Raw genomic sequence first — 55,196 nt, forward strand, 5'->3', positions numbered from 1 at the left:
CCGAGAAGTCGAAGTTCGCGGGGTCCCAGATCGTGGTGTTGTAGGCGCCGCCGTAGGGGCCGTCGCAGTTCTGGAAGTTGCGCTCCGGAATGCTCTCGCGGGCCGGGACCGTCAGCGAGGTGTCGGGCTGCACGCCGTCCATCAGCGCCTGCGCCAGCACGAAGAGCTTGAACGTCGACCCGGCTTGGAACCCTGCCGCGTCGCCGACCTCCTGCGGGACGACGTAGTTGAGGTAGGTCTGCCCGAGCTCCTTGTTGCTCCCCATCGGGCGGGACTGGGCGATCGCCTTGACGTTGCCGGTGCCGGGCTCGACCATCGCCACGCCGCCGATCGCCTGGTCGGTCGGGTCGGTGTAGGCCTGGACGGCCCGGTCGGCGGCGTCCTGGAAGCGCAGGTCGATCGTCGTGCGGATGGTCAGACCGCCCGAGCGGAGCAGCTGCCGGCGTTCGTCCTTGGTCTCGCCGAGGGACGGGTCCTGCATCAGCGTGTTGATCACGTAGTCGCAGAAGAACGGGGCCCGCGAGTTGACGCACCCGTTGTCGCTCGGCTGGACGTCGAGCCCGAGCTTCTGCTTCTTGGTGGCCGTCGCCTTCTTCTCGCTGATGACGCCGAGCTGGGCCAGCCGGTCGAGCACGACGTTCCGGCGCTCGCGCGCGGCGTCGGGCGAGTTGGTCGGGTCGAGCCCCGTGGGGTTCTTGACCAGGCCGGCCAGCAGGGCCGACTCGCGCAGGTTGAGGTCCTTGGCGTTCTTGTCGAAGTAGTGACGGGCCGCCGACTGGATGCCGAAGGCGCCGTCGCCGAAGTAGGCGATGTTGAGGTAGCGCTCCAGGATCCAGTCCTTGGAGTACTTCTCCTCGAAGGCGATCGCGTAGCGCAGCTCGCGTACCTTGCGGGCGAAGGTGTCGTCGGTGGCGGCGAGTCGCTCGGCCTTGGTCTCGGCCTGGCTGACCAGCGTGAGCTTCACCATCTGCTGGGTGATCGACGAGCCGCCCTGGACCACGCCGCCCTGCGCCTGGTTGGTCACCAGAGCGCGCAGGGTGCCGCGCAGGTCGAGCGCGCCGTGCTCGTAGAAGCGGTAGTCCTCGATGGACACGATCGACTCGACCATGGTCCGCGAGATCTGGCTCAGCGGGACGTTCACGCGGTTCTCGTCGTACAGCGAGGCGATCAGGTTTCCCTTGCCGTCGACGATGCGGGTCTTCTGGGCCAATGGCTCCACCGTGAGCTCGGCCGGCAGGTTGTCCATGCTCCGGGCGACGTCGCGGGCACCCACCCCGACCACGCCGGCGAACGGGATCGCGAGGCCCGCCACGAGGACGCCCATGACCACCGCCACGGCTCCCATCACACCGAGATGGGACAGCACGCGGCCGGGGGAGAGTCGCTCGTCAGGGGGCACGGACATGCCAGTCACCGTACCCGAGCGGTCTCGACCCGGCCCATTCATGGCATCCGGGGTCTAGTCACTTCGGACTACGGACAAAGGGCAGAACGAGGCTGTTCCGGGTATGTCCCGGTTCTTTACGTTACGGGTGCTGGGAATCGGACCGTCGGTGGGGACGGCCCGAACCCAAGGCGAAATGGGGAACGACATCATGTGGATCGAGGACTGGGCTCCGTCGGCGGCTTGCCGGCAGCAGCAGCCGGACGCGCTGTTCGTGCGCGGTGCCGAGCAGAACAAGGCCAAGCTGGTGTGCCAGGGCTGCCCCGTGCGGACCGAGTGCCTCGCCGAGGCCCTGGACAACCAGATCGAGTGGGGCGTCTGGGGCGGCATGACCGAGCGGGAGCGTCGGGCCCTGCTCCGCCGCAAGCCGAACGCCTCCTGGCGGGCCGTGCTCGAGGCCGCCCGCAACGCGCAGACGCAGCCGGCCGTCCCGATCAACGCCTGACCCCCCGTCGCTGTCGGCGGGACCTGGCCTGCAGGGGAGGTCAGGTCCCCGACAGCAGGCCGCCGACGTGACGCAGGCCGTCCAGGTCGTTCACATCGGTCGCCAGGGCCGGCACCACGACGGTCGGCACCGTCGGGTGGGCGGCGGAGAAGCGGGCCCGCAGACCGGCCTCCCGCTCCCCCAGCCGCGCCCGGTCGGCGTGCAGGCGCAGCAGACCGGCCGCGAGCGTCCCCGGCTCCCCCTGGTCGAGCCTCCCCGCGGCCGCCGTCGCCTCGTCCGGTGACAGCGCGACCCGGGGAGCGGGGCTGGCGCGGTTGACCACCAGCCCGGCCAGCGGCATCCCGTCCTCCCCGAGGCGCTCCACGAAGTACGCCGCCTCGCGCAGTGCGTCCGGTTCGGGCGCCGCCACCACGAGGAACGCCGTCCGGTCGCCCTGGAGCAGGGCGAACGTCGCCTCGGCCCGCGCCCGGAAGCCACCGAACAGGGTGTCGAAGGCGGACACGAAGGTCTGCATGTCGCGCAGCACCTGCGCGCCGAGCACCCGGGTGAGGGCGTTGGTCACCACTCCCATCCCGGCGGCCATCACCTTCGCCGGCCCCCGCGCCGGCGCCAGCAGCAGCCGGATGAATCGGCCGTCGAGGAAGCGCGAGAGCCGCTCGGGGGCGTCGAGGAAGTCCAGCGCGGACCGCGACGGCGGGGTGTCGACGACGACCAGGTCGTGGGTGCCGTCGGCCTGGGCCTGCCGGTGGATCTGGCCGAGCTTCTCCATCGCCATGTACTCCTGGGTCCCCGCGAAGGAGCTGGAGAGCGCGACGTAGAACGGGTTGTCCAGGATCTGCTGCGCCTTCTCGGGGGTGGCCTGGCTCTCGACCACCTCGTCGAAGGTGCGCTTCATGTCGAGCATCATCGCGTCGAGCGACCCGGGGCCGACGACACCCTGGACCGGGCGCGGAGTGTTGTCGAGCCGCTCGATGCCCATCGACTGCGCGAGCCGTCGGGCGGGGTCGATGGTCAGCACCACGACCTTGCGGCCGCGCTCGGCCGCCCGCAGGGCGAGTGCTGCCGCCGTCGTCGTCTTGCCCACCCCGCCGGCGCCGCAGCACACGACGATCTCGGTGCCACGGTCGTCGAGCAGGGCGTCGACGTCGAGCGCCGGCGCCTCGGACGCCGGGGCGGCCAGCGGGCCGTAGCGGCCCCGGTGCGACGCGGGTGTCATCCGAGCCCCCCGCGGCGGAGGTCGGCGGCCAGCTCGTAGAGACCGCCGAGGTCGACCCCGTCGGTCAGCCGGGGGAGCTCGTGGACGGGCACGCCGAGGTCAGCCACGACGGCCCGCTGGGCGTCCTCGAGCTCCCGGCGTACGGCGTGGTCGTGGGCCTCGGCCAGCAGCCCGTCGACGAGGCCGTCCCGGACCAGGGCGCCGTCGACGCCGACGCCGGCCAGGTCGTCGGCGATCGCGCCGGCGTCGAGGGTGCCGGCCCGTACGGCGGCGAGCTGGTCGGCGGCCAGCGCCTCCGGTCGCACCATGTTGACCACCACCGCCCCGACCGGCAGGCCCTCCCGACGCAGCTCGGCGATCCCGTCGGCGGTCTCCTGGACCGGCATCTCCTCGAGCACCGTCACCAGGTGGATCGCGGTCCGCGGCGAGCGGAACATCGTCATCACGTTGTCGGCCTGGGACCTGATCGGCCCGACCCGGGCGAGGCCCGCGAGCTCGCTGTTGACGCCGAGGAACTGCGCGATCCGGCCGGTCGGCGGGGCGTCGAGCACGACGGCGTCGTAGCTCGGCACGCCCTTGGCGCGCCGCTTCACCTTGGCCGCCTCGTAGACCTTGCCGGTCAGCAGCACGTCCCGGACGCCCGGCGCGAGGGTGGTCGCGAACTCCACCACGCCGAACCGGTCGAGCGCCCGACCCGCGCGTCCGAGCCGGTAGTACATGGCGAGGTACTCCAGCAGTGCGGACTCCGGGTCGACGTGCAGGGCGTGGAGGGTGCCGGCCCGGCCTCGGGGGCCGGGGAGGCCGGTGGCGATGCGGCGCTCGGCGTACGGGAGCGGGTCGACGTCGAAGAGCTTGGCGATCCCCTGGCGGCCCTCCACCTCGCACAGCAGCACCGCCCGGCCGTGACTGGCCAGGGCCAGGGCCAGCGACGCGGCCACGGTGGACTTCCCGGTGCCGCCCTTGCCGGTGACCACGTGCAGCCGCGCCCGGGTGGGGTCGTCGGGGGCGGCGGGCACGGCGCCAGCGTAGTGGCGGCACACCGGTCCCGGCCGTGATGTGTGATCGGGGGCCATACGTGACGGCCCTCACTCGCGGCTAGGGTGCTGGCGTGGACAAGGTGGTTGCGTCGGCGGCGGAGGCCGTCGCCGACATCAGGGACGGATCGACGCTCGCGGTCGGAGGCTTCGGACTCTGCGGCATTCCCTCGGTGCTGATCGAGGCGCTGCTGGAGGCCGGCGTGACCGACCTCGAGGCGGTGTCGAACAACTGCGGGGTCGACGACTGGGGGCTCGGCCGGCTGCTGCTGGACAAGCGGCTGCGCCGGATGGTCTCGTCGTACGTCGGCGAGAACAAGGAGTTCGCCCGCCAGTACCTCTCCGGCGAGCTCGAGGTGGAGCTGACGCCGCAGGGCACGCTCGCCGAGCGGATGCGGGCCGGGGGATCCGGCATCCCGGCGTTCTTCACCGCCACCGGCGGCGGAACCCAGGTGGCCGAGGGCGGGCTGCCGTGGCGCTACGACTCCGAGGGCAACGTCACCGTGGCCTCGCCGCCGAAGGAGACCCGGACGTTCGCCACTCCCGACGGGCAGAGCCGGGAGTACGTCCTCGAGGAGGCGATCGTCGCCGACTTCGGGCTGGTCCGGGCCTGGAAGGGCGACCGGCACGGCAACCTCGTCTACCGGGACTCGGCGCGCAACTTCAACCCGCTCGCCGCGATGTGCGGCCGGCTCACGGTCGCGGAGGTCGAGCACCTGGTCGAGCCTGGTGAGCTCGACCCCAACCACGTCCACACACCCGGGGTCTTCGTGCAGCGCGTCGTGGCGCTCACCCCCGAGCAGGCCGCCGACAAGCGGATCGAACGGGTCACCACCCGTCCGAAGGGAGACGCCTGATGCCCTGGTCCCGTGAGGAGATGGCCGCTCGCGCCGCCTCGGAGCTGGAGGACGGCTCCTACGTCAACCTCGGCATCGGGCTGCCGACCCTGGTCCCCAACTACGTCGCCGACGACGTCGAGCTGGTGCTGCAGTCCGAGAACGGCATCCTCGGCGTCGGCGCCTACCCCTACGAGGGGGAGGAGGACCCCGACCTGATCAACGCCGGCAAGGAGACGGTCACCCTGCGGAAGGGCGCGTCGTTCTTCGACTCGGCCACGTCGTTCGGGATGATCCGCGGCGGCAAGATCGACGCCGCCATCCTCGGCGCCATGCAGGTCTCCAAGGACGGCGACATCGCCAACTGGATGATCCCCGGCAAGATGGTGAAGGGCATGGGCGGCGCGATGGACCTGGTCCACGGCGCCAAGCGGGTGATCGTGCTGATGGAGCACGTCGCCAAGGACGGCTCCCACAAGATCCTCGACGAGTGCTCCCTGCCCTACACCGGCAAGCGGGTCGTGCAGCGGATCATCACCGACCTCTGCGTGCTCGACGTCACCGACGACGGGCTCACCCTGGTCGAGCTCGCCCCGGACGTCACCGAGGACGAGGTGCGGGAGAAGACCGGCCCCCCGCTGGTCTGAACCCGACGTCCCGCCCTCAGGTGAGGGAGAACGGCGGGTACCTGTCGGTGACGAGCAGGAACGCGTAGGCGTTGACGCGCAGGGCCCACCGGCCGACACCGACCACGAAGTCGAAGAGCCCCCGTGGATAGCGGCCGGTGAACAGGATCGCGAACCAGGCGATGACGACCACGACGAAGGCGCCCACGGACAGGAAGAACAGCACGACGTAGTGCGGGATCGCGAGGAACCACTTGACCAGGGGCAACCAGCGGTTCAGGTCTTGATCGGCGTCCGGGTAGTCGATCTCGAGGTGGACCCTCTGCTCCTCGACCGTCGAGGGGTACTCGTCGGTGAGCAGCACGACGTAGGCGCCGATGCGGGTGGAGAAGCGGGTCAGCTCTCGCGCGAAGTCGAACCACCAGCGCGGGTAGCGCTGCCGGAACAGGATCATCAGCAGCGTGGCCCCGAACAACCCGGCCACGATGCCACCGCTCGTGGTGGTGACCGTCCGACTGGCCTCGTCGTACGCCGTCGTGGTGGCGCCCGCGGTGAGGACGCCGTACACGATTGCGATGGGGATGACCAGCACGAGCCGGAACAGCGTCGTGACGCGGTTGTGCTCGTCGCTGTAGTCGACCTCGAGGCGGGCGGGATAGGCGGTGGGCGCAGCAGGCGTGCTCTCCTCGGACATGGCGGATCTCCTCTCGGTCGGCGTCCGTCTGGTCCGGTACCCCGCCAGAGTCCTCGGCCCGGAGCGGCCGCGGTTCCCCCCTTTCGTCCGAAGTTCGGTGTGTGGCCGTGTCGAGAACCGCGTGCCGGCCCCGTCCCCGGAGCACGACACCGGACAGCGTTGGAGGATGACCGGCATGACACGCATCAAGGGCTTCGACCACGTGGGGATCACCGTCGACGACCTCGACCGGGCGACGGCGTTCTTCGTCGGACTGGGTCTGGAGGAGGAGGGCCGCACGTTCGTGCAGGGGGAGTTCCTCGACACGGTCTGCGGCCTCCCGGACTCGCGGACGGAGGTCGTCATGCTCCGGCCACCGGGCGGCGGGACCATGCTGGAGCTCGCCCGTTTCCTCCGGCCCGACCACGTGCCGGGCTCGTCCGACGCCATGGCGAACGAGCTCGGTATCCGCAACGTCTGCTTCGAGATCACCGGACTCGAGGAGACCGTCGAGCGCCTCGCCGCGGACGGCTACGGCCTGGTCGGCGGCATCGGCCGCCACGAGGACACCTGGCTGATGGCCTACGTCCGCGGGCCGGAGGGCATCGTCGTCTCCCTGGCCGAGCAGATCGGCTGACTGCTGTCGCGAACCCGGTCCGCCATTGATCCTCGTGGTGCCGCCGGGGCACAGTGGGTCGACCGTGCCCGGGGAGCGGCCCCGGTGTGCGGCCCGCCCGGGAGGAGTCGCACATGGACCAGCTCGAAGGCACGCCGGCGCTCGTGAGGGTGACCCGGCGGCTGGAGGAGTCAGCGGCCCTCGACGGGGCCGTGGAGACGCTGCGGCCGGGAGTGCGGTCGGCGTTCGGGTCGGGGACGCGGGGCGCGGTGCTGCGGGGTGACTGGCTCGGGCACGCGCTGCACCCGCTCCTGACCGACGTCGTGCTCGGGACCTGGGTGTCGGCGACGCTGCTCGACCTGGTCGGCGGCGAGGAGTCGGCGACCGCCTCACGGCGCCTGATCGGGACCGGGCTGCTCGTGGCCGGCCCCACGGCCTGGAGCGGGTGGGCGGAGTGGTCGGAGGCCGGCCTGCGGGAGCAGCGGGTCGGCGTGGTCCACGCGGTCAGCAACGGCGCCGCCATCGGCCTGTACGCCGCGTCCTGGCTCGCTCGCCGGCGCGGGCGTCACGGCACCGGCGTGGGGCTCGCCCTCGCCGGGATCTCGGCCGTGAAGGTCGGCGCCTACCTGGGCGGACACCTGGCGTCGGCGCGCAAGGTGGGCACCCACCACCCGGCCTTCGACTCCGACTGACGCAGGCGATCACGGTCCGGCAACCGCCGGTAGGGTCACGCCACGTGAGCGCAGCGCACCCCACCTACGACCAGCTCGTCGACCTGCCGGCGTACGTCCAGCAGCCGGTCCCGATCGCGTTCGAGGACGCCAACGGCCACCTCAACGTCCGGCACTACACCGGCATCGCCAGCGAGGGGCTGGACGAGTCGCTCGTGGAGGTGGGGATCCCGCAGATGTGGCCGGCCATGGGGCACGCGGTGTTCTCGGCCGAGCACCACCTGACCTACCTCGCCGAGGTGCGGACGGGCGACCGGATCTCGGCGCGGGTCCGGCTCCTCGGGCGGTCCGAGCGGGCGGCGCACGCGCTGGTCCACCTGCTCGACGAGACCCACCAGAGGCTGAGCTTCGTGATGGAGGAGATCTTCCTGCACGTCGACCTCGGGACCCGGCGGACGGCGCCGTGGCCCGACGACGTCGCCGTGGCGATGGACCGGAAGATCGACCAGGACGCGACGCTGCCGTGGGAGCCGGACGTGTCCGGCTCGCTGGCGCTCCGGTAGGGCAGTCGGGTCAGCCGACAGCGGCCACGACGTAGTAGCAGCCCAGCTCCGCCAGCGCGTTGGCGGAGTCGGGGAGGTACGGCTCCGGGCCCCGCACGTCCTGCGGGGTCCAGACTCCCTCTGCCGCGAGCCGGTCGACGACGTCCTGGCAGTGGCGGGGCTCCCAGAGGTCCTCGCGCTGGGTGACCACGACGTGCCCGCCGGGACGGACGACGCGCGCGAACTCGCGCCAGACCGCCTCGACCGCCGCGAGGTAGGTCATCACGCCCACGCAGGCGACCGCGTCGACGGCGTCGTCGTCGAGCGGGAGGCGCTGCTGCAGGTCGGCCGGGTGCAGGTCGTCGTACGCGCCGGACTGCTGCGCCAGGTCGAGCGAGACCTGCGAGATGTCGAGGCCCACCAGCCGACCGGTGAACCCCCGCGAGCGCAGGGCCTTGCCGACCAGCCCGGTCCCGCACCCCACGTCGAGGACCGACCCGGGGCGGGGGTCGAGGGCGACGACGATGTCGGCGGCCGTGCCGGGCGCCTGGTAGGACCACGCGTCGAGGTCGTCGTCGTAGCTGTCGGCCCAGGCGTCGTAGTGCTCGGCGACGTCGCTGGGTGCCGCGTCGCCCTGCACCAGCCAGTCGTCGCTCGGGACCTTGTCGGGTGCCATCGACCCACCTTCTCACGGTCCTCCTCCGGTGGCGGCGGCGATTCCGGCCGCTGCGGAGGTCGTGGTTAGGGTCGGGCCGTGACGCTGGACGGGCTGCTCGCCGACACGCGCCCGCTCCGCAACCCGCACTTCGCGCGACTCTGGCGCGCCAACATCATCACCGTCATCGGCGCCCAGCTCACCGTCGTGGCGGTGCCGGCGCAGATCTACGCGATCACCGGCTCCTCGGCGTACGTCGGACTCACGGGCGTGTTCGGCCTGGTCCCGCTGGTGGTCTTCGGGCTCTGGGGCGGCGCCCTCGCCGACGCGATGGACCGCCGCACGCTGCTGGTCGTCACCACGGCCGGCCTGATCCTCACCAGTGCCGGGTTCTGGCTGCAGGCGGCCCTCGGGCTCGACAACGTCTGGCTGCTGCTCGGGCTGTTCGCGGTGCAGCAGGCGTTCTTCGCGATCAACCAGCCGACCCGCTCGGCGGTGCTGCCCAAGCTGCTGCCCGACGAGCTGCTGCCGGCCGCGAACTCGCTCAACATGACGGTGATGCAGGCAGGCGGGATCGCCGGGCCCCTGGTCGGCGGGGCCCTGATCCCGATCCTCGGCTTCTCGTGGCTCTACCTGCTCGACACGCTCACCCTGTTCGCCACGCTCGGCGCGGTGGTCCGGCTGCCGCGACTGCCGGTGGAGGGCGCCGTGTCGGCACCGGGACTCCGGGCCGTGGTCGACGGGTTCCGCTACCTCCGGCACCACCCGGTGCTGATGATGTCGTTCGTCGTCGACATCATCGCGATGGTCTTCGGGATGCCACGCGCCCTGTTCCCCGAGATGGCCGACGTCTCCTTCGGGGGGCCGGGAGAGGGCGGACTCGCCTTCGCGCTGCTGTTCGCCGCGATCCCGGCCGGCGCGGTGATCGGCGGCGTGCTGTCCGGCTGGGTGTCGCGGGTCGACCGGCAGGGCCTGGCGGTGATCGTGTCGATCGTCGTGTGGGGTCTGGCCATGGTCAGCTTCGGCCTCTCCGCGATGGTGGCCCCGTTCGCGCCGACCCTGATGCTCGTGGTGGCGGTGCTGATGCTGGCCGTCGGCGGGGCGGCCGACATGGCGTCCGCGGCGTTCCGGACCTCGATGCTCCAGGCGGCGGCCTCGGACGCCGTACGCGGCCGGCTGCAGGGCATCTTCATCGTCGTGGTGGCGGGCGGACCGCGGGTCGCCGACGTCGTCCACGGAGCCGCCGCGGCGGTGACCGGTGCCGCCGTCGCCGCCGCCGGGGGCGGGGTGCTGGTGGTCGTCGGGACCGTGGCCGCGGCCCTCGCCGTCCCGGCTTTCGTCCGCTACCGCGTCACCCGGGGCTGACCGGGACGGGCGTGCGGGCGGCCGTCACGACCGCCCCGACGGCGCACACGATGGCCACGCCGAACACGACCAGGAACGGGTCGCCGGCGGCACCGCGGGCCAGGTCGAAGCCGATGCCGCACACCGCGAGGGCCAGCGCGGCGCCCATCGCGTCGGCGATCGAGAGCGCGGAGGAGTTGAAGCCGCGGTCGTCCCCGGTCGACGCCGCCAGCATCGCCACCCCGGTGCGGGAGAAGCCGAAGCCCATGCCGGCGCCCGCCGCGACGAACGCTGCTCCCGCGAGCACGCCCGGGCCGTCCAGCCGCACCGTCAGCCACAGCCCGATCACCGCCGCCAGCAGGACGGCGGAGCCGATCCGCATCGCGGTCTCGGACGAGACCCGCTCGCCGAGCCGGGCCTGGACCTGGCTCATGCCCGCCCAGACGACGCCGACGACGGTGAGCGCGATGCCCGCGGCCCCGGGTGAGTAGCCCCACCGGTCCTGGAGCACCAGCACGATGTAGGCCTGTCCGCAGAAGAACGCCGCGCTCATCAGCCCCCGGGTGCCGATCACCGACGGCAGCCCCCGCCCCGCGCGGAGCGTGCCGCGCGGGGTCAGCGGGCGCAGGGCGACGACGACGACGGCCGCGGCGGCCGCCGCGAGCGCCACGCCGCGGGAGCCGGCGAGCTCGACCCCGAGGACCGCGACCGCTGCCAGCGCCGCCCAGACCAGGCGGGACCGGGGAGTCGGTGGGCGGCCGTCGTCCGACCGGCGCAGGCCGGGGACCACCGGCGCCACCAGCAGCCCGGCCAGGGCCACCAGGGCCACGATGCCCAGGAACACCCACCGCCAGCCGAGGACGTCGGCCACCAGCGCTGCGACACCGGGCCCGAAGAGTGACGGCAACACCCAGGCGGCGGCGAACGCGGCGAACACCGAGGGCTGCAGCCGGGCCGGGTAGATCACGCCGACCACGACGTACAGGCTCACGATGAGCGCACCGGTGCCGAGCCCCTGCACGACCCGGCCGGCCACCAGCACCGACATCGACGGGGCCAGGCCGCTCACCAGCACCCCCACCGTGAACAGCCCGAGCGAGGTGACCAGCGAGCCGGCCGGGCCGTGCCGGTCGCTCCACGCGCCGGCCGCCACCATCCCGACCACGCTGCTGGCGAGCGGCGCGGCGAAGGCGAGGGCGTACAGGGCGAACCCCTCGAGGTCGCGGCTGACCGTCGGCATGATGGTGGTGACAGCCATCGTCTCGAACGCGTTGAACGCGATCAGCGCGAAGATGCCGATCGTGGTCGCGGTGTAGGGCTGCGACATGATCCCGGCACGCCGACGGGCGGCGCCGGTCTCGGGGCTGCTGGTCACGGTCACCTGGCTGACGGTAGAAGTTGAAGCGGGCTTGAGCTCAAGGCGTGAGCGATGAGTCTCGGCCCGGGTGCCAGTCTCTCCTACCAGCCACCACGAGGAGGACATCCCATGGGCAAGGTCATCGCCGCCATCACGGTCTCGCTCGACGGCTACGTCACCGGCCCCGACGACGGGCCGGGCAACGGGCTCGGTACCGGAGGGGAGCGGCTCCACTACTGGGTCATGGGAGGACCCTGGACCTACGCCGACGAGCGCGACTTCGGCATGGGCGCCGCCGACCGCGAGTACTTCGACGCCCTCACCGCCGATCTCGGCTCGGGCATCGTCGGCCGCGGCATGTACGACGCCGCAGGGGCGTGGGGCGGCCAGAACCCGTTCCCGGCCACGCTCTTCGTGCTCACCCACCGGGTCGAGGACCAGCCGGCCGAGTCCAGCGGCTTCCGCTTCGTGAGCGGCTTCGACGAGGCCCTCGCCGCGGCGCGCGCCGATGCCGGCGACGGGGACGTGTCCCTGGGCGGTGGGGCCGACCTGATCCGGCAGGGCCTCGAGGCCGGCGTCGTCGACGAGCTGGCGATCTCGACCGCGCCGGTGATCCTCGGCGGCGGCAAGCGGCTCTTCGAGGGGTTCACCCGGGACCTCGACCTCGAGATCCTCGCGACCTACCCCGCGACGTACGCCGTGCACACGAGGTACGCCGTCCAGCGCTGAGCGCGCCCCGGAGTAGGGTCGCCGCCATGACCAAGTGGGAGTACCAGGTGGCGCCGATTCCGCTCCACAACGAGGCTCTGATGCTCAACAACTTCGGCCAGGACGGCTGGGAGCTCGTGGCCATCCAGACCAACGCGCAGGGCGGCCTGGTGGCCTTCCTCAAGCGTCCCTCGGAGGGCTGAGGCATGACCCACCCCGAGGAGCGACTCGCCGAGCTGGGGCTCAGCGTGCCCGAGGTCGCCGCGCCCGTCGCCGCCTACGTCCCCGCCCTCCGGTCCGGAAGCCACGTCTACACCTCCGGCCAGCTCCCGATGCGCGACGGCGCGCTGATGCTGAGCGGCAAGGTCGGCGGCGAGGTCAGCCAGGAGGAGGCCGTCGCCTGCGCCCAGCAGTGCGGGCTCAACGCGATCGCGGCCGTCAAGGCCGAGATCGGCGACCTGGCCGCGGTGAAGCGGGTCGTCAAGGTGGTCTGCTTCGTGGCCTCGACGTCCGACTTCACCGCGCAGCCACAGGTGGCCAACGGCGTCTCCGAGCTGCTCGGCGAGGTGTTCGGCGACGCCGGCCGCCACGCCCGGTCCGCGGTCGGGGTCTCCGTGCTGCCTCTCGACGCGCCCGTCGAGGTCGAGCTCGTCGTGGAGGTCTGACCCGCGTGCGGCGCCTCCCGCTGCCCGGGCACCTGGTGGAGACCGCCCGGGCGTACGCCGAGGGGCGGGCCACCCCGGCCGAGCCCCGGGACGCCGCGACGGTCGTGCTGCTGCGCCCGGACCCGTCGGGAGCGGCGGTCTACCTGCTGCGCCGGCAGACGTCGATGGCCTTCGCCGGCGGGATGTGCGTCTTCCCGGGCGGCGGGGTCGACCCGCGCGACTTCGACCACGCCGTGGCGTGGGCCGGCCCGGACCCGGCCGCGTGGGCCGAGCGGCTCGGCACCGACGAGCGGACGGCGCGGGCCCTGGTCTGCGCGGCGGTGCGCGAGACCTTCGAGGAGTCGGGGGTGCTGCTCGCGGGACCGCGCGACCGGCCCGACGCGGTCGTGGCTGACACCTCCGGCGACGACTGGGAGGCCGACCGGGTGGCGCTCGAGGCGCGCGAGCTGTCGCTGACCGACGTCCTCGACCGACGGGGGCTGGTGCTGCGCAGCGACCTGCTCGGGGCCTGGGCCGGCTGGCTCACCCCGGAGTTCGAGCCGCGCCGCTACCGGACCTGGTTCTTCGTCGCCGCCCTGCCCGAGGGCCAGCTGACCCGCGACGTGTCCACCGAGTCGTCGGCGGTGGCGTGGCTGCCGGTGGCCGAGGCCGTGGGCCGGGCCGACGCCGGCGAGGTGATGCTGATGCCGCCGACGTACCTCACCTGCCTCGACGTGGCGCGCCACGGTGACCCCGGGTCCGTGCTCGCCGAGGCCGGGAGCCGGACCGTGACGATGTTCACGCCCGAGGTGGTGACCGTCGACGGCGAGTCGACGCTGTCGGTGCCGCCCGGCTACGACGCGCTCCTGGCGGAGAGGTGAGCTGGACCGGCGGGGCGTTCGGCGACCGCGGCACCTGCGTGCTCGCACCCAACGCGAGCCCGATGACCCTCGACGGCACCAACACCTGGGTGCTGCGCGAGCCGGCCGGCTCACGGTCGGTCGTGGTCGATCCCGGTCCGCCGGACGCCTCCCACCTCGACGCGGTCCGGGAGGCGGCCGGAGACGTCGCCGTGGTCCTGCTGACCCACCACCACCTCGACCACTCGGAGGCGGCTCGAGAGCTCGCCGAGTCCGTCGGGTGCGGCGTCCGCGCCCTCGACCCGGCGTACCGACTCGGGAGCGAGGGCCTGGGTGAGGGCGACGTGGTCGCGGTCGGCGACCTCGAGGTGCACGTCGTGGCCACGCCCGGCCACACCGCCGACTCGCTGTCGTTCGTGCTGCCGGCCGAGCGCGCCGTGCTCACCGGTGACACCGTGCTCGGTCGGGGCACCACCGTGGTCGCCCACCCCGACGGCAAGCTGGGCGCCTATCTCGACTCCCTCGACCGGCTGCACGCCCTGGCCGAGGCCCAGGAGATCGAGGTCGTCTGGCCCGGTCACGGCCCGGTGCTCGACGACGCGCTCGGGGTCCTCGACCACTACATCGCACACCGCCACGAGCGGCTCGACCAGGTGCGGGACGCCGTCGCCCAGCTGCGGTCGGGCGGCGTGGCCGACGCCGCCGGCCTGCCCCGCCAGGTCGTCGAGATCGTGTACGCCGACGTCGACCCGGTCCTGTGGGGTGCCGCCGAGCTCTCGGTCCGCGCCCAGCTCCAGCACCTCCACCACCACCGTTGAGTTGGGCTCGCCTCGGGGTTGAGTTGGGCTCGCCTCGGGGTTGAGTTGGGCTCGCCTCGGGCCTGCCGTTCACGCGGCGTCGTCGTTCTCCACAGCCCCGCGTCCGGCGGCTGCACGACGCCCCCGTTCGAGGCACGCTCTGCGACATGTTGCGACCGCTGCTCCCGGACCGGCCGTTCACCACGCGCGAGGCCGTCGCGCTCGGCCTGAGCCACCACGACCTGGGCGAGAGGGTCGCCGACGGTCGGCTGCGCCGGCCGTTCACGGGGGTCTACGTCCGCGCCGACCTGCCCGACTCCACGTTGCTCCGCGCGCAGGCCGCCCGGCTGGTCATGAGCGAGCACTCGGTCCTGTGCGACCGTACGGCGGCCTGGCTGCACGGCGTCGACGCCTACCGCTACGCCGAGCTGGAGACACTGCCGACCCTCGACTCGTGCGTGCTGCGCGGCCACGACCCGACGGATCGCGCCGAGTGTCACGGGATGACGCGCGACCTGACGCCTGAGGACTGGGAGTGGATCGGCGGCGTCCGCGTCACCACGCCCGTGCGCACCGCTGTCGACCTGGCCTGCAGGCTGCGTCGGCGGGAGGCGATGGCGGCGCTCGACTCCCTCGCCCGGGAGTGCGGGGTGACGGTTGCCGAGACGACGCGACTGCTGCGTCGCTACCGACGCAGACGGGGGGTGGTCCAGGCCCGGGAGCTGGTGCCGCTCGCCGATCCACGGGCCGAGTCGAGCGGCGAGTCTGTAGCCGGCTGGAGATCCACGACCGTGGCCTGCCGGCTCCCGAGCCGCAGGTGTGGGTGCAGATCGGCGGCGTTCCGACGTACCGCCTCGACCTGGCCTACCCGCGCGCCAAGGTCGCCGTCGAGTACGACGGCGAGGAGTTCCACAGCCGCCCGGAGGACCGGGCGCGGGACGAGGCGCGGCGCGACGTTCTCCGCCGACAGGGCTGGTACGTCATCGTGCTCACCAAGGCGTCGTTCGCCGACGAGGCGTGCGAGGCCTGGACGGAGGAGCTGCGGCGGGTGCTGCTCGAGCGCGGCGTGAACCTGACCTGAGCGAAGCCCAGCTCAACGCTCAGCGAGGCCCAACTCGACCCCGAGCGAGGCCCAACTCGACCTCGAGGGAAGCCCAACTCGACCCCGAGGGAGGCCCAGCTCGACGTCAGCGGGCGCGGCGGGTGAGGCGCTCGAGGTCCATGATCACGACCGACCGGGGCTCCAGGCGCAGCCAGCCGCGGGAGGCGAAGTCGGCGAGCGCCTTGTTCACGGTCTCGCGGGAGGCGCCGACCAGCTGGGCGAGCTCCTCCTGGGTGAGGTCGTGGTGGACGTGGACGCCGTCGTCGGCGGTGCGGCCGAACCGGTCGGCGAGGTCGAGCAGCGCCTTGGCGACCCGGCCGGGGACGTCGGAGAAGACGAGGTCGGCGTTCACGTCGTTCGCCTTGCGCAGCCGGCCGGCGATCTGGGAGAGCAGGCCGAGCGCCACGATCGGACGGCCCTCGAGCCAGCGGAGCAGGTCGTCGTGGGACAGCGAGGCGAAGGTGACGTCGGTGACGGCGGTGACGGTGGCCGACCGGGGGCCCGGGTCGAACAGCGAGAGCTCCCCGAACATCTGACCGGGGCCGAGGATGGCCAGCAGGTTCTCGCGGCCGTCGCTGGAGGTGCGGCCCAGCTTCACCTTGCCGTCGAGGACGATGTAGAGCTTGTCGCCGGCGTCCCCCTCGTGGAAGAGCACGTCGCCGCGTCGCAGCCGGCTGTCGGCCATCGACGCGCGCAGCGCCGTCGCCGCCTCGTCGTCGAGGGCGCTGAACAGCGGTGCCTGACGGAGCACGTCAGTGTCCACGGGGATCCTCCCAGGTCTGGCCACAGTCTCGAGGGCGGCGCCGGTCCGGGCCCGGCTGGACCCACGGCATCGCCGCCGATCCTATCCAGTGGTACAGGTCACAGGACGAATTGACCAGCGCTGCTCTACGTCGCCGTGGCCGCATAGGGTGACGTCATGGAGCGCAGGTGGTGACCGCGACCCCGGCCGGCGAGAGCCGTACGTCGCTGGTCCGGCGCGCCCGCAAGGTCAACCGCGTCCTCGCCGAGACCTATCCCGACGCTCGCTGCGAGCTCGACTTCGACGACGCCTTCCAGCTGCTCGTCGTCACCGTGCTGAGCGCCCAGACGACCGACCGCCGGGTCAACGCGGCCCGGCCGGCGATCTTCGCGGCCTACCCCACGCCGGCCGCGATGGCGGCCGCCTCGCGCGACCACCTCGAGGAGCTGGTGGGGCCGCTGGGCTTCTTCCGGCAGAAGACCGAGACCCTGCTGAAGCTCTCGGCCGCCCTCGTGGAGCGGTTCGACGGTGAGGTGCCGCGCAGCCTCGACGAGATGGTCACCCTGCCCGGTGTGGGGCGCAAGACGGCGAACGTCGTCCTCGGCAACGCCTTCGACATCCCGGGGATCACCGTCGACACCCACTTCGGACGCCTGGTGCGGCGGCTCGGCTGGACCGACGAGACCGACCCTGTCAAGGTCGAGCACCAGGTAGGAGCACTGTTCCCCAAGCGCGACTGGACGATGCTCAGCCACCACGTGATCTGGCACGGCCGGCGCCGCTGCCACGCCAAGAAGCCCGCCTGCGGCGCGTGCCCGGTGGCACGCTGGTGCCCGGCCTACGGCACCGGGCCCACCGACCCGGAGGTCGCGGCCGCCCTGGTCAAGACCCAGGGGCCGGCGTGAGCCGGGTCCTCGGGCTGCTCGCCGCGGCGGTGCTCGTGCTCAGCGGCTGCAGCGCGGCCCCCTACGTGCCGCCGGGCGAGGCGCGGATCGACGTCGACACCCCGCAGCTGCGCCGCGCGAAGGACGCCGCCGGGGTCGACGACTGCCCCACCGGCGGTGACCGCGCCGTCAACACCGCGCTGCCCCCGATCGTGCTGCCCTGCCTGGGCGGCGGACCCGACGTCCCCCTGGCCTACCTGCGCGGCCCGATGGTGGTCAGCTTCTGGGCATCCTGGTGCCAGCCCTGCCGCCAGGAGATGCCGGTCTTCCAGAAGTTCCACGAGCGGTACGGCGACCGGGTGTCCGTGCTCGGCATCGACTACCAGGACGCGCAGCCGGCCGCGGCGCTGGAGCTGGTGGCCGAGACGGGGGCGACCTACCCGCAGCTCGCCGACCCCGGCGGTGACCTCAACGGTGAAGCACCCCTCCCGCGGCTGCGGGGCATGCCGTTCCTGGTGCTGATCGGCTCCGACGGCCGGATCGCCCACCTGCGCTTCGGTGAGCTCGAGGACCTGCCCCAGCTGACCGCCCTGGTCGAGGAGCACCTCGAGGTGTCGCTGTGAGGCCCGACTGGCTGCGCCCGGTCGAGGAGGCGGCCCGGTCGATCACCGTCAACGACCTGACCCGGTTCCTCCCGCCCGACGACACCGACCCCCGCCGTGGGGCCGTGCTGGTGCTGTTCGGCGAGGGCGACCGCGGCCCCGACCTGCTGCTCACCGAGCGCGCCCACCACATGCGCAGCCACCCCGGCCAGGTCTCCTTCCCCGGCGGTCGGATCGAGCCCGACGAGACGCCCCGGGAGGCGGCGTTGCGGGAGGCCGCCGAGGAGACCGGCCTCGACCCGACGGGTGTCGACGTCTTCGCCGAGCTGCCGGAGCTGTGGCTCCCGCCGAGCAACTTCGCGGTCACCCCGGTGCTCGGCTGGTGGGAGCGCGAGTCCGCGGTCTGGGCGGCGCAGCCCGACGAGGTCCACGAGGTCCACCGGGTGCCCGTGAGCGAGCTCTCGGGGCCACACCATCGGATCTCGGTCCGCCACCCGTCGGGCTGGATCGGCCCGGGATACCTGATCGGCCCCGACAACGACCGGGTGCTGTGGGGGTTCACGGCCGGCATCATCGCGCGGCTGTTCGACTACGTCGGCTGGGCCGACGAGGTCGCCGACCCGCCGATGCACGACGTCCCCGACCACATGCTGCAGTGGCGGCCGCCGGGCGCCGACGGGGTCCCACGGTGAACGTCCTCGACTGGGTGCTGGTCGCCCTGGTGGTGCTCTACGCGCTCTCCGGCTACTGGCAGGGCTTCGTCACCGGCGCGTTCGCGACCGCGGGCCTGCTGCTGGGCGGCCTGTTCGGTGTCTGGCTGGCGCCGTTCGCGCTCGGCGACGCGGCCCCGTCGCTGCTGGTGTCGCTGGGGGCGTTGTTCATCGTCATCGTGTCGGCGTCGGTCGGGCAGGCGCTGCTCCAGTTCGGCGGCTCCCGGATCCGCGACCAGATCCGCTGGCAGCCGGTGCGGGCGCTCGACGCCGTCGGCGGCGCGGCGCTCAGTGCGGTCGCCGTACTGCTGGTGGCCTGGGCGCTCGGCGTCGCGGTGTCGGGGTCGGGCATCAACGGGATCACCTCGCAGGTCCGCAACAGCGCCGTCCTCGGCGAGGTCGACGAGGTCCTGCCCGCGACGGCCGACGACCTCTTGGGTGCCTTCAACGACGTCGTCGGCGCCGGCTTCTTCCCCCGCTACCTCGAGCCGTTCGCGCCCGAGCGGATCGTCGGGGTCCCGCCCGGCCCGCAGCGCATCCTCACCGACCCCGACGTCGTCGACGCCGAGGCCTCGGTGGTCAAGATCCGCGGCACCAACTCGTGCGGGCGCGGGGTCGAGGGCTCCGGGTTCGTCTACGCCGACGGCCGGGTCATGACCAACGCCCACGTGGTCGCGGGCTTGTCCGAACCCGAGGTCGAGATCGGCGGCGACGCCGTCTCGGCCGAGGTCGTCCACTACGACCCCGACCTCGACGTGGCCGTGCTCGCCGTCGACACCGCCGGCATGCCGGCGCTGGGCTTCGACAACACGGCCGGGCCCGGCGACGGCGTCGCCATCCTGGGCTTCCCGCAGGACGGGCCCTACGACGCCCAGCCCGGCCGGATCCGCGCCGAGCAGCGGCTCCGCTCGCCCGACATCTACGGCGACGGCACCGTGATCCGTGAGGTGTTCTCGCTCCGTGGCCTGGTGCGGCCGGGCAACTCCGGTGGCCCGATCGTGTCGTCGGCCGGCGAGACCGTGGGCGTGGTGTTCGCCGCGTCGGTCACCGACGACGACACCGGCTACTCCCTGACCGCGGCCCAGGTCGCGCAGAGCGCCGCACGTGGCCTGTCCCGCACCGACCCGGTGTCGACGGGCGACTGCGCCGGATAGGCAAGGAGGCACGTCGGGTCACCGGGTCTCGACACGTCGGTCGCGACGTCGTGCCTCAGTCGCGCGACTCGCTCGGCCACCGTCAGGGGATCCGCTGAGGCGTCTCCCCTAGGCCTTGCCCTTGAGTGCCCGCGGGATCTCGCGACCCTGTTGGATCGCCTTGTCGGGACCGCGCACCTTCCTCACGCTGCGCACGCCGAGGTAGCCGAGCAGGGCGGCGACGAGCAGCCAGAAGGCGAACACGATGAGGAACGCCCAGTGCAGGGAGAGGCCCTCGCCGTTCCAGTTGATGAAGTAGGCGAGGGCGACCGACAGCATGATGATGGCGAGCACGACCAGGAACGCCGCAGCTGCGAACAGGCCGATCCCGACCCCGCCGGCCTTGGCGCTCACCTTCAGCTCGGACTTCGCGAGCTCGATCTCCTTGCGGAGCAGGCTCGAGATGTCGCGGCTGGCATCGGTGACCAGGCGGCCGATGGTGGGGTCGGTCTCGCGGACGGGTTCGCGGGCCATGCGGTGATCCTCCCTCGTCGGCTGCGGTCCGTGCCGACCCTACCGCCCGGTCGTCTCCTAGGATGTCCCTCGGTGTGCCGGGAAGACTGGTCGGCTCGTCGGGTGTGCTCGCGGCCGGCGGTGATGGTGCAGCGACGACCGAGAGGCCTGATGCCGTGACTGACCAGCCGCCCGTCGGCCCGAAGCCCGACGACGCCGCGATCCCCGACGACCTCTGGCGGCTCGGCCCCGTCTACACCGAGAGCGACCGCGCCCTGGCCCGGCTGGTGGCCCGGCCTGTGCGGGAGTTCCTGCGGATCGAGACGGCCGGGTCGGTGCTGCTGCTCGCGGCGGCGGTGGTGGCGCTGGTGTGGGCGAACTCCCCGTGGGCGGAGTCCTACCAGGAGTTCTGGCACACCCACGTCAGCCTCGACCTCGGCGTGCTGCACCTCGAGGAGACCCTGCAGCACTGGGTCAACGACGCGTTGATGGTGATCTTCTTCTTCGTCGTCGGCCTCGAGATCAAGTACGAGCTGGTCCACGGCGACCTCCACGACCCCAAGACCGCGGCGCTGCCCATCGTCGCCGCGATCGGCGGCATGGTGGTGCCGGCCGGCATCTACGCCGCCATCGTCGCGGGCGGCGAGGGGTCCTCGGGCTGGGGGATCCCGATGGCCACCGACATCGCCTTCGCGGTCGGCGTGCTCGGCCTGCTGGGGCGCCGTATCCCGTCGCCGGCCCGGCTCTTCCTGCTGACCCTGGCGATCGTCGACGACATCGGCGCGATCCTCGTGATCGCGGTGTTCTACACCGACGACCTCGACTTCACCGCGCTCGCCATCGCCCTCGCCCTGCTGGGGCTGATGCTGCTGATGCGCACCTTCCGCATCTGGGCGGTCTGGGCGTACGTCGTCGTCGGCACGCTGGTCTGGCTCGCCACCTTCCAGTCGGGCGTGCACGCCACCCTGGCCGGCGTGGCGATCGGCATGCTCACCCCGACCCGGGCGCTGCTCGAGGAGAAGGTCGCGCGCGGCTATGCCCAGGAGGCGCTGGCCGACCGACATCTCGACGCCGACGAGCTGCACCGGCTGCGCTTCCTGCTCGCCGAGTCCGTGCCCGTCCAGGAGCGCCTGCAGAACCGGCTGCACCCGGTGTCGTCGTACTTCGTGCTGCCGATCTTCGCGCTGGCCAACGCGGGGGTCTACCTGGGCGGTGGGGTGCTCGGGGAGGCGCTGGACTCGACGGTCGCGATCGGCATCGCGGCCGGCCTGGTCGTGGGCAAGCCGGTCGGGATCCTGGTGGCCGCGTTCCTGGCCGTGCGGCTGGGCCTCGGCAAGCTGCCCGAACGCTCCGGCTGGCGGATGATCGCGGGCCTCGGTGCGGTCGGCGGCATCGGCTTCACCGTCAGCCTGTTCATCGCCGGCCTGTCGTTCCCGGGCAACGAGCTGCTGACCGAGGAGGCCAAGGTCGGCATCCTCGGCGGCTCGCTGCTCGCGGCGCTCCTGGGGGTTGCGCTGCTGCTGCTCGGCACCGGCAAGGACGACGCCGACGAGTCGGAGCCCGCGGAAGGCTGATCCGGTCGCGGAGGGCTGAGCCGATCGCGAGGGCCGAGGTTCGTGCGCGAGTCTCGCGGCTGGCGCGGGATGTTTCGGTCACGAACCGCCGGTTTCCCCGGCCAGCCGGGGAAACCGACGCCGGCGAACGCCCTCAGTCGTCGTCGGAGGAGCCGGAGCCCTCCTTCTCCTTGATCAGGTCCATCACGGTGGAGTCGGCGAGGGTGGTGACGTCGCCGACCTCGCGGTGCTCGGCGACGTCCTTGAGCAGGCGCCGCATGATCTTGCCCGAGCGGGTCTTGGGCAGCTCGGGGACGATCATCACCTGACGCGGCTTCGCGATCGCGCCGATCTCCTTCTGGACGTGCTTGCGCAGCTCCTCGATCAGGTCGTCGGGCGCCGTCCCCTCGGAGTCGGTCGCCGACTCGCGCAGGATCACGAACGCGCACACCGCCTGGCCGGTCGTGTCGTCGGCCGCGCCGACGACGGCCGCCTCGGCGACCTTGGGGTGGGAGACCAGCGCGGACTCGATCTCGGTCGTCGAGAGCCGGTGGCCCGACACGTTCATCACGTCGTCGACCCGGCCGAGCAGCCAGACGTCGCCGTCGTCGTCCTTCTTGGCGCCGTCGCCTGCGAAGTAGAAGCCCTGGTCGGCGTAGCGGGACCAGTAGGTCTCCTTGAACCGCTCGTCGTCCCCCCACAGCGTCCGCAGCATCGCCGGCCACGGCTTCTGCAGGACCAGGTAGCCCCCGGACCCGTTCGGCACCGACTCGCCGTGGTCGTCGACCACGTCGGCGGCGACGCCGGGGAGCGCCTTCATCGCCGAGCCGGGCTTGCCGTGGGTGACGCCGGGCAGGGGGCTGATCATGATCTGCCCGGTCTCGGTCTGCCACCAGGTGTCGACGACGGGGACCGAGCCGGCGCCGATGGTCTCGCGGTACCAGACGTAGGCCTCGGGGTTGATCGGCTCGCCGACCGACCCGAGCAGCCGGATCGAGGACAGGTCGAACTTCGCGGGGATGTCGTCGCCCCACTTCATGAACGTCCGGATCGCGGTGGGGGCGGTGTAGAAGAGGGTGACGCCGTACTGCTGGCAGATCTCCCACCAGCGGCCCTTGTGGGGGCTGTCGGGCGTGCCCTCGTACATCACCTGGGTGCACCCGTTGGCCAGCGGCCCGTAGACCATGTAGGAGTGCCCGGTGACCCAGCCGACGTCGGCGGTGCACCAGTAGACGTCGGTCTCGGGCTTGAGGTCGAAGACCTCCCAGTGGGTGAACGACGTCCCGACGAGGTAGCCGCCCGTCGTGTGCAGGATGCCCTTGGGCTTGCCCGTCGTGCCGGAGGTGTACATGACGTAGAGCGGGTGCTCGGAGTCGTGCATCTCCGCCTCGTGGTCGGCCGACTGGCGGTCGACGGCCTCGTGCCACCACACGTCGCGCTCGTCGTCCCAGTCGACGTCCTGGCCGGTCCGGCGGACGACGAGCACCTTGTCGACGTCCTGGCCCTGGTCGGAGGCCTTGGCCACGGCCTCGTCGACGGCCGGCTTGAGCGACGACGGGTTGCCCCGGCGGTATCCGCCGTCGGAGGTGATGACCACCTTGGCGCCGCAGTCGACGACCCGGCTGGCCAGGGCGTCCGCGGAGAACCCGCCGAAGACGACCGTGTGGGGAGCACCCAGCCGGGCACAGGCCAGCATCGCGATCGCGGTCTCGGGGAGCATCGGCATGTAGATGGCGACCCGGTCACCCTTCTCGACGCCGAGCTCGAGCAGCGCGTTGGTGGCCTTGCAGACCTCGTCCTTGAGCTCAGCGTAGGTCAGGTCGCGGGTGTCGTCGTCGGGTTCGCCGACCCAGTGGAAGGCCACCTTGTCGCCGTTCCCGGCGTCGACGTGCCGGTCGACGCAGTTGACCGCGGCGTTGAGGGTGCCCCCGACGAACCACTTCGCGAACGGCGGCTCCGACCAGTCGAGGACCTGGTCCCACTTCTGGCCCCAGTCGAGCCGCTCGGCCGCGTCGGCCCAGAACGCCTCCGGGTCGGACTCGGCGCGGGCGTAGGCCTCCTCCTTCACGTTCGCGTTGGCCGCGAGGTCGGCGGGCGGCTCGAAGCGGCGGTCCTCGCTCATCAGGTTGGACAGGGTCTGCTCGCTCATGATTCTGAAACCTACTCCTGGTCGGTTGGCCCCGGGTTGCCCCGACGTGACGGTCCTCACCGTAGGAAACGACGGCCCGGTCTGGCCATGGGGGCGGGGTCGCGCAGCCCGGGACGCACGCCGGCGGCGGGGGTTGTCCCCGCCGCCGGCGGCTTCTGGTGTGCCCCGGGGGGTCAGACGGGCACGGGGGTCAGACCTCTCCCTCCGCGTGCTTGGCGACGAGCTGCGTCCGACCCGGGAAGCGGATCTCCTCGACCAGCTCCTGCATCACCGGGGACGGCTTCGTGGTGAACTTCGAGACCACGATGGTCACCGCGAAGTTGATCAGCATCCCGACGGCACCGAACCCGGTCTCGGCGATGCCGAAGATGCCCTCGGAGTTGCCGTAGATGTCGATCGTCCACAGCATGTAGGCCATCGTCGTGAGCAGGCCGACGGCCATGCCTGCCGTCGCCCCGGCCGCGGTGCAGTTCTTCCAGAAGATCCCCAGGACGAGGACCGGGAAGAAGCTCGCACACGCGAGCCCGAAGGCCAGGGCCACGACTTGTGCGACGAAGCCCGGAGGGTTGATCCCGAGGTAGCCGGCGACCACGATCGCGCCGGCCATCGCGATCCGCCCGACCAGCAGCTGCCGGGCCTCGGTCGCCTGCGGGTTGATCTTCTTGTAGTAGATGTCGTTGGCGAACGACGAGGAGATCACCAGCAGCAGCCCCGACGCGGTCGACAGCGCCGCCGCGAGACCACCGGCCGCGACCAGGCCGACGATCGGTGCCGGCAGGCCGCCGATCTCGGGCGAGGCGAGCACGATGATGTCGTTGTTGACGAAGATGTCGCTGAAGCCGACCACCGTGTTCGCGGGCAGCTCGGAGATCGGGGCACCCACGGCACCGGGCTCCGGCGGGGCCTGAGTGATCAGCCCGACGTCGGCCCAGGTGTTGAACCAGCCGGGCATGTCGGACAGTGCGGTCCCCTCGACGTCCTTGATGATCTGCAGCTTGCTGAACGCCGCCACCGACGGCGCGGTGGTGTAGAGCAGCGAGATGAAGAACAGCGCCCAGAGCGCCGAGAACCGGGCGGCGCGCACGCTCTTCGCGGTGTAGAACCGCACGATCACGTGGGGCAGACCCGCGGTGCCGAACATCAGCGACGCGGTGATCAGCACCATGTTCAACATGTTCGTGGTGCCGAACGCGGCGGTGTACTCGCCCAGGCCGAGGTCGTTCTGGAGCCCGTTGAGCTCCTCGAGGATCGAGCCGAACCCGATCTGCGGGACCGCGATCCCGGTGACCTTGGCCGACACCGCGAACGCCGGGATCAGGTAGGCGACGATCAGGACGGTGTACTGCGCCACCTGGGTCCAGGTGATGCCCTTCATGCCGCCGAGGACGGCGTAGAAGAAGACGATCGCCATGCCGATGATGACGCCGACGGTCGTGCTGACACCGAGGAACCTGGTGAACACCAGGCCGACGCCCGCCATCTGGCCCGCGACGTACACGAACGAGACGACGACGGCCGACACGACCGCGATCAGGCGGGCGGACTCCGAGTACCGGTCACCGACGAAGTCCGGGATCGTGTACTTGCCGAACTTGCGGAGGTACGGCGCCAGCAGCAGCGCGAGCAGCACGTAGCCGCCGGTCCAGCCCATCAGGTAGACCGAGCCGCCGTAGCCGTTGCCGGCGAACGCGATGATCCCGGCCATCGAGATGAACGACGCGGCGCTCATCCAGTCGGCGGCGATCGCGGCGCCGTTGGCGGGGGCGGGGATGCCGCCGCCGGCGACGTAGAAGCCGGCGGTGTCCTTCACCCGGCTGGCGTAGGCGATGTAGATGTACAGCCCGAAGGTGAGTACGACGAAGACGAGGGTCCAGGTCTGGATCTCGGTCATGAGGTCACCTCCTGAGGCTGCACCCCGGAGTGGGAGCGCAGCGAGGCCCGGAGGGAGGTCGGCCGAAGGGCCGTATTCCACGGAGTCATGAGTGGTGGACCTCCTCCTCGTAGTCGTCGATGTCGACGCCGTACTCCTTGTCGAGCTTGTCCATGCGCCAGACGTAGACGGCGATGAGGATCACGAAGGTGATGATCGAGCCCTGCTGCGCGAACCAGAAGCCCAGCGGGAAGCCGCCGAGGGAGAGGTTGTTGAGCGGTTCGACGAAGATGATCCCGGCGCCGAAGGACACCAGGGCCCAGATCGACAGCAGCACGGCCATGAGTCTGAGGTTCCTGCGCCAGTAGGACCGGCGCGCCTGTTCGTCCATTGGATCCTCCCGGGTCCGCACGGTGGTTCCGGGCAGGACAGCAACCCGCGGGACCGCCGGTCAAGGGATCGACGTGACCCCGGTCACCCTGTGCGCCGAGCGGCGGCGATCCGTCGCTCAGCGGCGCCGTCCCGCGCTCCGCGGCCGGCATCGAGCCGGTCGGACGCCGTCCACGACCGCTCGTCGTGCGATCACCACCGCTCGTCGTGCGCCGAGCGGTGGCGCACGCCTGACCGCACCGGCCGGGCGTGCGTAGCATCACCGCATGAGCTCCTCGGCCGGACCGGCGACCGCACGACCCGGTGGCACCGGCCGTCGTCAGGCCGTCCCCGGACGACGGCAGCTCGTCGGGGCGGTGGCGATGGTCGCGTTCGGCTCGTTCCTGCCCTGGGTCGACACCGCTCTCGGGACGGTGTCGGGCATCCGTGGTGCCGGTCTGTGGACCTTCTACGCGGCGATGCTCGGGCTGGCGGGCGCGCTGGTGCCGGTGCGGACGCTCGCGCTCGTGCAGGGCGCGATCCTCGCCCTGGTCGCGATCGCCCTGCCGGTGTGGCAGGTCGTCCACGTGCTCCAGCTCGTGGGCACGGGCGGCTGGTTCCCGGGACCCGGGCTCGTGGTGGTGTTCGGCGGGGGTGTCGTCGCGGCGTTCGCCGTACGGCGGATGGCCGCCGCCTGGCCGACCGCCTGATCACCCGCGGTCGAGCGGCACCTGCTCGGGGGTGTGCAGCCGCACCATGGTGCGGTGGACGTCTCCGGGAACCCGGGACCGGGTGGCGAGGGAGGCCCCCCACATGGTGAGGAAGGCGGCGGGGACGCTCCACGCGGCCGGCTGCTGGAGGAGCACCGACACCCAGCCCTCGCCCGGTGGCGTCCCCAGGGTCCACAGCACGGCCGCACCCGACCCCAGGCCGCCGACCAGCAGGCCCGCGAGGGCTCCGACGTGGGTGAGGCCGCGCCACCAGATCCCGAGCACGAGCAGGGGGCAGAACGTCGACGCCGCGACCGCGAACGCCAGTCCGACGGCCCGCGCGACGCCGACGCCGGGCACCAGCAGCGCCAGCGCACACGGCACGGCGATCGCGATCACGCAGCCGGCGCGGAACGCCGCGACACCGCTGAGCCGGTGGCCACGCACCGGACGGCCGGTGACGTCCTGGCCGAGCACGCCGGCCACCGCGATCCCGAGGCCCGACGACGTGGACAGGAACGCGGCGAACGCACCGGCCGTCACCAGTGCGGTCAGCAGCTCACCCGCGAGCCCGGGCACCATCAGCCGCGGGAGCTCCAGCACCAGGACGTCGCTGCGGCCCGCCTGGACCAGCGCGTCGGCGTACACCCGCCCGAGCGCGCCGTAGATCGGGGGCAGCAGGTAGAAGAACCCGAGCAGGACCAGCACCACCAGGGTGGTCCGTCGCGCGGCCCGACCGTCGGGGTTGGTGTAGAAGCGGACGACGACGTGGGGCAGGCCCATCGTGCCGAGGAAGGTGGCCACGATGAGGGAGTAGGTGAGGTAGAGCCCCTGCGGGTCCCCACCGGCGAGCGGCAGCGCCCATGCCTCGGGCCCGACGCCGGAGGCCGGCACGTCGACCGGGTGCGGGGCGCCGTCGCCCACCCACACGATCAGCAGCGCGATCGCGGGGAGCAGCAGCGCGGTGAGCTTGAGCCAGTACTGGAAGGCCTGCACGAAGGTGATGCTCCGCATCCCGCCCGAGAGCACGTTGATCAGGACGATGACCGGCACCAGGACCTCACCGACCCACCGGGGCGCTCCGACCGTCGACTGCAGGGTGATCCCGGCGCCCTGGAACTGCGGCAGCAGGTAGAGCCAGCCGACCAGCACCACGATCAGCGAGCAGAGCGAGCGCACGCGCCGCGAGCCCAGTCGGGCCTCGGCGAAGTCGGAGAGCGTGTAGGCGCCCGAGCGGCGCAGCGGTGCGGCGACGAGGACGAGCAGCACGAGGTAGCCGGCGGTCCACCCGACGGGGTACCACATCATCTCGGTGCCCCGGACGAGCACCAGCCCGGCGATCCCGAGGAACGAGGCGGCGGAGAGGTACTCGCCGCCGATGGCCGAGGCGTTCAGCCGGGGCCGGACGGTGCGCGAGGCGACCATGAAGTCGCTGGTGGTGCGGGAAAAGCGCAGCCCCCACGTGCCGATCGCCAGCGTGGCGACTGTGACCACCAGGACGGCTGCGATGCCGGCCGCCTCGTTCACGGGTCGTCCACGGTGTCGACGAGGTCGGTGAACCCCTCCTCGTTGCGCTCCGCGGCCCGCACGTAGCGCCAGCCGATGAGCACCAGGAACGGGTAGACCGCGATCCCGAGGAGCAGCCACGGGAGCGGGAAGCCCAGCAGTCGCACCTCCGAGAGGCCCGGAGCGAGCCAGAACAGCAGGGGGAGGCTCCCGATCCCCACGGCGAGGGCCAGCAGGCTGATCCCCGAGAGCCGCAGCTGCTCGCGCAGCAGTGAGCGCAGGTAGATCTCGCCGAGCTGGGTCTCCTCGTCGATCTGCCGCCGCCGGGGTACGGCGGTGCGGTCGGGACGCCGTCGCGACGGGCCGGTGACCCGGACCCGCTGGGGGGCGCGGTCGCTCACGACCGAGCCTGCCTGGCCAGCACCTCGCGCAGCTGCGGGGTGTGCCGCCGGCTGACGGCGAGCACCTGGCCGCCCACGACCACCGAGCAGCGGCTCCCCTCGACCCGGACCTCGTCGACGTGTCCCAGGGCCACCAGCAGGGAGCGGTGGATCCGGACGAAGCCCGCCTCCGCCCACTGCTCCTCCAGGGCGGAGAGCGGGGTCCGCACCAGGTGGGAGTCCTCCCCGGTGTGCAGCCGGGCGTAGTCGCCCTGCGCCTCGACGTACAGGATGTCGGAGCGGGCGACGAAACGGGTCACCCCGCCGCGCTCGACCGGGACCCGCTCCTCGGCCTCCTCCTGCGGGCCGGTCCGGTGCTCCAGGACCCGCCGCACGGCCTCGGCCAGCCGCTCCTCGCGCACCGGCTTCAGCACGTAGTCGACCGCGTGCAGGTCGAACGCCTCGACCGCGTGGGCGTCGTGGGCCGTCACGAACACGACCGGGGGAGGGGTTCGGAACCGGGCGAGGACCTGGGCGAGGTCCAGGCCGGTGAGCCCCGGCATCTGGATGTCGAGGAAGACCACGTCGACGTCGCGCTCCTGGAGCAGCCGCAGCGCCTCGGTCGCGGACGCGCACGCGTGGACGTCGCCGATCCGGGGGTCCCGGCCGAGCAGGTAGCCCAGCTCGTCGAGGGCAGGCGTCTCGTCGTCGATGACGAGCGCGGTCAGCGGGCTCCGGCTCATGCGTGAATTCCTGGCGCGAACTTGGGCACCCGGACGATCACCTTCGTGCCGGCGCCGGGCGCAGTCTCCACGACCAGACCGTAGTCGTCGCTGAAGGCGTTGCGCAGCCGGGCGTCGACGTTGCCGAGACCGACGGCGTCGAGCCCGGCGTCGCCGGCCAGGGCGCGCCGGACCCGCTCGGGGTCCTCGCCGACGCCGTCGTCCTCGACCTCGATGACGCACTCCTGGTCGTGGTCGCGGGCGACGATCCGCAGGTGGCCGGTCTGCTGGCCCTCGAGCCCGTGCCGGACGGCGTTCTCGACCAGGGGCTGGATGCAGAGGAAGGGCACCGCCACCGGCAGCACCTCCGGCGCGATCTGGAGGGTCACCTGGAGCCGGTCGCCGAACCGGGCCTGCTCGAGCAGCAGGTAGCGCTCGATCGACCGGAGCTCCTCGGCCAGCGTCGTGTACGGGCCGTGCCGGCGGAAGGAGTAGCGGGTGAAGTCCGCGAACTCGAGCAGCAGCATCCGCGCCCGGTCCGGGTCGGTGCGGACGAAGCTGGCGATCGCGCCGAGCGAGTTGTAGACGAAGTGTGGGCTGATCTGGGCGCGCAGGGCCCGGACCTCGGCCTCCATCAGCCGGGTCCGCGAGACGTCCAGCTGGGCCAGCTCCAGCTGGCCCGACACCCAGCGGGCGACCTCCTCGGTGGCCCGCACGAGCGCGCCGCTCTGGTACGGCGAGCACACGGAGAGGGTGCCGACCACGACCTCGTCGACCACGAGCGGGCTCACCACCGCGTGCCGGCTCGGGCAGCCGCCGTCGTGGCACGGGAGCATGTCGACCGTGACGTCGCCGTGCTCGGAGACCTGCGCGACCAGCCGGCGTACGTCGTCGCGGTGGTGCTGGCCGCGGCCGTCCCACGCGAGCAGCTCCTCGGTGTCGGACAGCGCCGCCGCGGGCGTGCCGAGCAGGGCCCGCAGGTGGCGGATGCTCCGGTCCGCGCTGTCGGCGGTGAGACCCTCGCGCAGGGCCGGCGAGGCGAGCGAGGCGGTGTGGAGGGTCCGGAACGTGGCCCGGTCGGCCTCGCTGCCGAGGCGGTTGCGCCGCCAGGGGCGCCACCGGTCGCGCGTCATGGCGGGAGGGTACGCCGGATGGGGCGGCGCCCGGGGTCAGCCGAGGCTGAGCACGATCTTGCCGACGTGCTCGGCGCGGCGGAACGCCTGCTGCGCCTCGGCGATCTGGGCGAGCGGGTACCGCGCCGCGACCACCGGGGCGATCGTCCCGGCCCGCGCCTCGTCGACCAGGCGCGCGAAGTGCTCCCGGGTGTGCATCGTCGACCCGATGAGGGTCAGGTTGCGGAGGTAGAGCCGGCGCAGGTCGAGCTCGACCACCGGTCCGGCGATGGCTCCGGCGATCACCCACCGGCCGTCGGTGCGCAGGAGCGGCAGGATCGCGTCGAGCAGCGGGCCGCCTGCGACGTCGGCCACGGCGTCCAGCCCGTCCGGTGCGGCGTCCGCCACCTGTGCGGCGAGGTCGCCGCCCCGGTCGACGACCCGGTGGGCACCGGCGTCGAGCACCTGCGCGGCCTTGGCGCCGCTCGAGACGGCGACGACCCGGGCCCCGCGCGCGACGGCCAGCTGCACCAGGGCGAGCCCCACGCCGCCGGATGCTCCGGTGACGAGCACCGTCTCGCCGGCCCCGACCGCGGCGCGCTCGAGCATGCCGACCGCGGTGCCGTAGGCGATCGGCAGCGCCGCCAGCTGGTCGTCGTCCAGGGGTGACTCGGAGACGTCGTGCGCCCGGGCGTCGTCGGTCACGACGTACTCGGCGAACCCGCCGTCGGACTCGCTGCCCAGCACCCCCACGATGGGTGCGGTCGGGGTCTCGTCCCGGTAGAGGGCAGGGTCGACCAGCACTCGCTCGCCGACCCGGGACGGCGCGACCTCGGCGCCGACCTCGGCCACCACGCCGCAGACGTCACCGCCCTGGACGCGGGGGAACGCGATCGGTCCGCGCCACCCTGACGGTGGACCCGGCAGCCCGTAGGCGCCCTCCCGGGTCCACAGGTCGGTGTTGTTCATGCCGGCGGCGGCCACCTTCACCAGCACCTGGCCGGGCCCGGGGACCGGCCGTGGCCAGTCGTGTCGCACCTCGAGGACCTCCGGGCCGCCGTGCCGGGGAAGGACCACCGCCGTCATGTCCGCCATGCCGCCAGCCTCGCACGCCGCCGTACGCGGGTCAGCCGGCGCTGCGGGCGAGCCGCTCGACCGCGGCGGCCACCCGCGGCCCGAACATGACCGGGTCGTTGTGGTCGGCGCCGGGGAGCACCACCCGCTCGGCGAGCGAACCGGTGCGGTCCGCCACGCGGGCGCTGAGCTCGGTGGGGACCACGGAGTCGCGGTCGCCGTAGACCACCGTCACCGGTACCTCGCTGGCCGCGAGGTGGTCGACGACCGGGAAGCGGTCCCGGAGCAGGGACCGCACGGGCAGCCACGGGTAGTGGTGCCGACCCACGTCCGCGAGGTCGGTGAACGGGGACCGGAGCACGACCCCGGCCGGTGGTCGCCGCGCCTGCAGTGCCGCGACGACGCCGCCGCCGAGCGACTCCCCGAAGTAGACGGTCTGTCCGGCGCCGTAGCCGAGCTGCTCGAGCGCCGCTGCTGCGGCGTCGGCATCGGCGGCCAGTCCCTCCTCGCTGGGGCTGCCGGGGTTGCCGCCGTAGCCGCGGTAGTCCATGAGCAGCACGGCCAGGCCCCGGCGGCCCAGCTCCTCGGCGAGGCCCGCGCGGCCAGCACGGTTCCCGCCGTTCCCCGGGGCGAGCAGCACCGCCATCCCGGTGTCCCGGGCGGGGGCAGCCGGCACGAACCACGCGCCCAGCTCGAGGCCGTCGGCCGTGTGCAGGGTGACGTCACGCGCACCGGGGACGACGGTGTCGGCGGGAGGGACCGGGGTGGAGTCGGGGAAGTAGATCAGCTGGCGCTGCAGCGCCCACAGGATCGCCACCACCGTCACCACCGCCAGGAGCAGGACCAGCAGCGTACGCCGTGCGGCCCGGCCCGGCGGTGACCGCACCTCGTCCGTCACGACCCCAGCCTGCCACCGGCCGGGCCGGCCCGGGGACGACGCTCACCGGCGTCCCTCGACGAGCCGGAGCGCGCGCCGGGGGCAGGCGCGCACCGCGCTCCGCGCGTCGGGCATCAGGTCGTCGGTCACCGAGCCGTGCACGATCGGGTACCCCCACTCGTCGAGGTCGACGAGCTCGGGGAGCAGCTCGTGGCACAGGCCGCGGGCGCGGCACTCGGGCCAGTCGACCCGCAGCTCCCGGGCGGTCACGCGACTCCCCGCCAGGCCTCGTCGCGCTGCCCGGTCCACCGGCAGCCACCCGTGGCGTGCTCGGCGACCTCGCCGGGGAAGGTGGAGAGCAGCGAGCGCACCAGGCGGACGGTGCCGTCCGGGTGGGCACAGGCGCCGCGGCGCACGACCAGGCGGGCGAGCTCCTCGACCCGGCCGGTGCCGCCCCGGCCGGTGCAGAAGGCGTCCACGGCCGAGGCGAGGGCCGGCAGCCCGTTGAAGCACGGCCCGCAGCGGCCCGCGCTCTGCCCGGCGAGGTAGGCCACCACCCGGCGGGTGAGCTCGACCGGGCAGTCGGCCGCGCCGAGGGAGAGCAGCACGCCGGCCCCGAGCGGCGTGCCGAGCGCGCGCATCCGCGGGACCGAGAGGTGCAGGCTGGCGACCGTCTCCCAGGTGGCCCACGACCCGTGGAAGCCACCGAGCAGCACCGGCCGCCCGTGCCGCTCCTCGGGGACGATGTCGCGCACCCGGGCGCCGTACGGCAGCTCGTGGACCACCGGGACGGCGTCCGGCGCGCCGACCGTGAGCAGGGTCGCGCCCGGCTCGGTGGGTGTGCCGATCCGCGCGAACTCGCGGGCTCCGTGGAGTGCGAGCAGCCCGATCCGGGCCCAGGTCTCGGCGTTGCTCAGGAGCGTGGGCCGGCCCTGGTGCCCCGAGACCGCCTCGGGCGCCCAACTGGTCCGGGGCAGGTTGGGGCGCCCGCCGAGCAGCTCGACGACGGCCCGCGCCTGCCCGGCCACGAACCGGGGCTCGGCCGTCCGGGTGAGGACGCGCACCGGGTCGTCGCGCTCGCCGATCGCGGCCCGCATCGAGGCGGCGGCCGTCGGACGCTCGCCCGGGAGGACGACGTGCACCTCCCGGGCCGCGAGCGCCCGGGCGGTCGCGACCACGCCGTCGAGCACCAGGTGGGGACGGGTGAGCGCGAGCGCGGTGTCCTTGCTGCTGGCGGGCTCACCCTCGCTCATGTTGACGACCAGCACCGGTCGCCCGGGACCCAGCGCGGCCAGCTTCCGGACGAACGGGAAGCCGGCCCCGCCGCGGCCGCGCAGGTCGATCCGGTCCAGGTCGTCGCGCAGCGCGCCGGCGTCCGGCCGGGGGAGCGGTCCGTGCTGGTCGCGGTGGGCCGCCAGCCCGGGTCCCCGCTCGATGCCGCACAGCGCGGCCGGGCCCGGTCGGACCGTGAGCTCCGAGGGGGCGCGGACCGGGGAGGGTGGGCCGTCGTCGCGGGCCGCGAGGGGTGGCTGCACGAAGCTGGTGGTCACGGGCTCCTCCGGAGGGGCATGGTCATGCCGTCGCGGACAGGGTCGGTCGGGTCGTCCTCGGTCTTGCTCGCCCGTACCAGGCGCCAGGCGACCGCCGCGGCCACCGCGGCGGCGCAGCACAGGGTCACCCACCACAGGCCGGCGCCCAGGTCGGTTCCCATGCCCGCGCCGTGCAGGATCGAGGTGAGCCACAGCGGGTACACGGACAGGTGCAGGGCGTGCCAGGTACGGCGCCGCATCCGGTGCCGCAGCAGGCTGGTCACGGTCACGACGAGGAGCAGGTCGACGGCCACGGCTCCGAGGCCCAGCCAGACCCGCTCGTGGTCGCCGGTGAACGGGACCAACGCGTGCCACCAGCGGATGTCGACGAACTCGTCGACCACGGAGCTCAGCACGTGCACCGCGACGGTCACGACCGCGAGCAGGGCCACGTTGCGGTGCACCGACTGGACGACGAAGCGGGGCACGCGGGTGCCCGGCCGCCCGCCCAGGGCCAGCACGCCGAGGACCGTGGCCGCGGTGAGCAGGACCAGGGCCACGAGGCCGGTGCTGCGGTTGAGGAACCAGAGGAGCGGGCCCTCCGTCACGACGCCCACCTCCCGCTGGTCGGCAGGCCGGGCCAGCCACCGGTCGTCACGACGTCGCCCCACGGTGGCTGCAGGCGGGCCGGGACGTCCCGGTCGGCGAGCCAGCGCGGGGCCGGGGCTCCCAGCACGACCGCGGCGGTCGACGAGGTGTTGGCCGCGACGCACGAGGGGCCGGCGGCGGTCACGGTCTGCCAGACGGGGTCGGCCGGTCGACCCGTCCGCGGGTCCACGAGGTGGTGGCGCACGACGCCGCGGTGGGTCCACCGGCGTACCCGGGTGCTGGAGGTCGCCAGGCCGCCGTGGTCCAGGGCCACCTCCTGCTCCACCGGGCCACCCGGGGTCTCGGACACCGCGACCCGCCACGGGTGGCCGTCCGGGGCGGCGATCCTCACGTCACCGCCGACGCTGACCAGCGCCGGTGCACCGACCTCGTCCTCGATCGCCGCCGCGATCAGGTCCGCCGCCCAGGCCTTGCCGGTGGAACCCAGGTCGAGCGCGGTGCCAGCGGGGAGCCGGAGCGCCTCCTGCCCCGCGCGGATGTCCCGCCAGGCGTCGGGGGCCGGTGCCGGTGCGGCGGTCCCGTCACCCGGCAGCACGGTCGCCAGCGGCGGGGTCAGCCGGCGCAGGTCCCGGTCGTAGCCCAGCTCCACGAGGGTCCGCCCGAGCAGCGGGCTGACCAGCCCGTCGGTCGCCTCGGCCGCGCGGCACGCGACCTCGACGGCCGCCACGAGCAGCGGGTCGACCTCGACCCAGCGGCCGGCCGAGGCGTTCACGCGGCTGAGGTCGGAGTCGGCGCGGAACCGGCTGCAGGTGGCGTCGACGTCGGCGACGACCGTCTCCGCCAGCCGGACGACGGCGGGCAGCGTCGCCGGCCGCCGTACGGCGAGGAAGAGGTAGCTGCCGAAGGCCTCCAGGACGGTGTGGCGGCGCACGCCGGTCACGACCCGCTGCTGGGGGCGGCGGGCGCCGACCCGGAGCCCGAGGAGCCGGACGACCCGGACGACCCCGACGAGCCGCTCGAGCTGCCCGAGGACGAGGAGGGAACGGGAGCCGGTGCGGGGGTGGAGACCGGCGCCGGTGACGCAGGTGTGCCGGACGTGGGGGCGGGGGCGGTCGGCGCCTCCGGTCGGACGTACCGCACCGTCACCCGCGTGAGGTAGGGCCGCTCGCGGAGGACGGGCTTGCGCGGCCTCCGGTCGGCCGCACCGGTGGCGGAGCCACCGTCGTCGGCGGGCGCCTGCTGCGCGGAGAAGTCGGCCGCGGCGACACCGGACAGCCAGCCGGTGGCCGTGAGCGCACCGACGGCGCCGAGTCCGGTGACCGCGGTGACGGCCAGTCGTCCGCGGTCGCGGTCCCTGCTCGTGTAGGTCATGGGCCCACCCTGCGATCGGGCCGCGCAACCGGGTGTCATGGCACCGTCAAGTCCCTCTCAACGCAGCCCTTGAGGTGCTCTTGACGTCCTCACGAGGCGCGGACAAGGCGCACCGTCCTTCACTGGGGCGATGAGCCTCACCACTGCCCTCGTCGCCGCAGTCACCCTGGCCGCCGGCACCCTCGGCGCCGTCACTGCCTACGAGGTCGCCGCCCCGGAGCCGACCGCCGCCCCGGCGGCCGACGCCGTGGAGCAGCGACCTCGACCCGACCGGCCGCGCTTCGCGCCGTGCGAGAAGCCGGCCAAGCTGCAGCACGGCCGGTGCGTCACCACGGTGACCCGGGAGGTGACCCTGCCCGGCCAGGCCGCCGGGGCCCCGGCTCCTGCGCCTGCCGCCCCGGCCGCTCCGGCTCCGTCTGCGCCCGGGAGCGGGGACGACCAGCCCACCGCGGCCGTCGACGGGCGACGCGACCTCGGGGACGACCTCGAGGAGGTCGACGACGACTACGACGACTACGACGACGACGTCGGCGACGACCTGGGGGACGACCACACCGGCTCGGGTGACACCGGGACCGGGACCCACACCCGCACCGGGACCCGGACCGCCGACACTGGCACGGACGGCTGAGCAGGTGTCAGGGGTCGAGCAGCGGCAGCACGACCTCCACCCGGAACCCACCGTCCGGACCCGGTCCGGCCGTGAGCCGACCGCCGCACGAGGCCGCCGTACGGCGTGCGATGTCGAGGCCGAGCCCGGTGGACCCCGGTCGCTCTCCCGCGACGGGCTGGGGGCCGACCCCCTGGTCCTCGATCCGCAGCCGGACCTCGCCACCCGGGCGGTCGAGGTCCACCGAGAACGCCGTGGGCTCCGCCGTGTGGGCGAACACGTTGTCGACCAGCACGTCGACGAGGTCGGCGAGGTCGTCCGCAGCCAGGGGCACCGGCAGCGGACCGTCCGCGAGCCGAACCCGGGTGGTGCGCCCCTGGTCCTCGGCGAGGGCGAGCCAGTGGTCACAGCGGTCCCGGACCACCGCGACCGCCTCGCAGCGGGCGGCCAGGTCGGTGCGTACCGGCCGGCGGGCCTCGCGGACGATCGCGTCGATGGTGCGTCGGAGGACGTCGACGTGGTCCTGGAGCCGGGGCCCCAGCGACGGGTCCCGCACCGCCTCCGCGTCCAGGCGTAGCGCCGTGACCGGGGTGCGCAGCCGGTGGGAGAGGTCGGCCACGGCCAGCCGCTCCTCGACCAGCAGCTCCGTCGTGCGCTCGGCCAGTCCGTTGAGCGCCCGGGCGAGCTCCTCGGTCTCCTCGGTGCCGCGGACGTCGGCGCGCGCGGCCAGGTCGCCCTCGCGGAGCTGGTGGGCGACCCCCGCGACGTCGAGCAACGGTTCGCTGATGCGTCGGCCCAGCCAGGCCGCGATACCGGCGGCCAGCGCGAGCAGCAGCACGCCCAGCCCGATGATCCCCGCCCAGGCCGTGGTCACGCCGCGCCGGAGGTCGGCCGCGGACACCGTGGTGCGGACGACGGCGGTGCCGTCGCCGGTGACCACCGGCAGCAGCACCCGGCCGCCGGTGTCGTCGACCACCGTGAAGGCCTCGCCGTCCAGGGCCCGGCGTACCTCGGGATCGGTCGCGGACGCCTGGCCCTCCCCGAGCACCCGTCCCCCCGAGGTGAGGACGGCGCTGCGGGCGACGCCACGCTGGTCCCGCCCGGCCACCACCTCGGCGAGCTGCGGCTCCTGCCCGATCCGGGTGACCAGCGTGGCGAGGCTCCGGGCCTCCTGGTCGGCCGCCGCCATCGCGCGGTCCTGGGCGATCGTGCGCACGAGCAGGCAGAGCGGGACGACGAACGACACCACCACCACCGAGGTGGTGGCGACGACCAGCCAGAAGATGCGCCGGCGCACCTCCGGGCCCCTACCCGTCGCCGGGGTCGACCAGGCGGACGCCCACCCCGCGGACGCTGTGCAGGTAGCGCGGCTCGGCCGCCGACTCGCCCAGCTTGCGCCGCAACCACGACAGGTGCACATCGACGGTGCGCTCCGAGCCGCCGTAGGCGTCGCGCCAGATCTCGGACAGCAGCTCGCGCTTGCTCACCACCTCGCCCGACCGGGACGCCAGCGCGAGCAACAGGTCGAACTCCTTGCGGGCCAGCTCCAGCGGTTCGCCCGCGAGGGTGGCGGTCCGGGCCCGTTCGTCGATCACGAGCTCGCCGACGCGAACGGGCGGCGACGGGGCGTCCGCGGTGCCGGCCCGACGGAGCACCGCCCGGATCCGGGCCGCGAGCTGGTCGGTCCCGAACGGCTTCACCACGTAGTCGTCGGCCCCGTTGTCGAGCGCGCGGACCATCGTCGGGTCGTCGTCCTGCGCCGTGATCACGATGATCGGGACGTTCGAGCCGGTGGCCCGGATCATCGAGACCAGGGCCAGGCCGTCGACGTCCGGGAGGCCCAGGTCGAGCAGCACGACCTGGGGGAGGGTGGTGATGACCATCTCCAGGCCGCCTAGACCGGTGGGCGAGGTCGCGACGGCGTACCCGCGCTCCGAGAGGCCGCGGTGGCACGCGGTGCGGATCGCCTCGTCGTCCTCGACCACGAGGATGCTCGTCATGACGCGCACGCTAGCCCGCGGGGCCACGTCCCGTGGGGACGACGTCCCGGTGCGAGGATGAGGCCATGAGGGCCCGTCGGGCGGTCACGCTGGGCGTGCTGGTGTGGATGGTGGTGGCCGTCGCCGGGGCGACCCTGGTCTGGGGCGTGATCTCCCGCGCCGGCGAGGGCGTGTCGGGAGGACTCGACCCCGTCCCCTCGACCGATGGTGGCGAGGGTGCCACGGCGGTAGGAGGCCGGACCCTGTCGGCCTCGCCGTCCCCCTCGCCCTCCCGGTCGCCGTCGCCGCCCACCTCGTCGGACACCTCGTCGCCGGGGGACCCCGGGACCGCCGCGTCAGCCAGCGTCACCCGGACGTGGCAGGGCCCCGCCGGGCTGGTGTCGGCGACGTGTGAGGGCACGGTGATCCGGCACAGCGGCAGCTCGGCCAGCAGCGGCTACCGGATCGAGGTCGACGACACGGGCCCGGACCGGGTCCGGGTCGAGTTCGAGAACGACGAGAGCGGGGTCCGGGTCGAGGCGGAGTGCGTCGACGGGACGCCGGACTTCGTCGTGGACGGCGACGACTGAGGGCCGCGGCCTCGTCGCCGGGACTCAGCGGAAGTCGATGAGCAGCACGTCGCTGTCGCCGCCGTCGCTCACCCGCCGCCCGTCACCGGGGTCGGGGCCCCGGTCGGCGTCGGCCGCGTCGCCGGTGTCGTCGGCGCCGTCGCCGGCCGGGCCGTCGGGTCCGTCGATGACCTGGGCGCGGAAGCACTCGCACCGGTAGGGCAGCTGCATGCCGTCCATGCCGCGGCCGTAGTCGTCGTAGAAGGCCAGCACGTCGGCGACCAGCTGGTCGCGGGCGGTCTCCTCGAGGGTCGCGACGTAGCTGCGGGAGACGGCCAGGTCGACGATCGACTCCCGGTCGATCGGCTGCCAGAACGGGAACTGCTGCTCCTCGACGAAGCCGAACAGGTCGGACTGGACGACGGGGTCATGGGACTCGGTGGCCTCGGCCGCCGCCCCCGGGGAGCCGAGCAGGACGCCGAGGCGGCGTACCCACGGGATCCGCTCGTCGCGGGTGTTCCAGGTGAGCGCGAGGTGTCCGCCGGGGCGCAGCACCCGGGCGATCTCGGGCAGCGCCTGCTCGTGGTCGAACCAGTGGAAGGCCTGGGCCGCCACCACGACGTCGACCGACCGGTCGGGCAGCGGGATCTCCTCGGCACCCGCCTCACTGGTGGGGACGTCGGGGAGGCGCAGCCGGAGCCTCGAGAGCATGTCGGGGTCGGGATCCGTGGCGTGGACGTCGTGGCCGAGTTCGACGAGGACCGAGGTGAGCTTGCCGGTGCCGGCGCCCAGCTCGAGCACCGTGGCCGGCTGGGGGCCGACCAGCCACCGGACCGCCTCGGCCGGGAACGAGGGTCGGCCGCGGTCGTAGGCGTCGGCCACCGGTCCGAAGGAGCGCGCCTGGCGCCGTACGTCGTCGTCCATCCCGGGCAGGCTACCTCCTGGAGGTCCGCGCGATCGGGCACCGTCGCACGGCTAGCCTGACGCCACCATGAGCCCCGAGCTGCTGACCCGCCTGCTGGCCCTCGAGGGCGTGCCGTCGGCCCTGGCGTCGGCCCGTGACGGCATCGACGCGATGCTCCGCGACCGGGGGCTGCGCCGCACCACGCCGGAGACGACCGCGGAGTCCTTGCTGCGCGGCGCCCACGCCAGCGCGGTGCTCGAGGGCTCGTCGTCGTCGCTCGACGACCTGCGCGCCGGGACCGGGGACGACGTGGCGGCGGCGTCGGTCCGGCTCTCCGCCCAGCTGCTGTCGCAGGCGCCGGTGGTGACCCGCTCGCCGCTGCAGGCGTTCGCCCGGTTGCACACCCTTGCGGGCGCCGGATGCGTCCCCGACGAAGCGCTGGGCCGGCCGCGCGACGCCGACGCCGCCGCCCGGCTGCGCGACCTCGGCCCGGTGGTCACGGCCGACGCCCCGGCGCTGCTGGTCGCGGCGGTCGTCCACGCCGAGCTGCTCGCCGCGGAGCCGTTCGCCTCGCACAACGGGCTCGTCGCGCGCGCGGCCGAGCGGCTGGTGCTGGTCGCCCGCGGCCTCGACGCGAAGTCGCTGGTCGTGCCCGAGGCCGGCCACCTGGCGCTGCGGCCGGCGTACGAGGCCCGGTGGCGCGGGTGGCGCGACGGTGGCCGGGCCGGGCAGCACGCGTGGGTGCTGCACGCCGCCGACGCCTACGTCGCCGCGGCCGAGGCGAGCCCGCTGCACGACGTGTGACCGCACATGCGAGCGGCACCCGGCTCGAGCGAGACGGGTGCCGCCGCTGACACGTGAGACCCGGCTACCAGGCGTGCATCTCGTAGTTGCTGCCCCGGGCAGATCCCGGATGACAGGCGCCCTGTAGGAAGGGTGGATCGCCGCGTGGGTACCAGGCTCACGTGCGGGCTTGTGGAGTTGTTCTCTCCCCTCGAGGACTGGTCTACGCCTCGACGAGCTGCACTTCAAGACTTGATTTCCGCGCCCGGGTGTGGGGGTCCGGCGTGTCGCGTCAGTCACCGACCCGACGGCGTCGGGCGTTGGTCCAGACCAGCCCTCCGAGCGCCAGCGCCCCGCCCACGGCGAGCGCGGCGAGGGTGGGCGTCCGGGGTGGCAGGGGGACCCGGCTGCGGAGCGCGACCGGCTTGTCGAAGACGAGGACCGGCCAGCCCCGGGAGGTGGCCACGCGGCGCAGCTCCTTGTCGGGGTTGACCGCGTGCGGGTGGCCGACCGCCTCCAGCATCGGCACGTCGGTGGAGGAGTCGCTGTAGCCGTAGGAGGCGTCGAGGTCGTAGCCCTCGGTGCGCGCGAGGTCGGCCATGGCGCGCGCCTTCTCCTCGGCGTACGCGTAGTACTCGATCTCGCCGGTGTAGCGGCCGTCGACGATCTCCAGCCGGGTCGCCACCACCCGGTCGGCTCCGAGCATCGCGCCGATCGGCTCGACCACCTCGGCGCCGCTGGTCGACACGATGACGATGTCGCGGCCCGCCAGCCGGTGCTCGGCCATCAGGCTCACCGCCTCGTCGTAGACCAGCGGCTCGACGATGTTGTAGAGGGTGTCGGCCACGATCTCGCGGACCGTCGCGACGTCCCAGCCGGCACAGAGCTGGGACATGAACGCTCGCATCTTCTCCATCTGGTCGTGGTCGGCGCCCCCGACCGCGTAGACGAACTGGGCGTACGCCGACCGCAGCACCGCGCGTCGCGAGATCAGCCCGCCCGCCTGGAACGGCTTGCTGAAGGCCAGGGTGCTCGACTTGGCGATGATCGTCTTGTCGAGGTCGAAGAAGGCCGCGGTCGGGCGGGAACTCACGTCACCACTGTATGGGCGGACGGTGACCCCGTCCGGCCATTTGCGGTCCACAGCCCCCGGTCCCGGCACCTTGTCCACAGCCCGGCCGCGACGTCCTCGACCACCGACACCGGCCCGGGCACGCTGCCACCCATGAGCGCACCCCTGGTCATCACCCGCGACGAGTCGTTGCTCGACGAGCTGCTGCGGCTGGCGGCGGCCGCCGGCGTCACGCCCGACGTCGCCCCCGACGGCGTGGGCGGCCTCGCCGGGTGGTCCGCCGCACCCCTGGTCCTGGTGGGGGCCGACGTGGCCCCCGAGCTCGCCGACCTGAGGCCGCGTCGCCGGGAGGGGGTCCACGTGGTCTCCTTCGGCGGGTTCGGCGACGACGCGATGGCGGTCGCCCTCGCCCTCGGCGCCGAGAACGTCGCCGACCTGCCGAGGTCCGGGGAGTGGGTGGTCGAGCTGCTCACCGACCTGGGTGACGAACGGCCCCGGAGGGCGTGGACCGTCGGCGTGGTCGGGGGCTCCGGCGGGGCGGGCGCCACCGTCTTCGCGGCTGCGCTGGGACAGGTGGCGGCCCGGTCCGGGCCGACGCTCGTGATCGACGCCGACCGGATCGGCCCCGGGCTCGACCGGGTGCTCGGCATGGAGGGCCGCACCGGCGTGCGCTGGGACGAGCTGTGCCGCACCACCGGTCGGCTCGGGGCGGCGTCGCTGCGCGAGGGGGTCCCCCGCCAGGCCTCGCTCGGCGTGCTGACGTTCTACGCCGGGAAGCAGCCGCCACTGCCCGCGTTCGCGGTGCGGGAGGTGGTCGCCGCCGCCCAGCGCGGCCACGACACCGTGGTGGTCGACTGCCCGCGCGTCCGCGACGAGGTGCTCGACGAGGTGCTGGTGCGGTGCGACCGGGTGGTCGTGGTGTCCCGGCCGACGCTCGCAGGCCTGACCTCCACCGAGCGGGTGGTCGGCGGGCTGCCCGACCCGCGGCGGGCCGCGCTGCTGCTCCGTGGCGCGGGCCTCGACGCCGACGAGGTCGGGCGGGTGCTCACGACTCCCGTCCTGGCGGCGATGGGGGACCAGCGCGGTCTCGCGGAGGCCGTCGACCTCGGCCTCGGCCCGGTGCGCTCCCGGCGCGGCCCCCTCGCCCGGGCCGCCCGCGTCGTGCTGGGCGAGACGCCCGCCCGCGAGACCGCCGCGTGACCGAAGCGCCCGCCGACCTGGTCGACCTGGTCCGCGACCGGCTGGCGCGGGAGCCCGGGACGCTCACCCCCCACCGGGTGGCCGACGCGCTGCGCGGCGCCGGCCACCCGGTCGGCGACACCACGGTGCTCGCGGTCCACGAGACCCTGCGGCGCGACGTCGTCGGCGCGGGGCCCCTCGAGCCGCTGCTCCGCCTCCCGGGAGTCACCGACGTGCTCGTCAACGGTCCCGAGGAGGTCTACCTCGACCGGGGCGACGGCCTGGAGCGCACCGACCTGCGCTTCGCCGACGACGACGCCGTGCGTCGCCTCGCGCAGCGGCTGGCGGCCTCGGGCGGCCGGCGGCTCGACGACGCCTCGCCCTACGTCGACGTGCGGCTCGCCGACGGGAGCCGGTTCCACGCGGTGCTCGCCCCGGTGGCCCGACCCGGCACCATCGTCTCGCTGCGGGTCCCGAGCGCCCGCGTGCTCTCGCTGGCCGACCTGGTCGGGCTCGGCACCGTGACCGACGAGGGCGCCCGGCTGCTGGCCGCGATCGTGCGCCGTCGGCTCGCCTTCCTGGTCTCGGGCGGCACCGGCGCCGGCAAGACCACGCTGCTGGCCAGCCTGCTCACGCTCGCCGACCCCGCCGAGCGCCTCGTCGTGGTCGAGGACGCCAGCGAGCTGCGACCCGACCACCCCCACGTCGTCGGCCTCGAGGCCCGCCCGGCCAACCTGGAGGGAGCGGGCGGGGTGGCGGTGCAGGACCTGGTGCGGCAGGCGCTCCGGATGCGCCCCGACCGACTCGTCGTCGGCGAGGTGCGCGACGCCTCGGTCACCGACCTGCTCGCTGCCCTCAACACCGGCCACGAGGGTGGCTGCGGCACCATCCACGCCAACTCCGCGGTCGACGTCGCGGCCCGGGTCGAGGCGCTCGCGCTGGCGGCCGGGTGGGGCCGGGCCGCCACGCACAGCCAGCTGGCCTCCGCGCTCGACGCCGTGGTCCACGTCGCCCGCACGGCCGACGGGCGCCGGCTGGTGCGCGAGGTCGCCGTCCCCGTGCGCTCGCCCGACGGGTGGGTGTCGCTCGAGCCTGCGGTGGAGTTCGGCGACGACGGGTCGATGCGCTACGGCGCGGGTGCCGCCCGGCTCGAGCGCCGCCTGGCGCCATGACCTGGCTCCCGGTGCTGGCCGGTCTGGCGGCCGGAGCGGCGGCCGTGCTGCTCCTCCCCGCCGCTCCCCGGGCGCCGGTGCCCCCACCGGCACGGCGGTGGCTGCTGCTGGTCCCGGTACCCGGGATCGTGCTGCTGCTCCTGGTGGGGTCCGGCGTCCCGGCGGCGCTGCTGCTGCTCGCGACCCTGCTGGCGGCCGGGGGCAGGGCGCTGGTCGGCGTACGACGACGCCGGGCCGAGTCGACGCGCACCGCCGAGCGGGTGCTGGAGACCTGCGAGCTGGTGGCCGCCGAGCTGGTCGCCGGGCAGTCTCCGGTCGTGGCGCTCCGGCGCGCGGCGGAGGAGTGGCCGGCGCTCGCACCCGTCGCCGAGGCCGGTGGGCTCGGCAGCGACCCCGCGGTCGCCCTCCACGACCTGTCGCGCACCCCCGGCGCCGCCGACCTGCGCCTGGTCGCCGCCGCCTGGACCGTCGCCCACCGCACCGGCAGCGGCCTGGCCGACGCGCTGGGGCGGGTCGCCGGCGCGATCCGCGACCGGCGCACCACCGCGCGCGTCGTCGCCTCCGAGCTGGCCTCGGCCCGGGCGACCGCCCGGCTGGTCGCCGCACTTCCCGTCGCGATGCTGGTGCTCGGTGGCGGGCACGGGTCGGGCGCCTGGGAGTTCCTGCTCGGCCACCCGGTCGGCGTGGCCTGCCTGGCGGCCGGCGTCACCCTCGGTCTGGCGGGGCTGTGGTGGATCGAACGGATCGCCGACGGGGTGTCCCGGTGACCGCCTGGGCCGCCGCGCTGCTGGCGGGACTCGCGGTCGTCCTCGCCGGCACCCCTCGCCCGCGTGCCGGCCCGCGCACCCGCGAGCTCGACCCGGCCGGCCGCGACTGGCTCCGGAGAGGTCGGTGGGTGTGGGGCGTGTCGGCCGGCTCCGCCTGCTGGACGTTCCGACCCGGCTGGGGCGGGCTGGTGGTCGGGGTCGTGGTGGCGGTGCTCGTGGCCAGGTTCGCCGGGTCGGCCGAGCCCGCCGAGGTGCGACGTCGGCGTGAGGAGCTCCGTGCCGACCTCCCCGTGCTGGTGCTGCTCCTGGCCACGACCCTGCGCGCGGGTGCCCCACCGGCCGAGGCGGTACGGCGCACCTGCCTCGCGCTCCCCGGCGAGGCCGCCGACCGGCTGTCACCGGTGACCGACCGGCTCGCGCTCGGCAGCGACCCGGTCGCGGTCTGGGGCGACGTCGCCCGCGAGCCCGACCTGGCGCCGCTCGGGCGCGCCATGTCACGGGCCCAGCGCTCGGGCTCTCCCGTCGCCGCCACGGTCGAGCGGCTCGCCGGCGAGCTGGCGGCGTCGGCCCGGGCCGAGGTCGAGGACCGCGCGCGAGCGGTCGGCGTGCGGGCCGCCGTCCCGCTCGGGGTCTGCCTGCTGCCCTCGTTCCTGCTTCTCGGGGTGGTGCCGATGGTCGCCGGCCTGGTGTCCGGACTGGGCCTGTGAGGCCCGATCCGCGCCACCTGGTCTCCACAGCACCACCCCGGTCCGGGTGTTCCACAGGCGCGCCGGTGGTCGTCGCGCGAGGCGTCCCCCGGCGGCCAGAGTCGGCGCCTGAGGGCCGCACCGGCGGCGCGCGAGAGGAGATCCCATGAAGACCAGGAACGACGACGGCATCACCACCGCCGAGTACGCCGTCGGCACCGCCGCGGGGGCCGGGCTCGCCGGGCTGCTCTACCAGCTGCTCACCGGTGGCTTCGGCGACCAGCTGCTGCGGTCGCTGTTCGACCACGTGCTCGGGCTGCTGGGCATCGGATGACCCGACGCCCCGCCCGGCGGTGGGCTGGCGACCAGGAACGCGGCGCGGTCACGGCCGAGCTGGCTCTCGGCCTGCCGCTGCTGCTGGCGGTGACGGTCGGCCTGGTCTGGCTGCTCGCCGTCGGCGCCGCCCAGGTCCGCGTGGTCGACGGCGCTCGCGAGACGGCCCGGATGCTGGCCCGGGGCGACGCCGAGGCGGCCGCGCTCGCCCGCGGCACGGCGGTGGCGGGGCCGGGCAGCCGCGTGCGCGTGGCCCACCGGGGTGACGAGGTCGCGGTGACGGTGACCCGGTCCTTCGACGGTCCGGGCGGGGTGCTGGAGGTGCTGCCGGGCGTCCGGCTCGAGGCGGAGGCGGTGGCGGTGACCGAGGAGTCCCCGTGAGCCGGGAGGAGCGTGGAGCCGCGACGCCGATGGTGGTGGCGTGCCTGTCGTTGCTGCTGGTCCTCGGGGCGGCGCTGGGGGTCGTGGCGGCGATGGTCCACGACCAGCGGGTCGCTGAGTCCGCGGCCGACCTCGCGGCCCTGGCGGGCGCGACGGCGCTCCAGCGGGGCGACGACGCCTGCGCGAGGGCGGGTGCGGTCGCCTCCGCCAACGGCGCTCGGCTGTCGGGGTGCCTCACCGACGGGACCGACGTCGTGGTCCGGGTGGTGGTGGTCGGGCCACGGTGGCTCGGCCAGCGGGGCGACCTCGAGGCCCGGGCCCGCGCCGGACCCGGGGTCAGGAGTGCGGGGCGTGCTCGAGCAGGACGTCGAGGAGGGCGACGGCGCCCTCCTTGTCGAGGGGGTGATTCTGGTTGCCGCACTTCGGGGACTGCACGCACGACGGGCACCCCTCGGGGCAGCCGCAGTGCCGGATCGCGTCGCGGGTCGCGTTCAGCCAGGCCACCGCCTCCTCGTACCCGCGCTCCGCGAACCCCGCACCACCGGGATGACCGTCGTAGACGAAGACCGTGAGCCGACCTGTGTCGGGGTGGAGCGCGGTCGACACCCCCCCGATGTCCCACCGGTCGCAGGTCGCGAAGAGAGGAAGGAGCCCGATCGAGCAGTGCTCCGCAGCGTGGGCCGCTCCCGGGAGGTCGACCGGCAGGATGCCGGAGTCCTCGAGCGCGTCGTCCGGCACCGTCCACCAGACCGCAGTGGTGCGCAGGGTCCGCTCCGGCAGGTCCAGGGGCTCCTCGCCGATCACCTCCCCCGAGGGGCGGCGCTTGAGGAACGACACCACCTGGTGGGTCACGTCGACCTCGCCGGTGGCCAGCCGGCAGCCGCCCCAGGTGCGGTGGCGGCGCTCGGAGGCGATCGTGACGGAGGTGGTCTCCCGCGCCGAGGTGGTGTGGTCGGGGTCGCTGCGCTCCATGACGGCGACCCGGTCGTCGAGGTCGAGGTCCTGCACGACCCACGTCTCGCCGGCGTGCACGTAGACGGCGCCGGCGTGGGCGGTCGAGTGGGCGCGCGATGCGTCGACGGTCCCGACCACTCGTCCCGTGCCGACCTCGAGCAGCTGGACCGGGGCGCCTCCGGTCGAGCGGATGTCGGCGAGGTCGGCCGCGCGCCGGGCGTCGGTCCAGAACCACCCGCGGCTCCGGCGCCGCAGGAGCCCCGCGTCCACGAGCTCGTCCACGACGGCGCCGCTGGTCGGCCCGAACAGGGGGAGGTCGTCCTCCACCAGGGGCAGCTCCTGGGCGGCCGCACACAGGTGCGGCCCGAGCACGAAGCGGTTGTCGGTGTCGAACACCGTCGCCTCCACCGGCTGCCCCACCAGCGCTTCCGGGTGGTGCACCAGGTAGGTGTCGAGGGGGTCGTCGCGCGCGACCAGGACGCCGAGCGCGTCCCCCGCGCCGCGGCCGGCGCGGCCGAGCTGCTGCCACAGGGCCGACCGGGTGCCCGGGTAGCCGGCCATCACCACGGCGTCGAGCCCGCTCACGTCGATGCCGAGCTCGAGGGCGCTGGTGGCGGCCAGCCCCAGCAGCTGTCCGCTGCGCAGCCTCTGCTCGAGGTCGCGCCGCTCCTCCGGCAGGTAGCCGCCGCGGTAGGCCGCCACCCGACCCGGGAGCGAGGGATCGACCTCGGCCAGCGCGCCCGCGGCGGTGAGCGCCACCTGCTCGGCACCCCGCCGCGAGCGGACGAACGCCAGCGTCCGCACCCCGTCGACGACCAGGTCGGTCAGCAGGTCGGCCGTCTCGGCGGCCGCGGAGCGCCGCACAGGCGCGTCGTTCTCCCCCTTGAGAGAGGTGAACGACGGCTCCCAGAAGGCCAGCGACACCTGCCCGCGGGGCGAGGCGTCGTCGGTGACGGCGACCACCGGGAGGCCGGTGAGCCGACTGGCGGTGCCGGCGGGGTCGGCCATGGTGGCCGAGGCCAGCACGAACGTCGGCTGCGCGCCGTAGCGGGCGCACACCCGCCGCAGCCGCCGCAGCACCTGCGCCACGTGGGCGCCGAAGACACCCCGGTAGTGGTGCGCCTCGTCGACCACGACGACGTCGAGCATCGACAGGAACCGGGCCCACCGCTCGTGGCCGGGCAGCAGCGAGCGGTGCAGCATGTCGGGGTTGGTCAGCACGTACTCCCCGTGGTCGCGCGCCCAGTCGCGCAGCTCCCGGCTGCTGTCGCCGTCGTGGGTGGTGACCCTCGTGTCCAGCCCCAAGGCCCGCAGCCCCGCCCACTGGTCCTGTGCCAGCGCCTTGGTCGGCGCCAGGTAGAGCACGGTGGAACCCCGTTCGCCCCCCGCGCCCCGCAGCCGGTGGACCCCGGCGAGCGCCGGCAGCTGGAAGGCCAGCGACTTCCCGGACGCGGTCCCGGTCGAGACCACCACGTGGCGCCCCCCGCGGGCGTGGTCCGCCGTCTCGACCTGGTGCCGCCACGGCAGCACGACGCCGCGGCCGACGTAGGCCTCGCGGACCTCGTCGGGGACCCATCGGGGCCACGGCGCCGTGACGGCCGCCCGGGGTGCGAGCTGCTCGAGGTGGGTGAGCCGCGCGGCCCGCCCGGGGGGCGCGACCAGCCGCGCCACCAGGTCGGCGACCGGCGACGGAGGTCCGGAAGGCGCGGACTGCACTCGCGCAGTGTGGCAAACGGGCACGACACGGTCGGGCGTGGTTTGATTGTGGAGGAGACGACACCACGACGCCGCGGTTTTGGGGGCCCGGCCAGGGCCGAGGGAGAAAGCACAGACGTGGACCTGACGCTGACCACGCGCGAGGCCGACGGCAAGACGATCGTCGCCGTCGGTGGAGAGATCGACGTCTACACCGCGCCCAAGCTCCGCGACAAGATCAGCGAGCTCGTCGCCACGGGGTCCTACGACATCGTGGTCGACATGCACGAGGTCGAGTTCCTCGACTCCACGGGGCTCGGGGTGCTCGTGGGCGGCTTGAAGAAGGTGCGGGCGCACGACGGTTCGCTCCGGCTGGTGTGCAACCAGGACCGGCTGCTGAAGATCTTCCGGATCACCGGGCTGGCCAAGGTCTTCGTGATCCACGAGACGGCCGACGAGGCGCTCGCCGCAGGGTGATCCGCCCGGTGCGGTACCGATCGGTGTGGTGCCGCTCACACCGGGGTGCGGACCCCCGGTTGCGTCTGCGTAGACTCCGCTCGTTCGCACGCTCGTGAGTTGAGTCACTCCCAGGAGGAATGCATGACCGGGATCCTTCCCGCTGTCGTGGATCTCTCCGGAGGCAACTTCATCCTGGTCCTCGTGGTGCTCCTGATCGCCCTCGGCGCTCTGGGCATGGCCTACATGTTCCGCCAGGAAGTCCTTGCCGCCGGTGAAGGCACCGACAACATGAAGAACATCGCGCTCGCAGTGCAGGAGGGGGCCAACGCCTACCTGCAGCGGCAGTTCCGGACGCTCGGCATCTTCGCCGTCGCCGCGTTCCTGCTGCTGCTGGCACTGCCTGCCGAGGATTGGATCGTCCGGGTGTTCCGGTCGGTGTTCTTCCTCGTGGGTGCCTCGTTCTCCGCCGCGATCGGCTACCTCGGCATGAGCCTTGCGGTGCGCGCGAACCTGCGGGTCGCCGCGGCCGCCGAGAGCGAGGGCCGGGACCCGGCGATGAGCATCGGCTTCCGCACCGGCGCCTTCGTCGGCATGGCGACCGTCGGCCTCGGCCTGCTCGGCGCCAGTGTCGTGGTGCTGCTGTTCCAGGACCACGCCCCCGAGGTGCTGGAGGGCTTCGGCTTCGGGGCGGCGCTGCTCGCCATGTTCATGCGAGTCGGCGGTGGCATCTTCACCAAGGCCGCCGACGTCGGTGCTGACCTGGTCGGCAAGGTCGAGCAGAACATCCCCGAGGACGACCCTCGCAACGCGGCGACGATCGCCGACAACGTGGGCGACAACGTGGGCGACTGCGCCGGCATGGCGGCCGACCTCTTCGAGTCCTACGCGGTGACCCTGGTCGCGGCCCTGATCCTCGGCTCGATCGCCTTCGGCGATGCCGGCCTGGTCTTCCCGCTGCTCGTGCCGGCGATCGGTGCCCTGAGCGCAGTGGCGGGCGTCTACCTCACCAGGCCTCGCGCCGGCGAGAACGGGCTGGTCACGATCAACCGTGCGTTCTACCTCTCGGCTGCCTTCGGTGCGGTCGCGTCCTTCGCGCTCGCGTTCATCTACCTTCCCAGCGACTTCTCGGAGCTGACCGGCGCCGGCAACAGCGCGCTCGACCAGCTGATCGGGGTGACCCCGGAGGGCAACCCAGCCCTGATCGCCGGGCTGGCGGTCGTCATCGGCGTCGTGCTGGCCGCTGCAATCCTGGCGCTGACCGGCTACTTCACCGGCACCGACTACCGTCCGGTCAAGGACGTCGGCCGGACCTCGCTCACCGGCCCGGCCACGGTCATCCTGTCGGGTCTCTCGGTCGGCTTCGAGTCGGCGGTCTACACCACGATCGTCATCGGCGCCGCGGTGTTCGGCGCCTACCTGCTGGGTGCCGGCTCGCTCTCCATCGCGCTGTTCGCGGTGGCGCTGGCCGGTTGCGGCCTGCTCACCACCGTCGGCGTGATCGTCGCGATGGACACGTTCGGCCCGGTCTCCGACAACGCCCAGGGCATCGCGGAGATGTCCGGCGACGTGAGCCCCGAGGGCGCGCAGATCCTCACCGAGCTCGACGCCGTCGGCAACACCACCAAGGCGATCACCAAGGGCATCGCGATCGCCACCGCCGTGCTGGCGGCCAGCGCGCTGTTCGGCTCCTACATCGGCACTGCCATCGACGCGGTTCGAGACGCCAACCCCGACAACGAGGAGTTCTCGTCGTTCGTGACGGGCTTCTTCGTCTTCGACCCTGCCGTCCTGGTGGGAGTACTGCTCGGTGTGTCCGCGGTCTTCCTGTTCTCCGGCCTGGCGATCAACGCTGTCGGCAGGGCTGCGGGCGCCGTCGTTTTCGAGGTGCGGCGCCAGTTCAGGGAGATCCCCGGGATCATGGAGGGCACCGGCCGCCCGGAGTACGGGCGGGTCGTCGACATCGTCACCAAGGACTCGCTGCGCGAGCTCGCCACCCCGGGGATCCTCGCGATCCTGGCGCCCATCGCGGTCGGGTTCGGCCTCGGAGTGGCGCCACTGGCCGGATTCCTGGCCGGCGCGATCGGCGCGGGTACGTTGATGGCCGTCTTCCTCGCGAACTCCGGCGGCGCCTGGGACAACTCCAAGAAGCTGGTCGAGGACGGCCACCACGGTGGCAAGGGGTCGCTTGCCCACGAGGCGACGATCATCGGCGACACCGTCGGCGACCCCTTCAAGGACACCGCCGGTCCCTCGATCAACCCCCTGATCAAGGTGATGAACCTGGTGTCCCTGCTCGTCGTGGGAGCCGTGGTCAGCATGACCCTCGGCGAGGACGCGAACCGTCCCCTGTCGATCGTCATCGCCCTGCTGGCTGCAGGCGGAATCGCTGGCGCGGTCATCGTGTCGAAGCGCCGCTCTGCGGTGATCGGCGACGACGACCCGGGCACCCCGGCCGAGCCGCCGGCGGCCCCGCCGGAGGCTGACCACGACCCGGCTCCGGTTGCCGGTCACGACCCGGCCCCGACGTCCGACCAGGACGTGGAGCCGACCCAGCAGTTCGAGGCACCCCAGGAGTCGGCCCAGCAGCACCGCTAGCCGCGCCGTCTCCTCCTCGGCCCCGTCCGGTCCGTCCGGGCGGGGTCGAGGTGCGTCCGGGGCCGGTGCGAGGATCGGGCCGTGGACGTCCCGGCCCTGCGCGCAGCCCTGGTCGCGGCCCGGTTCACCCACGACGAGGTCGTCGAGCGGCTCGGCCCGCGGGCCCACGCGGCGCTCGGCCGCAACGAGACGACACCGGCGCTCCGGCGCACGGGCGGGGGCTCGCCGCTCGACACCCTCACCCGGCTGTTCCTGCTGCAGGCGCCCGTGGGTCGTGCGGCCGCCGACCGGGCCCTGCCGGGGCTGGTCGAGCCGATGGCGGCCGAGGGGATCCTCGAGCCGAGCGGGGGCGAGGTGCGGGCCCTGCTCGACTGCCGTCCGTACGCCGACGACGACCGTGACCTGTGGGTGCTCAGCGACCTGACGCCCGGTCTCGACGGCGCTCCCCACGCCGTCGACGCCGACCACGTGCTCGGCGTCAGTCCGGCCTCGATCTCGCTGGCGCAGCTGACGGTCCGCGACCGGGTGACCAGCGCGCTCGACCTCGGCACCGGCTGCGGCGTCCAGGCGCTGCACCTCACCGGCCACGCCGACCGGGTGGTCGCGACCGACGTCAACCGCCGCGCGCTCCGCCTGGCCACGCTGACCTGTGCGCTCAACGAGGTCGACGTCGACCTGCGCGCCGGCTCGCTCTGGGACCCCTTCGAGACGGGCGCAGAGCGCCCTCCTCAGGGACCAGCCGAGGGGGGTGAGCGGTTCGACCTGGTGACCACCAACCCGCCGTTCGTGGTCTCCCCGCCGGGCGCCGACGTGCTGGTCTACCGCGACAGCGGGCTCCCCGGCGACCAGGTCGTGGAGCGGATCGTCCGTGGCGCACCCGACCACCTGACCCCGGGTGGCTGGTGCCAGGTGCTGGCCAACTGGGTCGTGCTCGACGAGGTGCCGTGGGAGCAGCGGCTGGCGGGCTGGGTCGCCGACGACTGCTCGGCGCTCGTGGTGCAGCGGGAGGTCCTCGACCCCGCCGAGTACGTCGAGCTGTGGCTCAAGGACGCCGGCCACCACGGCGCCCCCGACTACGCCGGGCGGTACGACGCGTGGCTCGCCTGGCTCGACGGCCAGGGCGTGGCGGGCGTGGGCTTCGGCTGGATCAACGTGCGTCGCGCGCCCGGTCCGCGGACCTTCCTGGACCATCCCTACGCCGTGGAGCAGCCGATCGCGCCGACGGTCGCGGCGTGGGGAGCGGCCGTCGACCGGCTGTCCGGGCTCGACGACGAGGCGCTGCTGGCGGCCAGACCGGTCCGGCGCGACGACGTCCGGCAGGAGACCGACGGCGAGGCGGGGGCCGAGGACCCCGAGACCATCGTGCTGCGCCAGCACCGTGGGCTGCGCCGGGCCCGCCCGGCCGACACCGTGACCGCGGCGCTCGTGGGAGCCGCCGACGGCGAGCTCGCGACCGGCCAGCTCCTGGACGCACTCGCCACCCTGCTGCTGCGGGATCCCGCGGGTCTCCGGGCCGAGCTGCTCCCGGTGGTGCGCGAGCTGGTCGCCGAGGGCTATCTCACGGTTCGTTGACACCTCGCGCTACCGTGATCCGCCGACGGCCGCGATCCGCCGCCGCCCGGAGCAACCTGCAGGAGAACCAGCCACGTGCCCCACAAGCTCGTCATCGTCGAGTCCCCGGCGAAGGCCCGCACCATCGGCGGGTACCTCGGCGGCGACTACGTCGTCGAGTCGTCGATCGGCCACATCCGCGACCTCCCGAACAGCGCCGCCGACACCCCGGCGAAGATCAAGGACCAGCCGTGGGGACGGCTCGCCGTCGACGTCGACCACGGCTTCGAGCCCTACTACGTCGTCCCGCGTGACAAGAAGTCCCACATCAGCAAGCTGAAGAAGCTGCTCAAGGACGCCGACGAGCTCTACCTCGCCACCGACGAGGACCGCGAGGGCGAGGCCATCGCCTGGCACCTCCTCGACGAGCTGAAGCCCCAGGACATCCCGGTCAAGCGGATGGTCTTCCACGAGATCACCAAGCAGGCGATCCTCGAGGCCGCCGAGAACCCGCGCGACCTGGCGATGGACCTGGTGGAGGCCCAGGAGACCCGCCGGATCCTCGACCGGCTCTACGGCTACGAGGTCAGCCCGGTGCTGTGGAAGAAGGTCATGTCCGGCCTCTCCGCCGGCCGGGTGCAGTCGGTCGCCACCCGCCTGGTCGTCGACCGCGAGAAGGAGCGGATGGCGTTCCGGGTCGCCTCCTACTGGGACCTCGAAGGCACCTTCGATGCCGGCTCCGACCACGAGCCGCGGATGTTCCCCGCCCGGCTGCACAGCCTCGACGACGTCCGGGTCGCCCGCGGCTCCGACTTCGCCAACGACGCGACCCTCACCAAGCAGGACCGGGTCCACCTCACCCGCGCCGACGCCGAGGCGCTGGCGGCCTCGCTGGCGGACACGACGTACGCCGTCCGGTCGGTGGAGTCCAAGCCGTACACCCGCAAGCCGTACCCGCCGTTCCGCACCACCACCCTGCAGCAGGAGGCCTCCCGCAAGCTCGGGATGAGCGCCTCGGTCACCATGTCGGTGGCGCAGCGGCTCTACGAGAACGGCTTCATCACCTACATGCGCACCGACTCGACCACGCTGTCCGGCGGCGCGGTGGCGGCGGCGCGCTCGCAGGTCAGCGAGCTGTACGGCGGCGACTACCTGCCCGACAGCCCGCGGACCTACGCCAGCAAAGTCAAGAACGCCCAGGAGGCGCACGAGGCGATCCGGCCCGCCGGCGACTCGTTCCGCACCCCCGCGCAGACCGGCCTGTCCGGCGAGCAGTTCCGGCTCTACGAGCTGATCTGGATGCGGACGGTCGCGTCCCAGATGAAGGACGCGAAGGGCGAGTCGGTGACGATCCGGCTCGGCGGGCAGGCCGCCGACGGCCGCGACGCGGTGTTCTCGGCCAGCGGTCGGACGATCACCTTCCACGGCTTCCTCAAGGCCTACGTCGAGGACCTCGACGACAGCTCCAAGCGACGCGACGACGCCGAGACCCGGCTGCCGGCTCTCGCCGAGGGCGCCGCCG

General features: G+C 73.6%; 59 protein-coding genes and 1 pseudogene (2 of these 60 running past the window's edge). 33 read left to right on the forward strand and 27 right to left on the reverse strand.

The annotated features are described in order from the left end of the window. Positions 1–1,405: the 5' portion of a penicillin-binding protein gene (locus tag ACQ1X7_RS00795; protein WP_432476238.1), read on the reverse strand. Its footprint begins 1,010 nt before the window's first position; the window shows 1,405 of its 2,415 coding nt (coding positions 1–1,405); its start codon is at positions 1,403–1,405; its stop codon lies off the left edge, out of view. A 190-nt stretch (positions 1,406–1,595) separates the two neighbouring features. On the opposite strand from ACQ1X7_RS00795, the gene ACQ1X7_RS00800 reads away from it, so the two are divergent. Continuing rightward, positions 1,596–1,889, forward strand: a complete 294-nt coding sequence (locus ACQ1X7_RS00800) for a WhiB family transcriptional regulator (RefSeq protein WP_432477012.1) — start codon at positions 1,596–1,598, stop codon at positions 1,887–1,889. Positions 1,890–1,929: 40 nt separating this feature from the next. Here ACQ1X7_RS00800 and ACQ1X7_RS00805 read toward each other — a convergent pair whose 3' ends face one another. Beyond that, entirely contained in the window at positions 1,930–3,105 is a 1,176-nt protein-coding gene (locus ACQ1X7_RS00805) for an ArsA family ATPase (protein ID WP_432476239.1), read from the reverse strand. Further along, positions 3,102–4,121, reverse strand: a complete 1,020-nt coding sequence (locus ACQ1X7_RS00810) for an ArsA-related P-loop ATPase (protein ID WP_432476240.1) — start codon at positions 4,119–4,121, stop codon at positions 3,102–3,104. Before ACQ1X7_RS00810 ends, ACQ1X7_RS00805 begins: the two co-directional genes overlap by 4 nt. A 92-nt stretch (positions 4,122–4,213) precedes the next feature. Here ACQ1X7_RS00810 and ACQ1X7_RS00815 point away from each other — a divergent pair, with 92 nt between their 5' ends. Continuing rightward, positions 4,214–4,996 carry a CoA transferase subunit A gene (locus ACQ1X7_RS00815; protein WP_432476241.1) on the forward strand — a complete coding sequence of 261 codons (783 nt, stop codon included), beginning with the start codon at positions 4,214–4,216 and terminating at the stop codon, positions 4,994–4,996. After that, positions 4,996–5,622, forward strand: coding sequence for a CoA transferase subunit B (locus ACQ1X7_RS00820; RefSeq protein WP_432476242.1), 627 nt, complete (start codon positions 4,996–4,998; stop codon positions 5,620–5,622). Before ACQ1X7_RS00815 ends, ACQ1X7_RS00820 begins: the two co-directional genes overlap by 1 nt. Positions 5,623–5,638: 16 nt before the next feature. On the opposite strand, the gene ACQ1X7_RS00825 is transcribed toward ACQ1X7_RS00820, so the two are convergent. Continuing rightward, on the reverse strand, positions 5,639–6,295 hold the full coding sequence (locus tag ACQ1X7_RS00825; RefSeq protein ID WP_432476243.1) for a DUF4389 domain-containing protein: 657 nt from the start codon (positions 6,293–6,295) through the stop codon (positions 5,639–5,641). A gap of 175 nt (positions 6,296–6,470) precedes the next feature. Here ACQ1X7_RS00825 and ACQ1X7_RS00830 point away from each other — a divergent pair, with 175 nt between their 5' ends. From ACQ1X7_RS00830 to ACQ1X7_RS00840, 3 genes are all read left to right on the forward strand, one after another. Further along, positions 6,471–6,911 (forward strand): VOC family protein, encoded by a 441-nt coding sequence (locus ACQ1X7_RS00830; RefSeq protein ID WP_432476244.1) that lies wholly within the window; start codon positions 6,471–6,473, stop codon positions 6,909–6,911. Between the two features lie 113 nt (positions 6,912–7,024). Next, positions 7,025–7,582: a DUF2231 domain-containing protein gene (locus tag ACQ1X7_RS00835; protein WP_432476245.1), complete on the forward strand. Its 558-nt coding sequence runs from the start codon at positions 7,025–7,027 to the stop codon at positions 7,580–7,582. Between the two features lie 44 nt (positions 7,583–7,626). After that, the gene (locus ACQ1X7_RS00840; RefSeq protein ID WP_432476246.1) at positions 7,627–8,124 is read left to right on the forward strand and encodes a thioesterase family protein; all 498 of its coding nucleotides are present in this window, start codon (positions 7,627–7,629) and stop codon (positions 8,122–8,124) included. Between the two features lie 10 nt (positions 8,125–8,134). Here ACQ1X7_RS00840 and ACQ1X7_RS00845 read toward each other — a convergent pair whose 3' ends face one another. After that, positions 8,135–8,779, reverse strand: coding sequence for a class I SAM-dependent DNA methyltransferase (locus ACQ1X7_RS00845; protein WP_432476247.1), 645 nt, complete (start codon positions 8,777–8,779; stop codon positions 8,135–8,137). A 78-nt stretch (positions 8,780–8,857) separates the two neighbouring features. On the opposite strand from ACQ1X7_RS00845, the gene ACQ1X7_RS00850 reads away from it, so the two are divergent. Next, positions 8,858–10,123: an MFS transporter gene (locus ACQ1X7_RS00850; protein ID WP_432476248.1), complete on the forward strand. Its 1,266-nt coding sequence runs from the start codon at positions 8,858–8,860 to the stop codon at positions 10,121–10,123. On the opposite strand, the gene ACQ1X7_RS00855 is transcribed toward ACQ1X7_RS00850, so the two are convergent. Beyond that, complete coding sequence (locus tag ACQ1X7_RS00855) at positions 10,110–11,483, reverse strand: MFS transporter (RefSeq protein ID WP_432476249.1); 1,374 nt, start codon at positions 11,481–11,483, stop codon at positions 10,110–10,112. The two genes, ACQ1X7_RS00850 and ACQ1X7_RS00855, sit on opposite strands and share 14 nt — an antisense overlap. A 105-nt stretch (positions 11,484–11,588) precedes the next feature. Between ACQ1X7_RS00855 and ACQ1X7_RS00860 the strand changes: the two genes are divergently transcribed. The 6 genes from ACQ1X7_RS00860 to ACQ1X7_RS00885 all read left to right on the forward strand — a co-directional run bounded on the left by ACQ1X7_RS00860 (position 11,589) and on the right by ACQ1X7_RS00885 (position 15,549). Next, entirely contained in the window at positions 11,589–12,188 is a 600-nt protein-coding gene (locus tag ACQ1X7_RS00860; RefSeq protein WP_432476250.1) for a dihydrofolate reductase family protein, read from the forward strand. A 26-nt stretch (positions 12,189–12,214) separates the two neighbouring features. Next, on the forward strand, positions 12,215–12,370 hold the full coding sequence (locus ACQ1X7_RS00865; RefSeq protein ID WP_432476251.1) for a hypothetical protein: 156 nt from the start codon (positions 12,215–12,217) through the stop codon (positions 12,368–12,370). 3 nt (positions 12,371–12,373) lie between these two features. After that, positions 12,374–12,832: a RidA family protein gene (locus ACQ1X7_RS00870; RefSeq protein WP_432476252.1), complete on the forward strand. Its 459-nt coding sequence runs from the start codon at positions 12,374–12,376 to the stop codon at positions 12,830–12,832. Positions 12,833–12,837: 5 nt separating this feature from the next. Further along, positions 12,838–13,692, forward strand: a complete 855-nt coding sequence (locus ACQ1X7_RS00875; RefSeq protein ID WP_432476253.1) for an NUDIX hydrolase — start codon at positions 12,838–12,840, stop codon at positions 13,690–13,692. After that, on the forward strand, positions 13,689–14,489 hold the full coding sequence (locus tag ACQ1X7_RS00880) for an MBL fold metallo-hydrolase (RefSeq protein ID WP_432476254.1): 801 nt from the start codon (positions 13,689–13,691) through the stop codon (positions 14,487–14,489). Before ACQ1X7_RS00875 ends, ACQ1X7_RS00880 begins: the two co-directional genes overlap by 4 nt. Positions 14,490–15,285: 796 nt before the next feature. Then, positions 15,286–15,549, forward strand: coding sequence for a DUF559 domain-containing protein (locus ACQ1X7_RS00885; RefSeq protein WP_432476255.1), 264 nt, complete (start codon positions 15,286–15,288; stop codon positions 15,547–15,549). 106 nt (positions 15,550–15,655) lie between these two features. Here ACQ1X7_RS00885 and ACQ1X7_RS00890 read toward each other — a convergent pair whose 3' ends face one another. Next, positions 15,656–16,333: a Crp/Fnr family transcriptional regulator gene (locus tag ACQ1X7_RS00890; RefSeq protein WP_432476256.1), complete on the reverse strand. Its 678-nt coding sequence runs from the start codon at positions 16,331–16,333 to the stop codon at positions 15,656–15,658. Positions 16,334–16,503: 170 nt separating this feature from the next. Between ACQ1X7_RS00890 and nth the strand changes: the two genes are divergently transcribed. Genes nth through ACQ1X7_RS00910 form a run of 4 tightly spaced genes read left to right on the forward strand, consistent with a single transcriptional unit; the run spans position 16,504 to position 19,662 of the window. Continuing rightward, a complete protein-coding gene (gene nth / locus ACQ1X7_RS00895; protein WP_432476257.1) occupies positions 16,504–17,217 on the forward strand; it encodes an endonuclease III in 714 nt (237 codons plus the stop codon). Further along, positions 17,214–17,819 (forward strand): TlpA family protein disulfide reductase, encoded by a 606-nt coding sequence (locus tag ACQ1X7_RS00900; RefSeq protein ID WP_432476258.1) that lies wholly within the window; start codon positions 17,214–17,216, stop codon positions 17,817–17,819. The genes nth and ACQ1X7_RS00900 overlap by 4 nt, the downstream gene beginning before the upstream one ends. Next, on the forward strand, positions 17,816–18,490 hold the full coding sequence (locus ACQ1X7_RS00905) for an NUDIX hydrolase (RefSeq protein WP_432476259.1): 675 nt from the start codon (positions 17,816–17,818) through the stop codon (positions 18,488–18,490). Before ACQ1X7_RS00900 ends, ACQ1X7_RS00905 begins: the two co-directional genes overlap by 4 nt. Beyond that, positions 18,487–19,662 (forward strand): MarP family serine protease, encoded by a 1,176-nt coding sequence (locus ACQ1X7_RS00910; RefSeq protein ID WP_432476260.1) that lies wholly within the window; start codon positions 18,487–18,489, stop codon positions 19,660–19,662. Before ACQ1X7_RS00905 ends, ACQ1X7_RS00910 begins: the two co-directional genes overlap by 4 nt. Positions 19,663–19,770: 108 nt before the next feature. Here ACQ1X7_RS00910 and ACQ1X7_RS00915 read toward each other — a convergent pair whose 3' ends face one another. Then, complete coding sequence (locus tag ACQ1X7_RS00915) at positions 19,771–20,175, reverse strand: phage holin family protein (protein ID WP_432476261.1); 405 nt, start codon at positions 20,173–20,175, stop codon at positions 19,771–19,773. Positions 20,176–20,330: 155 nt separating this feature from the next. On the opposite strand from ACQ1X7_RS00915, the gene nhaA reads away from it, so the two are divergent. Continuing rightward, entirely contained in the window at positions 20,331–21,728 is a 1,398-nt protein-coding gene (nhaA, locus tag ACQ1X7_RS00920) for a Na+/H+ antiporter NhaA (RefSeq protein ID WP_432476262.1), read from the forward strand. 133 nt (positions 21,729–21,861) lie between these two features. On the opposite strand, the gene acs is transcribed toward nhaA, so the two are convergent. The 3 genes from acs to ACQ1X7_RS00935 all read right to left on the reverse strand — a co-directional run bounded on the left by acs (position 21,862) and on the right by ACQ1X7_RS00935 (position 26,117). Further along, complete coding sequence (acs, locus tag ACQ1X7_RS00925; protein ID WP_432476263.1) at positions 21,862–23,856, reverse strand: acetate--CoA ligase; 1,995 nt, start codon at positions 23,854–23,856, stop codon at positions 21,862–21,864. Positions 23,857–24,046: 190 nt separating this feature from the next. Beyond that, positions 24,047–25,747, reverse strand: a complete 1,701-nt coding sequence (locus tag ACQ1X7_RS00930; protein ID WP_432476264.1) for a sodium:solute symporter family protein — start codon at positions 25,745–25,747, stop codon at positions 24,047–24,049. Between the two features lie 85 nt (positions 25,748–25,832). Further along, complete coding sequence (locus tag ACQ1X7_RS00935) at positions 25,833–26,117, reverse strand: DUF4212 domain-containing protein (RefSeq protein WP_432476265.1); 285 nt, start codon at positions 26,115–26,117, stop codon at positions 25,833–25,835. Between the two features lie 265 nt (positions 26,118–26,382). Between ACQ1X7_RS00935 and ACQ1X7_RS00940 the strand changes: the two genes are divergently transcribed. Continuing rightward, positions 26,383–26,805 carry a hypothetical protein gene (locus ACQ1X7_RS00940; protein ID WP_432476266.1) on the forward strand — a complete coding sequence of 141 codons (423 nt, stop codon included), beginning with the start codon at positions 26,383–26,385 and terminating at the stop codon, positions 26,803–26,805. On the opposite strand, the gene ACQ1X7_RS00945 is transcribed toward ACQ1X7_RS00940, so the two are convergent. Genes ACQ1X7_RS00945 through ACQ1X7_RS00995 form a run of 11 tightly spaced genes read right to left on the reverse strand, consistent with a single transcriptional unit; the run spans position 26,806 to position 35,985 of the window. After that, the gene (locus ACQ1X7_RS00945) at positions 26,806–28,332 is read right to left on the reverse strand and encodes a cation acetate symporter (protein WP_432476267.1); all 1,527 of its coding nucleotides are present in this window, start codon (positions 28,330–28,332) and stop codon (positions 26,806–26,808) included. Next, on the reverse strand, positions 28,329–28,712 hold the full coding sequence (locus tag ACQ1X7_RS00950; protein WP_432476268.1) for a hypothetical protein: 384 nt from the start codon (positions 28,710–28,712) through the stop codon (positions 28,329–28,331). The genes ACQ1X7_RS00945 and ACQ1X7_RS00950 overlap by 4 nt, the downstream gene beginning before the upstream one ends. Then, positions 28,709–29,434 carry a LytR/AlgR family response regulator transcription factor gene (locus ACQ1X7_RS00955; protein ID WP_432476269.1) on the reverse strand — a complete coding sequence of 242 codons (726 nt, stop codon included), beginning with the start codon at positions 29,432–29,434 and terminating at the stop codon, positions 28,709–28,711. The genes ACQ1X7_RS00950 and ACQ1X7_RS00955 overlap by 4 nt, the downstream gene beginning before the upstream one ends. Further along, positions 29,431–30,546, reverse strand: coding sequence for a sensor histidine kinase (locus ACQ1X7_RS00960; protein WP_432476270.1), 1,116 nt, complete (start codon positions 30,544–30,546; stop codon positions 29,431–29,433). The genes ACQ1X7_RS00955 and ACQ1X7_RS00960 overlap by 4 nt, the downstream gene beginning before the upstream one ends. A 36-nt stretch (positions 30,547–30,582) precedes the next feature. Next, a complete protein-coding gene (locus ACQ1X7_RS00965) occupies positions 30,583–31,620 on the reverse strand; it encodes a zinc-binding dehydrogenase (RefSeq protein WP_432476271.1) in 1,038 nt (345 codons plus the stop codon). A 31-nt stretch (positions 31,621–31,651) separates the two neighbouring features. Then, positions 31,652–32,497: an alpha/beta hydrolase gene (locus ACQ1X7_RS00970; protein WP_432476272.1), complete on the reverse strand. Its 846-nt coding sequence runs from the start codon at positions 32,495–32,497 to the stop codon at positions 31,652–31,654. 42 nt (positions 32,498–32,539) lie between these two features. After that, positions 32,540–32,746, reverse strand: a complete 207-nt coding sequence (locus ACQ1X7_RS00975) for a ferredoxin (protein WP_432476273.1) — start codon at positions 32,744–32,746, stop codon at positions 32,540–32,542. Continuing rightward, entirely contained in the window at positions 32,743–34,026 is a 1,284-nt protein-coding gene (locus ACQ1X7_RS00980) for an NADH-ubiquinone oxidoreductase-F iron-sulfur binding region domain-containing protein (protein WP_432476274.1), read from the reverse strand. The genes ACQ1X7_RS00975 and ACQ1X7_RS00980 overlap by 4 nt, the downstream gene beginning before the upstream one ends. Continuing rightward, positions 34,023–34,613 (reverse strand): ferric reductase-like transmembrane domain-containing protein, encoded by a 591-nt coding sequence (locus ACQ1X7_RS00985; protein ID WP_432476275.1) that lies wholly within the window; start codon positions 34,611–34,613, stop codon positions 34,023–34,025. Before ACQ1X7_RS00985 ends, ACQ1X7_RS00980 begins: the two co-directional genes overlap by 4 nt. After that, complete coding sequence (locus ACQ1X7_RS00990; RefSeq protein WP_432476276.1) at positions 34,610–35,554, reverse strand: FAD:protein FMN transferase; 945 nt, start codon at positions 35,552–35,554, stop codon at positions 34,610–34,612. The genes ACQ1X7_RS00985 and ACQ1X7_RS00990 overlap by 4 nt, the downstream gene beginning before the upstream one ends. Beyond that, entirely contained in the window at positions 35,551–35,985 is a 435-nt protein-coding gene (locus tag ACQ1X7_RS00995; protein ID WP_432476277.1) for a hypothetical protein, read from the reverse strand. The genes ACQ1X7_RS00990 and ACQ1X7_RS00995 overlap by 4 nt, the downstream gene beginning before the upstream one ends. Before the next feature lie 130 nt (positions 35,986–36,115). Between ACQ1X7_RS00995 and ACQ1X7_RS01000 the strand changes: the two genes are divergently transcribed. Continuing rightward, positions 36,116–36,616, forward strand: coding sequence for a hypothetical protein (locus ACQ1X7_RS01000; RefSeq protein WP_432476278.1), 501 nt, complete (start codon positions 36,116–36,118; stop codon positions 36,614–36,616). A 7-nt stretch (positions 36,617–36,623) separates the two neighbouring features. Here the strand turns inward: ACQ1X7_RS01000 and ACQ1X7_RS01005 are convergent, their stop codons facing one another. Next, positions 36,624–37,892 carry an ATP-binding protein gene (locus ACQ1X7_RS01005; protein WP_432476279.1) on the reverse strand — a complete coding sequence of 423 codons (1,269 nt, stop codon included), beginning with the start codon at positions 37,890–37,892 and terminating at the stop codon, positions 36,624–36,626. A gap of 10 nt (positions 37,893–37,902) precedes the next feature. Beyond that, positions 37,903–38,595: a response regulator transcription factor gene (locus ACQ1X7_RS01010; RefSeq protein WP_432476280.1), complete on the reverse strand. Its 693-nt coding sequence runs from the start codon at positions 38,593–38,595 to the stop codon at positions 37,903–37,905. A gap of 65 nt (positions 38,596–38,660) precedes the next feature. On the opposite strand from ACQ1X7_RS01010, the gene ACQ1X7_RS01015 reads away from it, so the two are divergent. Further along, positions 38,661–39,164, forward strand: coding sequence for a hypothetical protein (locus tag ACQ1X7_RS01015; protein WP_432476281.1), 504 nt, complete (start codon positions 38,661–38,663; stop codon positions 39,162–39,164). Positions 39,165–39,188: 24 nt separating this feature from the next. Here the strand turns inward: ACQ1X7_RS01015 and ACQ1X7_RS01020 are convergent, their stop codons facing one another. Next, positions 39,189–40,067, reverse strand: a complete 879-nt coding sequence (locus ACQ1X7_RS01020) for a class I SAM-dependent methyltransferase (RefSeq protein ID WP_432476282.1) — start codon at positions 40,065–40,067, stop codon at positions 39,189–39,191. 67 nt (positions 40,068–40,134) lie between these two features. Between ACQ1X7_RS01020 and ACQ1X7_RS01025 the strand changes: the two genes are divergently transcribed. Beyond that, positions 40,135–40,851 (forward strand): oxidoreductase, encoded by a 717-nt coding sequence (locus ACQ1X7_RS01025; protein ID WP_432476283.1) that lies wholly within the window; start codon positions 40,135–40,137, stop codon positions 40,849–40,851. Between the two features lie 271 nt (positions 40,852–41,122). Here ACQ1X7_RS01025 and ACQ1X7_RS01030 read toward each other — a convergent pair whose 3' ends face one another. Continuing rightward, a complete protein-coding gene (locus ACQ1X7_RS01030) occupies positions 41,123–41,923 on the reverse strand; it encodes an HAD family hydrolase (RefSeq protein WP_432476284.1) in 801 nt (266 codons plus the stop codon). Positions 41,924–42,055: 132 nt separating this feature from the next. Here ACQ1X7_RS01030 and ssd point away from each other — a divergent pair, with 132 nt between their 5' ends. From ssd to ACQ1X7_RS01065, 7 genes and pseudogenes are all read left to right on the forward strand, one after another. Continuing rightward, positions 42,056–43,102, forward strand: coding sequence for a septum site-determining protein Ssd (ssd, locus tag ACQ1X7_RS01035; RefSeq protein WP_432476285.1), 1,047 nt, complete (start codon positions 42,056–42,058; stop codon positions 43,100–43,102). After that, on the forward strand, positions 43,099–44,253 hold the full coding sequence (locus ACQ1X7_RS01040; protein WP_432476286.1) for a TadA family conjugal transfer-associated ATPase: 1,155 nt from the start codon (positions 43,099–43,101) through the stop codon (positions 44,251–44,253). Before ssd ends, ACQ1X7_RS01040 begins: the two co-directional genes overlap by 4 nt. Beyond that, positions 44,250–45,020: a type II secretion system F family protein gene (locus ACQ1X7_RS01045; protein WP_432476287.1), complete on the forward strand. Its 771-nt coding sequence runs from the start codon at positions 44,250–44,252 to the stop codon at positions 45,018–45,020. Before ACQ1X7_RS01040 ends, ACQ1X7_RS01045 begins: the two co-directional genes overlap by 4 nt. Continuing rightward, on the forward strand, positions 45,017–45,727 hold the full coding sequence (locus ACQ1X7_RS01050; RefSeq protein ID WP_432476288.1) for a type II secretion system F family protein: 711 nt from the start codon (positions 45,017–45,019) through the stop codon (positions 45,725–45,727). The genes ACQ1X7_RS01045 and ACQ1X7_RS01050 overlap by 4 nt, the downstream gene beginning before the upstream one ends. Positions 45,728–45,872: 145 nt before the next feature. Next, positions 45,873–46,040, forward strand: a complete 168-nt coding sequence (locus tag ACQ1X7_RS01055) for a DUF4244 domain-containing protein (RefSeq protein WP_432476289.1) — start codon at positions 45,873–45,875, stop codon at positions 46,038–46,040. Next, a complete protein-coding gene (locus tag ACQ1X7_RS01060; RefSeq protein ID WP_432476290.1) occupies positions 46,037–46,420 on the forward strand; it encodes a TadE family type IV pilus minor pilin in 384 nt (127 codons plus the stop codon). The genes ACQ1X7_RS01055 and ACQ1X7_RS01060 overlap by 4 nt, the downstream gene beginning before the upstream one ends. After that, positions 46,417–46,740: pseudogene (locus tag ACQ1X7_RS01065) on the forward strand (Rv3654c family TadE-like protein); the annotation flags it as partial. The gene ACQ1X7_RS01060 and the pseudogene ACQ1X7_RS01065, both read left to right, overlap by 4 nt. Before the next feature lie 16 nt (positions 46,741–46,756). Here ACQ1X7_RS01065 and ACQ1X7_RS01070 read toward each other — a convergent pair. Further along, positions 46,757–49,090: a DEAD/DEAH box helicase gene (locus ACQ1X7_RS01070; protein WP_432476291.1), complete on the reverse strand. Its 2,334-nt coding sequence runs from the start codon at positions 49,088–49,090 to the stop codon at positions 46,757–46,759. Between the two features lie 117 nt (positions 49,091–49,207). Here ACQ1X7_RS01070 and ACQ1X7_RS01075 point away from each other — a divergent pair, with 117 nt between their 5' ends. The 4 genes from ACQ1X7_RS01075 to topA form a co-directional block, all read left to right on the forward strand. Then, a complete protein-coding gene (locus ACQ1X7_RS01075; RefSeq protein WP_432476292.1) occupies positions 49,208–49,546 on the forward strand; it encodes an anti-sigma factor antagonist in 339 nt (112 codons plus the stop codon). 123 nt (positions 49,547–49,669) lie between these two features. Continuing rightward, positions 49,670–52,123, forward strand: coding sequence for a sodium-translocating pyrophosphatase (locus tag ACQ1X7_RS01080; RefSeq protein ID WP_432476293.1), 2,454 nt, complete (start codon positions 49,670–49,672; stop codon positions 52,121–52,123). Between the two features lie 81 nt (positions 52,124–52,204). Beyond that, positions 52,205–53,695: a DUF7059 domain-containing protein gene (locus tag ACQ1X7_RS01085; protein WP_432476294.1), complete on the forward strand. Its 1,491-nt coding sequence runs from the start codon at positions 52,205–52,207 to the stop codon at positions 53,693–53,695. Positions 53,696–53,770: 75 nt separating this feature from the next. Next, positions 53,771–55,196, forward strand: the 5' portion of a protein-coding gene (gene topA, locus ACQ1X7_RS01090; RefSeq protein WP_432476295.1) for a type I DNA topoisomerase. It continues 1,265 nt past the right edge of the window; only the first 1,426 of its 2,691 coding nucleotides appear in the window; its start codon is at positions 53,771–53,773; its stop codon lies beyond the right edge, outside the window.

This window comes from Nocardioides sp. GXQ0305, from assembly GCF_050880345.1.
Taxonomy (GTDB): Bacteria; Actinomycetota; Actinomycetes; order Propionibacteriales; family Nocardioidaceae; genus Nocardioides.

What these genes read in the sequence shown, in the direction of transcription:
- ACQ1X7_RS01020 (WP_432476282.1), bottom strand. Translation starts at nt 40,067, where the DNA reads ATGGACGACGACGTACGGCGCCAGGCGCGCTCCTTCGGACCGGTGGCC.
- ACQ1X7_RS00965 (WP_432476271.1), bottom strand. Translation starts at nt 31,620, where the DNA reads ATGGCGGACATGACGGCGGTGGTCCTTCCCCGGCACGGCGGCCCGGAG.
- ACQ1X7_RS00960 (WP_432476270.1), bottom strand. Translation starts at nt 30,546, where the DNA reads ATGACGCGCGACCGGTGGCGCCCCTGGCGGCGCAACCGCCTCGGCAGC.
- ACQ1X7_RS01025 (WP_432476283.1), top strand. Translation starts at nt 40,135, where the DNA reads ATGAGCCCCGAGCTGCTGACCCGCCTGCTGGCCCTCGAGGGCGTGCCG.
- ACQ1X7_RS00865 (WP_432476251.1), top strand. Translation starts at nt 12,215, where the DNA reads ATGACCAAGTGGGAGTACCAGGTGGCGCCGATTCCGCTCCACAACGAG.
- ACQ1X7_RS00825 (WP_432476243.1), bottom strand. Translation starts at nt 6,295, where the DNA reads ATGTCCGAGGAGAGCACGCCTGCTGCGCCCACCGCCTATCCCGCCCGC.
- ACQ1X7_RS01055 (WP_432476289.1), top strand. Translation starts at nt 45,873, where the DNA reads ATGAAGACCAGGAACGACGACGGCATCACCACCGCCGAGTACGCCGTC.
- ACQ1X7_RS00995 (WP_432476277.1), bottom strand. Translation starts at nt 35,985, where the DNA reads ATGACCTACACGAGCAGGGACCGCGACCGCGGACGACTGGCCGTCACC.
- ACQ1X7_RS00870 (WP_432476252.1), top strand. Translation starts at nt 12,374, where the DNA reads ATGACCCACCCCGAGGAGCGACTCGCCGAGCTGGGGCTCAGCGTGCCC.
- ACQ1X7_RS00845 (WP_432476247.1), bottom strand. Translation starts at nt 8,779, where the DNA reads ATGGCACCCGACAAGGTCCCGAGCGACGACTGGCTGGTGCAGGGCGAC.
- ACQ1X7_RS01010 (WP_432476280.1), bottom strand. Translation starts at nt 38,595, where the DNA reads ATGACGAGCATCCTCGTGGTCGAGGACGACGAGGCGATCCGCACCGCG.
- ACQ1X7_RS01000 (WP_432476278.1), top strand. Translation starts at nt 36,116, where the DNA reads ATGAGCCTCACCACTGCCCTCGTCGCCGCAGTCACCCTGGCCGCCGGC.
- ACQ1X7_RS00800 (WP_432477012.1), top strand. Translation starts at nt 1,596, where the DNA reads ATGTGGATCGAGGACTGGGCTCCGTCGGCGGCTTGCCGGCAGCAGCAG.
- ACQ1X7_RS01060 (WP_432476290.1), top strand. Translation starts at nt 46,037, where the DNA reads ATGACCCGACGCCCCGCCCGGCGGTGGGCTGGCGACCAGGAACGCGGC.
- ACQ1X7_RS00940 (WP_432476266.1), top strand. Translation starts at nt 26,383, where the DNA reads ATGAGCTCCTCGGCCGGACCGGCGACCGCACGACCCGGTGGCACCGGC.
- acs (WP_432476263.1), bottom strand. Translation starts at nt 23,856, where the DNA reads ATGAGCGAGCAGACCCTGTCCAACCTGATGAGCGAGGACCGCCGCTTC.
- ACQ1X7_RS00835 (WP_432476245.1), top strand. Translation starts at nt 7,025, where the DNA reads ATGGACCAGCTCGAAGGCACGCCGGCGCTCGTGAGGGTGACCCGGCGG.
- ssd (WP_432476285.1), top strand. Translation starts at nt 42,056, where the DNA reads ATGAGCGCACCCCTGGTCATCACCCGCGACGAGTCGTTGCTCGACGAG.
- ACQ1X7_RS00935 (WP_432476265.1), bottom strand. Translation starts at nt 26,117, where the DNA reads ATGGACGAACAGGCGCGCCGGTCCTACTGGCGCAGGAACCTCAGACTC.
- ACQ1X7_RS01015 (WP_432476281.1), top strand. Translation starts at nt 38,661, where the DNA reads ATGAGGGCCCGTCGGGCGGTCACGCTGGGCGTGCTGGTGTGGATGGTG.
- ACQ1X7_RS00805 (WP_432476239.1), bottom strand. Translation starts at nt 3,105, where the DNA reads ATGACACCCGCGTCGCACCGGGGCCGCTACGGCCCGCTGGCCGCCCCG.
- ACQ1X7_RS00830 (WP_432476244.1), top strand. Translation starts at nt 6,471, where the DNA reads ATGACACGCATCAAGGGCTTCGACCACGTGGGGATCACCGTCGACGAC.
- ACQ1X7_RS00915 (WP_432476261.1), bottom strand. Translation starts at nt 20,175, where the DNA reads ATGGCCCGCGAACCCGTCCGCGAGACCGACCCCACCATCGGCCGCCTG.
- ACQ1X7_RS00930 (WP_432476264.1), bottom strand. Translation starts at nt 25,747, where the DNA reads ATGACCGAGATCCAGACCTGGACCCTCGTCTTCGTCGTACTCACCTTC.
- ACQ1X7_RS01045 (WP_432476287.1), top strand. Translation starts at nt 44,250, where the DNA reads ATGACCTGGCTCCCGGTGCTGGCCGGTCTGGCGGCCGGAGCGGCGGCC.
- ACQ1X7_RS00955 (WP_432476269.1), bottom strand. Translation starts at nt 29,434, where the DNA reads ATGAGCCGGAGCCCGCTGACCGCGCTCGTCATCGACGACGAGACGCCT.
- ACQ1X7_RS01080 (WP_432476293.1), top strand. Translation starts at nt 49,670, where the DNA reads ATGACCGGGATCCTTCCCGCTGTCGTGGATCTCTCCGGAGGCAACTTC.
- ACQ1X7_RS00820 (WP_432476242.1), top strand. Translation starts at nt 4,996, where the DNA reads ATGCCCTGGTCCCGTGAGGAGATGGCCGCTCGCGCCGCCTCGGAGCTG.
- ACQ1X7_RS00860 (WP_432476250.1), top strand. Translation starts at nt 11,589, where the DNA reads ATGGGCAAGGTCATCGCCGCCATCACGGTCTCGCTCGACGGCTACGTC.